Source organism: Alishewanella maricola (genome assembly GCF_016343785.1).
GTDB lineage: Bacteria > Pseudomonadota > Gammaproteobacteria > Enterobacterales > Alteromonadaceae > Alishewanella > Alishewanella maricola.
In genome coordinates this window covers 634,000-691,670 of sequence record NZ_JAEINI020000001.1, presented here as the reverse complement: position 1 = coordinate 691,670, position 57,671 = coordinate 634,000, and the positions used below count along the sequence as shown (strand labels likewise).

The window sequence follows — 57,671 nt, the reverse complement described above, 5'->3', positions numbered from 1 at the left end:
CAAAACGAGGCGCCCGAAAACCCTCTGCAGCATTGGCCTTGGTGCGCTCCAGTAATTGCATAATCGCTCGGCTGATGCCTTCGATACGCGACACATAGGCCTGCATATCTTCTTTGTTATCCACTTTGTGAAAATTAATCAGCATTTGTGGTAACAACGCATGCATACCTTGCATCTGGTTGAATACATAAGTGTTCTTGCGAAATTGCACGCCGTTTTTTGCTTGTTCGTACTGATAAACCCAGATGTCGTAAGAGGTTTGTGCTTCTAAATCAAGTTGGCTGTAATCAAAGCTGCTGGTCAGTTCTGCCACTGTAGCCGCTAACCAAGCCAATTGCGCCTCTTCTGCTGCGATTGAGACATCATCGACTTGGTTGTATAAGTCTTTGCGCCCCAACATGGTCAAACGTAATGGGCTTTGCTGTAACTGTTCTTCGTACTTTGTTTCAAACCACTGATTCAGTCGTGCAGTTTCAGAAATTTGTGGTTGTGCGGCAACGGTGTCCACAGTTTGACTCGTTTGTGTGGTTGGTGCTTCGCCACAACCGGCCAGAAAAGCGGCTAAACCTATAGCAATTAAAGACTTACGCATGGTTAAAATCCTTGTTGAGGAGCTGATGTCCTCTCAAGACTAACGCGTATAAGCCGGTTAGTCTAAAGAATTTGTGTTGCAGAGTGTTGCGAGAAAGGTGCTGAGCCTTGCTCTGGCGATAACAAAGGGCTGCGCCTGACGGCAAACAGCCTAAAGCCCCGTTTAATACTTGGCAATGTCGGGTAAGTCGCCACTGTTACCCAGCGCAGCCGCCATCAGCTTTTGTTTTAAACCCGGTAGTTTATCGGCCAACAACAAGCCTGCACCACGTAATAATTTCAGTGCCGGTTGCTTGTTACTAAAACCCCGTTTAAAGGCTTCCATCGTGCCGATCATGCTTTGCGCTTCGGCTTTACGCCAGCGCTGATAGGCCAGTAATGCACGAGGTTCTGCCAAGGCTTTACCGCTTTGCAGTTGCTTTTCAATAATCTGCGCTAACGCGGCCACATCCATTAAACCTAAATTCATACCTTGGCCCGCCAAAGGGTGAATACTGTGCGCAGCATCGGCCACTAACACAACCCGCCCCCGCACCCACTCACTGGCATAACGCATCGTCAGTGGAAAAGCATGCCGCTCGCTCGTCAGGGTTAAACAGCCCAAGGCGCTTTGACTTGCTGCCGATAATGCCTGATTAAAGGCATTATTGTCTAAGGCCAGTAACTGCTCTGCCCGTGCCGTGTCGGCACTCCAAACAATAGAGCATTGCTGTGCATCGGGTAAGGGTAATAATGCTAGCGGCCCGGTGGGTAAAAATACCTGTCGCGCCACGCCTTGATGCGGTTCTTGGCAATGAATACGCGCCACAATCGCCTGCTGCTGATAATCCCAATGCGTTAACGGTAGCTGTTGCTGCTGCCGTACAAAAGAATTGACCCCATCAGCGCCCACCAGTAACTGACTTAATAAAATGTCACCGCTGGCGAGCTGCACTAATACTTCGCGCTCGGTTTGCGCCAACTGGCTAATCTTTGCTTGAAAGAAACACTGCACATTATTGTGTGTTTGTAGCTGCTGATATAACTGCTGGCGGATCCCTTCGTTATCGCAGATCCAACCGAGTTGCGGTAACTGCGGTGGATCTGCACTAAATTCAATACGTCCAAAACTATCCGCTTCCCACACAGCCATCGACGAGTAAGCCGCGGCTTGCGCCATAGTAGGGTCTGCCACACCTAAGTGATTGAGTAAACGCATCGAAGCCGGATTTAACGCACTGACGCGCTGATAGTTTAACTCGGCCGATGTCGGCGCAGCGCCTTGCTCTACCACCGCAATCTGTAAACCTAAGGGCGCCAATAACAATGCCAAAGTAAGCCCCGCACTGCCGCCACCGACGATAGTAATATCAAGATTTTGCATAAGAGGTTCCATAGCCCATGGTTTGCCGTGCTAATGGCTGTTTTAACTGATCATTCAGTAATAATGCTAACAACCCCACATTGCGCGCCAAGGCAATTAAACGAGAGCGATTCGAAAAGCTGCGCACCAGCGCATCAGTCAGTTGGATCACTTGCGCCATATCGGCTTGTCGCGCCAGTTGATAACGGCGTAACTGCGGGTAAGTGCCCACTTCGTCTAAAGTGCCGCTGGCAAGCAGATCGCTTAAAGAGGCAATGTCGCGTAAGGCTAAGTTAAAGCCCTGTCCGGCAATCGGGTGCAAGCTGTGTAAGCTATTACCAAGTAACGCCAACCGATGCCCGACCACTTGCGGGCTTTGTCGTAGCACCAAGGGATAACATGCTCGCTGACCACAGCCAGTAAATTGCCCTGCACGATAGCCAAAGGCTTGTTGTAATTTTGCCAAAAAATCAGGCTCAGACAAAGCCATTAACTGCTCGGCTTGCTCGGGGCTAACGGTCCAAACGACTGAATAGCGATTATCCACTAACGGCAGCAAAGCTAAAGGTCCATGCTCGGTAAAACGTTCATAAGCTTTGTGCTGATGGCGCTGAGCAATAGCCACATTACAAATGATCGCGGTTTGCTGATAAGGCTGTTCACTTTGGGTAATACCGGCAAGTTGACGAGTAGCCGATTGGCCACCTTCGGCAATGACCAGTAAACGAGCAGCAATAGCGCTGCCATCTTGTAAAGTCAGTTGTTGCTGCGCTTGACGGCTTTGCAGTTGACTAATTTGATTGGGTTGATAACGCGTAATTTGCGGATAGCACGACAACTTCGCCGTTAATACCACGCCTAGGTGTTCCACTTCGACAACTTGGCCTAATGCCGGTAACCGATATTCTGCAGCTGATAACCACGTTTTACCAAAATGGCCGCGATCGGATACGGCGATCTGTAAAATAGGGCAGCTGTGGCGGGCTAAATCCGCCCAAATACCTAATTGTTGCAGCTGTTCAACACTGGCTGCAGCCAAAGCAATACTGCGACTGTCAAAACTGGCTTGCGGTGCACTGGCCACTTGCTGCTCCACTATTGCAATAGACAGTTCAGGGCAACGCTGAGCTATGCTTAACGCCAGCATAGAGCCCGCCATACCGCCACCAGCAATAACCAGATCAAAGTTTGCTGCGCCCTGCGGGCTGGATGCCTGCTCTGGCGCGGCTGAAGGCTCTATGGTTTTCATGCAAGCACTTTTCCTAGCAAATTAGCCGGTTTATCAGATGAAACAGGCTTCACTTCATTAACTGCTCTATCTCGGTAAGGCTTTTTACACAGCTAGCAGTAAGGTTCTCGTAGCCATCAGCCGTTACCAAAATATTGTCTTCAATTCGCACGGCCAGCCCCCACCATTTTGCGGCGGCGGCACATCCGGCAGGAAAATACAGACCTGGTTCAATGGTTAACACCATACCAGCGACAAAAGGCCGATCTTGCCCCGCGATTTTATAAGCCCCGACGTCATGTACATCTAAACCTAGCCAATGACCAATACCGTGCATGAAGTATTGTTTACAGGCTTTTTGCTGAATAAGTTCAGTCAACTCACCTTGTAATATACCCAGCGCAACTAAGCCCGTGGTTAAGATTTGTTCCGCTAACGAGTTTAAATCGGCAAAGGTACAACCGGGTTTCACGGCAGCAATACACGCAAGCTGTGCGTCTAACACCAATTGATAAATGACTGCTTGCTCAGGTGTAAAACGCCCATTAACCGGAAAGGTACGGCTAATGTCGGCAGCATAACCTTGCCACTCACAGCCGGCGTCAATCAATACTAAGCTGTTATCTGCCAACTGACTGGCATTATCAACATAGTGCAAAATACAGCCATTTTCGCCACTGCCAACGATGCTATTGTACGCGGGGAAACGTGCACCGTGCATGGCAAATTCATGCAAAATCTCCGCTTCCAACTGATATTCCCAAGCACCAACCTGACAAAACCGCATCGCACGCTGATGCGCTTGGCTGCTGATCTGTGCCGCTTGCCGCATAATGTGCAACTCTTCCGGTTGTTTAACCAAGCGTTGTTCACTAATGAGCGGTCGTAAATCGTGCCATGCCGTCGGAGCACTGTCGCCACGCTTTTCACGCTGACGCAACACCGCCATGATCTCACTAATTTGCTGCTCTAAGCCTGGGTGTTCACCTAAATTAAGATATACCGCCGTTTTACCATTTAACGCCTGAGTAAGCTGTGTTTGCTGCTCGGTTTGACTACAGGCCTGAAGCCCCAGTGTTTTAAGCGCCGCTGCGGGGCCTAAGCGTCGACCTTGCCACATTTCAGCGAAAGCATCTTTGTCGCGGCACAGCAGTAAACTGGTGGTGTCAGCATCGGTTGCTTTGCTTAAAATCAGTAAGGCATCCGGCTCGTTAAAGCCAGTGTAATACCAAAAATCGCTATGCTGGCGAAAGGGATACTCGGTGTCACGACTGCGCGTTTGCTCTGAAGCCGCGGCGATAATCGCCACACTGTGCTCGGGTAGTTGCGCAAGCAGTTGTTGACGACGTTGCTGAAAATATTCGGGTAACATAAAGCCTCGGTTTGGGTCATCTGCCAAGCTGTATTTGGCCTAAGCGCACCTTTCGCTTAGCCTAAAACGCCCATCAACAGATTAATGCAGGGTTTTACTTACGGGGCCTTTATCTTGAAACTTTTGCCCGACATCGTTAAAGCAACTGAACACCATTAACCGAATATGTTCGAGTACCATGTAATAAGCTTCTTCGTTTTCTTCAGCACTGCTATCAGAGCTGGTGGTAAGATCCACTTTGGTCACTTCGGTCAATTGTTCTACCGCTTCGCGCACATCTTCTGACACTAAAGACAGATCCGTTTGCTGCACCGCAAAACCAACTAAAAAGGCTTGTGTCCATTCCACCATGGCTTCTAACCGTTCAACCAGGGCATCATCTTCGTTGGGCAGCAATAGTGCAAAATCGTATTCACCGCTTTGTAAACTAATGGCAGTATTGCTAATTAACTGCTGGACGTCGGCTTTTAGCGCTGCGGGTAAAGCCTGACCATCATTTAAAAAATCGTATAACACGGCTATGAAGTCAGCCGATTTCGCAGATAAGCCACCGCTGAGTAAACCACTCATTAAACCATGCAGCTCGGCGGCCGATGCCATCACATGGGCTTGCTCAAGCGCCTTACTCCAACGATCATAGCTGTGAATCAAAGAACCGGGCATAACACCCCTCGCCTAAAAAAATCAAAGTTACTTATGCTAACACCCCCACTCGTTTTGGCCAATACTGCAAAGGCTTACAGCGTATAGCTGCCTAAACAACCAGCAAACAAACCGGCAATTTATCGAATAATTTAGACAGCGCCGTTACGGATGTTATACTTAAACCGTTCTCTGGGTTGTTTGTGTGCTTGTTGACGTCCCTGAGCCGATAATTGTTTTACCTAGGGATGCTTTTGCGTTGCTTTTGTGCAGGCCCGGCTTGTACTGGGAAGCCTACGGTGACCATTGGCCTTCCGCCTTGAACCTTGGGTTCAAGGGCTTAAATAAGTTACGGCAACTTGGAGAACACTTACAAACCGCCTCAGGCTCAGCGGTTTGTCTTTGCCATTCCGATTTTGCGAGGCTGCAGCAAGACATGTTAAGTCGTCAGCAATTGCGTACAGAAATGCGACAGCGTCGCCAAGCCCTTTCTGCCGCAACCCAACATAGCGCCGCCCTTGCGCTCTGCCAGCAAGTCCTTAGTCAACCTGACATCATGTGCCAACAACACTTTGCTTTATACCTAAGCAACGATGCCGAAATTAATACCAGCCCATTAATCAACGCCTTACTCAACGCTAATAAACAGCTGTATTTACCGGTACTGCATCCTTTTGTCAGTGGCTATTTGTTATTTCAGCATTACTTGCCTTCAATGCCGATGCGAACAAACAAATTCGGTATTGCCGAGCCCGCTTGGCATTGCCAACACATTAAACCGGTGGCCGAGCTCGATGTTATTTTTACGCCCTTAGTCGCTTTCGATGATCGTGGCCAACGCTTGGGTATGGGCGGTGGTTTTTACGATCGTACGCTTGCGCCGTTAAATCATCTCGCTGCGCCAGCGCGCACACCGCAATTAATTGGTTTAGCGCATAATTGCCAGCAATGGCCTGAATTACCCATAGCGCCCTGGGATCAGCCCATGGCGGCTATCGCGACACCTTCACATTTTTGGCGTTTTAACGCCGACTGAGCAGACAGAGCAAAAGCAACACTGTCTTTTTTTAACACAGCCGATATAATATCCATCTGTATGGCTAAACGTATAAAGTAGATAAGCAATGACTCAAGATGAAATGAAACGAAATGCTGCCCGCTCAGCACTGGCTTTTATCCCTGAGAACTCGATTGTCGGTGTCGGTACCGGCTCTACCGTGAATCATTTTATCGATGCCTTAGCCGAGATTAAGCATAAAATCACTGGCGCTGTGTCTAGCTCGGAGCAATCCACAGCACGATTAACCGCGCTGGGTATTCCGGTGTTCGACTTAAATGACGTGGCGAGCTTTAATGTGTATATCGATGGCGCTGACGAAATTAACCCGCAGCGCCATATGATTAAAGGTGGTGGTGCCGCACTAACTCGAGAAAAAATTGTTGCCGCCGTAGCCGATACCTTTATATGTATTGTTGATAGCAGCAAGCAAGTAGACGTAATGGGCCGTTTCCCGTTACCGGTTGAAGTGATCCCAATGGCCAGCGCCTATGTTAGCCGCGAATTAAGCAAATTGGGTGGCAAACCGGTTTTACGCCAAGGCGTAATTACAGATAACGGTAATCAGATCATTGATGTACACGGCTTAGCCATCACCGATCCGCTGCAACTGGAACAACAACTAAACAATATTGTCGGTGTAGTCACCAACGGTATTTTTGCTCAGCGTAATGCCGATATCGTGCTTGTTGGCACAGCTAACGGCACCCAAACCTTAAAATAATAAAATGCAGCACCGAAGCTGCAGCAATACGACGACAATCATAGGCAGCATTTTTTAATTTAATTAAGCACAAGAGACGTGACATGGAAAAATTTTCGCTAGCAAAAGACAAGATTAAAATCCTGCTGCTCGAGGGTTTGCACCACAGTGCCGTACAAACCTTTAAAGATAATGGTTATACCAATATCGAGTATCTGAAGACTTCGTTACCAGAAGATGAGCTGATTGAGCGAATCAAAGATGCACATGTGATCGGTATTCGCTCGCGCACTCAGCTGACCGAGCCGGTATTAGATGCCGCCAATAAACTGATGGCGATTGGTTGTTTTTGTATTGGTACTAACCAAGTGGATCTGCATGCCGCGTTAACTCGCGCTATTCCGGTGTTTAATGCGCCTTTCTCCAACACACGTTCGGTTGCCGAGTTAGTATTAGGCCAATTAATTATGCTGTTACGTGGTATTCCACAACGTAACGCCGCTGCGCATCGTGGCGAGTGGTTAAAAACGGCAGACCAATCGTTTGAAGCCCGCGGTAAAACTTTGGGTATTATTGGCTATGGCCATATCGGTACGCAGTTAGGCATCATGGCTGAAAATATCGGTATGCGCGTGCAATTTTATGATATCGAAAGCAAATTAGTGTTAGGTAACTCAACACAAGTTGATTTAGAAACCTTACTGAAAACCTCAGATGTGATCAGTTTGCATGTACCTGAAACCGTACAAACTCAAAACATGATTGGTGAAACAGAACTGGCGCTAATGAAACAAGGCGCGATCTTGATCAATGCTTCACGCGGCACGGTGGTCGATATTCTGGCACTCACCGCGGCTTTAGAAAGCCAAAGGTTGGCCGGCGCCGCCATTGACGTTTTCCCTATCGAACCCAAAGGCAACAGCGAAGAGTTTGTTTCACCCTTGCGTCAATTTGATAATGTAATTTTGACTCCGCACATCGGTGGTTCAACCCAAGAAGCACAAGAAAACATTGGCTTTGAAGTGGCGGGTAAGCTGGTTAAATACAGTGACAATGGTTCAACACTATCCGCTGTTAACTTCCCTGAAGTATCACTCCCCGAGCACAAAGGCCGCTCACGCTTGTTGCATATCCACAAAAACCAACCCGGTATGCTGACCAAGATCAACGAAGCTTTTGCAAGGCATAATATCAATATCTCTGGTCAGTACTTACAGACCGTACAAGAAATTGGTTATGTGGTAATTGATATTGATTCTGAAGATAGTGAACAGGCGTTAAATGAATTAAAAGCGATCCCAGGTACATTAAGAGCCCGTATCCTGCACTAATTGAACACCAACTAGTGAATGCGCTTAAAAAATGACCTTGAGTCTAATACACATCAGTTGAGCATGACCTGTTTGCTCTAAATCAACTGTTGAAGGCCATGGATGGCCGGACAAAACCGTTGGGAACGAATTTGAACAGCTTTGCTGGCCCGGAAGGGTGAACTTCAGGAATGAAATTCATCAATTAGCCTCAGGGATGATTGATGGCGTGTTGATATGAGCAAACCGCGTCATGCTAAACATTACACACATCGCTATTAACCCTAAGTCCCTTTTTGTTTCGTTCAATACCTTAAAGCTTAGCTATAACACGACTCATTTAAAAAGCATAAACCAGTGAAGCCGACGTTTCCGTATCTGTCGTTTCAGCATCGCCTTCAGGCTCAGAGTTATAATTCACACTAAAACTTAAACGCATGCCTAAACGACCATTAATTTGCGATGTTAACGACGTGCGACTGGTAAATATCGAGTTATTGCCATCCAGCGATACGTTTCCCTCAAAAGTCTGCCGAAAGCGACTGCCTTTATACAACTCTTGATCGAAGTTGGCCGCTAAAAACCAGATTAAACCACGGCTAGTGTTACCCGATGCTGCTTCGCGATAGGCAAAACCCGGGCCGGTTTCTAAGTCTAAATAGTTAGCTTGGTGCTCATAAATACGGTTAGCATAACCTGTTACCAACTGCCCTTGCTGTTTAAAAGCCCCGAGCATGTCATAGGCATAAGCTGCACGGCCAAAGAATGACTGTGTACCACTTAGGAATTTATAATTGCTTTGCCCCGTGAACGCGTAACGCTTTATGGTCGTTTGGCTGGTCACATCACCGGTGTCTGTATTGGTAAATTGATTTTTTTGTAACCGCCCCTGAAACTGATACTTATTCCGAAAATACTCAGTGTCATGCACCATTTCGGTGACCAGTCGCCAGCCTCGTGCTTCGGTATTTCCGTCGATAAACAAAAAGCCGAGTTCGATATCACCCGTAATGGTGCCCAAAATACCCAAATCGATAAATTCAGGCAACGTTCCCGCATCGTTCTCAGGTTCTTCGTTGGCGAGTACACTAAAGGACAGTAATCCGAGCAAAAGTATTAAAACAGGCATGTTAGGCGTAATTTCTTTATGGGGTTTCTAAGTAATGCTAGCGCCGAATCTTCAGACGCTAGCTCTGGCTAACCGCTTAGTTACTTTCAGCGCGTTGCTTTATATAGTCAAGTGCCAGTGTGATCCGCGCTAAAGCACGCTCTTTGCCGACTAAATACAACGTCTGATCCAAAGCAGGTGAGTTACCGCCACCGGTAACCGCCACACGCAATGGCATGCCGACTTTACCCATACCTAAACCCAATGCTTCTGCTGCTGCATTAATCGTTTGGTGGATATTGGCCGCATCCCATGTGCTAAGTTCAGCCAGTTTGGCCTGAACTAACGCTAAAGGTTCCGCTGCAACAACACGTAAATGCTTTTTCGCTGCATTTTCTTCAAACTCGCTGAAGTCTTCGTAAAAATAACGGCTGACTTCTACCAACTCTTTTAACGTTTTTACCCGCTCAGCTTGCACGCTAATCACGGCAGTAAGTGCCGGGCCGTTTTCAGTATTCAGCTTTTGCTCTGCTAGATGCCAAGCTAAGTGCTCAGCTACCTGCTCTGCCGGCAGCGTTTTCATATAATGCTGGTTAAGCCAAATCAGCTTGTCTGTATTAAAAGCAGAGGGTGCGCGGTTACAGGCCGACAAATCAAAGAGATCTTTTAATTCATCAATACTAAAAATTTCTTGATCACCATGAGACCAGCCCAAACGCACTAAATAGTTTAATAACGCCTGCGGTAAGAAACCATTATCGCGATACTGCATCACGCCAACAGCGCCGTGGCGCTTGGATAAGCGCTTGCCGTCATCGCCTAATATCATCGGTACGTGTGCGTATTTTGGAATATCTGCACCCAATGCCGCTAAAATGTTCATTTGCCGAGGCGTATTGTTAACATGGTCATCACCGCGGATCACATGAGTAATTCCCATTTTCCAGTCATCTACCACAACGGTTAGGTTGTAAGTTGGGGTACCGTCGCTACGGGCAATAATCAAATCATCCAGCTCGGCATTAGCAATTTCAATGCGGCCTTTGATCATATCGTCAATCACCACGACTCCATCTAGTGGGTTTTTAAAACGAATAACATAAGGCTTGTCGCTCGGGTGATCGGTTCTGTCACGCCACATACCGTTGTATTTGGGTTTTTCCCCAGCGGCCATTTGCGCTTCACGCATGGCGTCTACTTCTTCAACAGTACAAAAACACTTATAGGCTTTGCCTTCAGCTAATAATTGCGCAACCACCTCTTTATATAAATCAAACCGCTTAGTTTGATAATAAGGACCTTCATCGTGATCCAGCCCCAACCACTGCATGCCTTCTAAAATGGCATCAACCGAGGCCTGCGTTGAACGCTCTAAATCGGTATCTTCAATACGAAGGATAAATTTACCACCCTGCTTTTTAGCGTATAACCAGCTAAATAAGGCAGTACGAGCACCACCAACATGTAAATAACCGGTTGGGCTTGGGGCAAAACGAGTCACCAATGACATAATTTTTCCATATCTGACTGAACAAGCTATAAGCTGGCTATTGTAGCAATGCCAGCCGTAGGATGCACCAAAGCTGTCGTTGTTCATGCAGACTTTTTCGGCAATAGGCAAAATGCTGTTCACTTTTGCGGCAAGCGGTAGCATTTTCAGAAAATAAAGTTGACACTCTTTTCTTGCTGCCTATAATGAGCGCCATCACAGCGTGGATTGTTAGCTCAGCTGGGAGAGCACCGCCCTTACAAGGCGGGGGTCACTGGTTCGAACCCAGTACAATCCACCAATTCGATGTTACATATCCCATGGATTGTTAGCTCAGCTGGGAGAGCACCGCCCTTACAAGGCGGGGGTCACTGGTTCGAACCCAGTACAATCCACCAATTCGACGTTACATATCCCATGGATTGTTAGCTCAGCTGGGAGAGCACCGCCCTTACAAGGCGGGGGTCACTGGTTCGAACCCAGTACAATCCACCAATTCGATGTTACGTATCCCATGGATTGTTAGCTCAGCTGTAAGAGCACTGCCCGCTCTTTGCTAAGACAGGGTTGCCACTACTTCGAACCCAGTACAATCCACCAAAATATTATTTTGAAACCAATCTCTTGTTAGCTCAGCAGTAAGAGCACCGCCCCCTCTTATCCAAGACACGGTTGCCACTACTTGAACCCAGTACAATCCACCAATTTCTTTTTTAAAACCGAACTTATTTGTTGCTAGCTCAGCGGTAAGAGTACCGCCCGCTCTTATACAAGACACGGTTGCCACTACGTCGAACCCAGTACAATCCACCATTATCTTTTTTTGAAACCGTTCTTATTTGTTGCTAGCTCAGCCGTATTAGCACCGTCCGCTTTTTAACAAGACACGGTTAGCACTACCCCAAGCTGTGTAAGCACCTACTTTGCACCGTTGCCGATACATTGCTTTATCCGAACACCTTTACTCGTGACTTTTTTTCGACACGATCATGATTAACTAAGACTTTCCTATACTTCTACGTCTATCTCTAGTTCTAATTGAGAACTGCATTAATTCAGCTAATTCACTACAACTGCCTCAGTTTAGATGTCTCTAAAATATCGTGGTATCAACTATGCTCTTTTTCAATACCAATCATAGAGTTACCCATTATAGGTCATTATATAAATTACTGTACGGTTTATAGAATCAAAGCTATGCTATAGATTAATGGTATTAAAAGTTGTCGTTTTAAATTCTTAGGATTATTAATGGCTGTATTTTCCGCGAAAGAAAGTTTAAACCGAACAATACTTGATAACATCATGGATGCCGTTGTCAGCATTGATAAAAATGGCTTAATTACTTATTGCAACCAAACAGCTTTAACGTTGTTTGGCTATACGGAGGAAAACTTACTCGGCAAAAATATCAAATGTCTCATGGTCGACTATCATGCTGAGCATCATGATAACTATTTACGTGATTATCGAAGTAATCTTGTTAAACGCGTAATAGGTAATACACGTGTGCTGCAGGCCAAAAATATAAACGACGAACTCATACCCATAGAGTTAAGAGTATGTCAGCTAGAAATGGAAGATGGCACTGCTTATCTGGGAATGATTAGAGACCTTAGAGACAGTATTTCCAAACGTGAAAAAATTCACTTGCTAGAGAATACAGATTTACTGACCGGCTTACCCAACAGAAACGCCTTAGTGTTAGCATTAAATGACACCATCGATGGTCTGGTGTTAAATAAGCAGAACTTTTACTTACTGATGATCGACGCTGATGATTTCAGTAAAATTAATCAGGCTTTTGGTTATGAATATGGCGATGAAGTTCTTCGAAAAACAGCTGAGAAATTGTCTGAATATAAAGACTTTAGGTTAATTGCTCGCTCTAGCCAAGACGAATTCGGCGTGTTGTTTCAATCAGAGTTACCTCAACATGAAATTAAGCGATGGTTAACTGAGGTACTATGCCAACTTTCTAGCGTAGAGACCATTATCAACAGGCCAATAAGTTGTTCTTTTAGTGGTGGTATTTACAACTTTAATCAACCCAACGAAAACAGCCAAAATGCTATTGGCTACGCTGAGAATGCCCTTAAATTTGCGAAGCAACTACAGCGAGGCGGCCTCGTATTTCACTCTAATGAAATTGATCAAGAACAACGACATTCCGCAGTCTTAGACCAAGGATTAAAGTCTACACAACTCACAGAACAACTGTTTCTAGTTTATCAAGCTCAAGTCGATGAACATGGACAATTAATTGGCTTTGAAGCGTTAATGCGTTGGCAGTATCAAAACCAACTTGTTCGCCCTGATATATTTATAGCTCTGGCAGAACGTAATGGAGCCATTTACAAAATGGGAGGATGGTTACTGGAGCAAGCGTGTCAATTTTTAACATGGAGCAGCACTATACCTGAGTTTGCGTCTTGCCGCTTATCGGTTAATGTTAGCCCTAAACAATTTGCACACCCAAACTTTGTTCCGGATATTATTCAATCTTTGCTCAATCACAAAATTGATCCCCAACGACTGCACCTAGAGCTAACCGAAAGATTATTGCTAGAAAACCCAGCCATCATAGTGCAGAAAATGCAGGATTTGCGACGCTATGGTATCAGTTTTTCTTTGGATGATTTTGGTACAGGCTACTCTTCGCTAGCCTATATCAAAAATCTGCCGCTTAGTGAACTTAAAATTGATAGATCCTTTGTAAAAGAAATTACAAACAGTGCATCAGACCGAAAGATTGTTTCTACTATATTACTGTTAGCTCAGGGATTAGGACTTAATGTAGTGACAGAAGGTGTAGAAAATTTAGAACAATTAACCGAGCTTAAAAAGCTGGGTTGTAAACAATTCCAAGGTTTTTTCTTCGCTAAACCATTAAGAAAGGAACACCTTTTGACTAGCATTCCTCAGTTCAAAGCCGATGGTTCCTAAAACAGGTTCTGTTTTAGCCGACGCTCGCGGTTATTCTTTATCGCCAGTAAAGTGATCAGGACAAATATTTTTACTCGAACGCCATAACATGCTGATCATCGTTATGGCAACGTTCTCAGCCTAATACGAACCCGTTTGCCAATTTCCGATGCGGTTTATCCTTTAGGGAAACTCTTTGTTAGCTTTTTTGAACACTATGGTGTTCACCTCATTACCTTCATTTGGACTTAAGCTTCATTAAGTATGATTTGTATCAAGGCATCCTATCTTGACCCTATTACTATAAAGATGTGGTGCCAATGCAGACTGGACGACCAGGGAGAATCAGATGAAGGCTATTCGCGCCATTCTAAGTAAAAAGAGCCTTATGCTCTTGTTGAGTTTGGGTCTTAGTTTTTTATCACCACCGTGGCCGCAGATAATGACGATTGTCAAGATCCTGTTAGAGACTGGCTGCCACGACAATTGCTTAAGCAGCGTTTAGAGGAGCAAGGCTGGGTTGTTCAGCGCATTCGAATTGATGATGGTTGTTATGAAGTACGCGCTTTGGATGAACAAGGCCGTAAAGTGAAAGCCACTTTTTCGCCCTCGTCTCTCAGTCTACTGAAACTAGAATGGAAAAAAGACAAACACACACAAGATACCCCCCCAACCGCTAACCTGTTTCGCTAAAACAATCAAAACGGAGATCGCCAAATGCCTAAAATTATTCTAACCACAGGTTTACTACTGATATTCAGTTTAGCGAACACCGCCGCGGCAGCAGAAGTCACTGTTAACGCAACATTGAACAACTATCAAGGTAATGGAGCTTATCTTGCTATTTATTTAACTGATGCCAATGGCAAATTTAACCAGACATTGTGGATTGCTGGCGAGAAACAAAAATATTACAAACATTTGCGCGAGTGGGCCAAAGGTAGTGGTATGCAAGCGATGGAGTATGATGGTCTAACCGGAGCCAGTGTTAGCAGTGGTGACAGTATCACTTTCAAAACCAATATCGATGATGCGCTGATCGACGCCGGTTATCTGATCCGCATCGACAGCGCAGTTGAAGATCAACGAGATAATCGAATTGATGCTGAAGTCGCATTGACCCGCCAAGGGGCAAATATGCCGGTTAAAGGGCGTGGCTACATAAAAACACTTAGCTACTCTCTGTGATGCTGTCGATAAATAAGCTATTCACATGAAACGTCGCTTGCACTCGTTGTTAGGCCTTTTATTTGGCACTTTATTGTTGCTTATAGCCAGCAGCGGTGCCATTTTGTCTGTGCAACCCGCCATGGAGCGAAGCTTAGCAACCGTTCCCGCTAGAGGGGCAGTAAACGTGGCTGATCTGGCGGCAATTGCTGTGCAGCATTATCCTGGCACTGAACAAATTGAACGCCTTCCCTCAGACGCTATGTTGGTCTATTTTACTCATAATGGCAATCCGGGGGCGGTACTTATTGATCCCTTAACTGGTAAGTTTATTGCCGATTATCAGCCGTCCGCTTTTTTCAGTTGGATTAAAGATCTGCATCGCGCTTTTTTGTGGGATTCTCGTGGTCGGGCGATTGTGGGGGTTAGCGCGCTAGCGATGCTGATCCTCTGTTTTAGTGGCGTATTTTTGCTTGCTTCACGACTCGGTGGCTGGAAAAAAATGTTCACGCCGATAAAAAGCGCCGCCACCGACGCCATAGGGCCTCGCCTGCACGCTGAACTAGCTCGTGCTGCAGTGCTTGGGCTCGTGTTATCGGCATTTACCGGTGTTTGGCTCTCGGCCTTACGTTTTGACATTTTAACCGAAGCACCAGAGCAAGAAGCGACGTTTCCGACCACATTAGCAGGCTCAGCACCTGCGCCAATCGACACCCTCGTAGCACTAAAACAAGTTGATTTACGTGATCTGCACCAACTAATTTTTCCATTCCCTAATGATCCTCTCGATGTTTACGCTCTAAGAACCCATCAGGGATCGGGGTATATTGATCAAGCCAGCGGACAGTGGCTGGCCTATACCGATTACGGAAATGGCGCCATGCTGCAAACATTTATCATGGAGTTACACACAGGCGATGCCTATTGGTGGCTTGGGTTACTCTTTGGTATCGCCGCCCTAACCGTCCCAGTATTAGTCGTCACCGGCACCATGACTTGGTGGCAACGTCGCCAAAATTCTCCAAAATTAAAAGGAAACGCTGCCGCACATCTTGCAGATACCATTGTGTTGGTAGGCTCTGAAATGCAAAGTACATGGGGCTTTGCTCAGGCCTTGCATAAGGCTTTAACCACCCACGGCTGCTTGGTGCATATTGCGACAATGAATCAACTGGCTCCTCACTATATCAAAGCGCGTCGCTTGTTGATTTTAACTGCCACTTATGGTGATGGCGATGCGCCGGCTTCCGCGCAGCAATTTTTACAAAAACTCGAACAACTGCCGTTAACATTTAACTTACCTTGGGCAGTTCTGGGGTTTGGTGATCGGCAGTTTGAGCGTTTTTGTCATTTTGCCGATCAAGTCAGCCTTGCATTACAACTACAACAATGGCCACAGCTATTGGCAACGCATTATATCAACCGTCAATCAGGCCAAGCGTTTGAACAATGGGGTGCTGCCTTGGGCCAGGCAATCCAATTACCATTATCGCTGCATTACACTTCCATTCACCCAGCAACGATGCCGCTAACATTGTATGAACGCAGCGGTTATGGCGAAGCAGTCAATGCACCCACTTGCATCTTAGGTTTTACGCCAACGCATTCCGGTAAAGCTCTACCTCATTTTACCGCAGGCGATTTAGTGGGCATCATCGTTCCAGGTAGCGAAACGCCGCGCTTGTATTCATTGGCCTCGAGTAGCCAAGACGGCATCTTGGGAATTTGCGTAAGACGTCATAAAAATGGTCTCTGCTCAAACTTTTTGTGTCAATTAAAGCTGGGTGAAGTGGCGAATATATTCATTCAGAAAAACCCGCGCTTTAAACCTTGTAAGGGTAAAACACCGATCATTTTGATTGGCGCTGGCACCGGTATTGGCCCCTTGATTGGCTTTATTAGAGCCAACACAACACGCCGCCCAATGTTTTTATATTTGGGTGGACGTCGAGCGGATTCTGACTTTTTATATCAAGAAGAATTGCAATCTTATCTTGCTGACCAACGCTTATCGCAACTACATCTTGCCTTCTCACGCAGTCAGCAGCCGGCTTATGTTCAAGACGAACTGCAACTTGATACCAAACAGCTGCAAGAACTGATGGCAGCTAACGCCCAAATTCTAGTTTGTGGCGGAAGGCAAATGGCCACTGATGTTGCGTCCACTTTGGATAAGATATTTCTGCCACTGGCATTAAATATTAAGGCCCTAAAACAACAAGGCCGCTATGTTGAGGACTCTTACTAGATTAACGCTCTAGTGTTACTTAACATAACTTGCTCTCAATACCTCCCCGCTGTTCATGTGCTTGCCTTATGTTCATAATAAATCATGGTAAAAAAACCTTTGTTCTTCCTATATTTAAAAATAGATGATATTCATATCATGGTGGCAGTATTTTGCCCTCATTTCATCAAAATTACTCAGCCGTAGGATACCGCTCATGCCCCATTCACACCACCACGGCACAGAAAACCTTGGCGATGGCAAACTACTTGTTGCCGTGGTCATCAACGTTTTACTCACCGTAGCACAAATTATTGGCGGTATTATCTCGGGAAGTTTATCGCTGATTGCCGATGCCCTGCATAATTTAAGCGATGCCGCTTCGCTGGGGATCGCCATTTTTGCTCGCAAGATAAGCCGTAAACCCGCCGATGAATTGAAAACCTTTGGCTATAAACGGGCCGAAGTGATTGCAGCGCTAATTAACCTCATCACATTGATCATTATTGGTTTATATCTTATTTACGAAGCGTTATGGCGTTTAGCTGATCCACAAGAGATCGCTGGTTGGCTGGTGGTCATTGTGGCCAGTTTTGCGTTGCTTGTCGATGTGGTCACCGTGCTTCTGACCTATGCGCAATCAAAAAACAGCATGAACATCAAAGCCGCCTTTTTGCATAATGTCTCCGATGCTCTCGCCTCCGTTGCAGTGGTTATCGCCGGCACCTTAATTTTACTTTATCAATGGTACTGGGTGGATACCTTGTTGACACTGCTGATTGCTGGCTATGTGCTATGGCAAGGCTTTAGCATGCTGCCTAAAGCTATCCATTTATTGATGGATGGCACACCTGAGCATATAAACATCCCACAGGTTATTGCGGCCATGCAAGCGTTAGATGGCGTAACAAACGTGCACCATGTGCATATCTGGCAAGTCGATGAACAGCACAGTGCGCTTGAAGCGCATGTTGTGGTGGAAAACATTGATGTGGCAGAACTGGAGAAAATAAAAACCACCTTAAAAGCACTATTAGCCCGTGAGTTTCGTATAGGTCATACCACCTTAGAATTTGAGCATGCCACCCTGACTAACTGCAATAACGCGCAAGTTTGTCATTAATTTTGTTATGCTTGTAATGAGATTTTTAAAGCGGACTCGTCACTTCTTTGCCTTGTCCTGAGGAATACATGCATTTACCCACTGTTGTGATATTAGCTCTGGTAATAAACCTGATCGTGGGTTTTTATTTGTACTTACTTTATCGGCGCAAACCCAAAGATCGCTGCTTTCGACTTTGGTCATTCTCATCCATCAGTTTTGTGCTGGGTGGCACGCTCGTTGCCTTACGCCCTTATGATATTGCCGCGTTTTTCACCTTCTTTGTTGCTGATTGCTTGTTGTTATTGGCGCCAATATTGGTGCTGGCGGGGCTCATTCAATTTTCACGTTTTCGCTATACGCGGCGGCGGCGCCAACAAGCTTTTGCGCTATTAGCATTGACCGCAGTCGCTTTATTAAGCGTACATCAACACCCCGGTATCTTGAGTGTGCTAATCGCACTGGCTATTGGTATCACCTTTTGTTTATGTGCTATTTTGCTTCAAAAATCGGTAATTACCGAGCCCACCTTTACCCGCACCTTACAAGGTATTTTTCTACTGCATGCGCTAACCATGTTTACCCAAGTAATGTTGATCCTTTGGCAATGGCAATCATTAAACAGTAATGGCTTACCCGAAAGCTCTGTTTATACTCTGCTAAGTCATATTTTATTGACCACCTTTACCGCCCTATTGCTACCCTGGTTATGCTTTTTGAAACTAGAACGCAAGCTCACCTTAAAGTCGCAACGCGATGGCTTAACCAAATTGGCCAATCGTGAGCATTTTTTCAATCAGGTGGAACGTTATTGGCAACAACAGCGGCCTTTGCCTGCCGTATTAATGATGATCGATATCGATTTCTTTAAAAAAATTAACGATAAATTTGGCCATGCGGTAGGCGATAGCGCTATAAAAGCCGTGGCACAGTTGTTATCAAAACAATTACGTTGTAACGATATTATTGGCCGCATTGGTGGTGAAGAATATGCTGCACTACTTATCGATCTAGATGAGGCCACCGCACTCAAAATTAGCCAACGACTCTGTGAACAAGTTGAAAAACAACTGCAATTTGTGGCTGATGCCAAGGTCGAACTGACCATCAGTATCGGTTTAGTGTATGTAGATACCTCACAACACGACTACGTGAGTGCGCTAAAAGCCGCAGATGAAGCGCTTTACAGCAGCAAGCGTGCTGGCAGAAATACCGTAACCCTCGGCGCAGTTGGGCTTTGACATCAAGAATTTTAGAATGGATTAATGGCAAAACCTTGCTGTTGCAATAGCACCTGAGCAGTCATCGCAGAAAGCGCCATATTTACACCGGGTAGCAAGTCAGCATTACTGATGCCATTAGCAGCAGCACTTTGCCCACAAAGGTAAAATTTGACTCCCTTTTCCTGTAGTTGTGCGATAGCAGTGGCGCTGCTATTTTTTAGTCCATCTTTATTGGCGGCATAAAATTCTGGGTTCGTCATCTCTAAAGAGGCACTGCCATGCACTACCACGGCCAGCTGAATATTTTCTATAGGCACACCCGCTGCAACATGCATATTGATAAATCGAGCCGCACTTTCTATCGACCGATTTAGCTTGCCTGGTTCTGCCGCTTTAGCGACGTCGAAAGCCAGCTTAAATACCGTATTGGCGGGCACCGGTTCAGTTTGTTGCACAGGTGCTGTCGGCCCGAAATCGTTAAACACGGGGCCGGTTTTAAAATTGTCCAGCTGCGCAGCTAAGGCATTTTCAGTGCAAAGCAATAAGGGGATTAATAAAAGAAAACGGTGTATTTGCATGGGAGTGTCCAACGATTGTTTATAAAGACTATACCTAGCACCCGCGTAATCAACAAGCCTAAAGAACATCAGTTTAAGCCGGTGAGCGCGCAACATTGAGCAAGTAGTCAAACGAAAAAACCGCTTTCAATGCGTTATCCAATACTTGTCAGAACCGTCTGCATCCAAAGTTCTATTAGCCCGGCGGTTAACTATTGAACGGTTTTTTTAAAATCAACATTTAAAGCCTGCCCCTGTGGTTTCAAACAACGCTGTGACCGAGATCAATAAACCTTATTTAATTTACGCCTATACTTATCAGAGTAAGACAGTAATTAATCGCATAAGGAAATAATATGACGCTTGAAAAACATAGCTTTCTCAGTGAGTTTCCCGATCATCACCATACTATTCGCCATTTAAAGATGCATGATCGGCACTTTGCCAAGTTATTTGATGAATACAACGACTTAGATCACGAAGTATTTAGTATTGAATCTGCCGGTATCCCTACTACGGATGACAATTTAGAGCAGAAAAAAATGCGCCGTGTTCAGCTTAAAGACTCGCTGCTTGCCATGGTAAAAAAAGAAGAAGCCGCGCAATAACACCAAGCCAAATAATCTTATTAACCACAGCTACGCTTAACAAAAAAGCGTCACTGTGGTTTTGCAGTTTTCGGCATCGCTAGCCGTTTTCGCGGCGGCTAATTGGCTTTAGCGATATGGATAGGCGCTGCCCCAAAGGTTTGTTTAAACACCCGGCTAAAGTGGCTTGGGTTATTAAAGCCTAACTGATAACACACTTGGCTTATCCGCTCGCCAGTTTGCAGTAACCGATAAGCCTGTTGTAAGCGCAATTGCTGCTGCCACTGCGCTGGGGTTACCCCAAAAGCTAATTTAAACTGCTGATAAAATTTACTGCGGCTCATGCAGGCAATTTTGCATAACGTTTCAATTTGAATATCTTCGCTCAGGTGTTGCTCAATATAGTTCAGCACATTACCCAGCGGTGTTGTTTGGTTGTTTTGCTTACAACTGGCCAACAGTAATTCGCGGCTTTGCTGCTGCAATAAACGGGTAATCAATTCGTTTAACGACAATTCAATTAAATAGTCACGGTGCTGCTCGTTTTCACTGAACAGCGTGATCATTTTTTGCAGTAACTGCTGCGTTTGCGAATTATGCTGGCCGTGTACCAGTTTCGGCACATAATGAAAAAAATCGCTATGGCTAATTTCTTGTTTGAAATTCAACGCATCGGCCACCTTACGAATTTTATCGGTACTGATTTCAATGGCAAGGCAGGTAGTGGGTTGTTGCAGTGATGCCTCTGGAAAGTCGATAAGTACCTTTTGCCCAGGCGCCAGCACAAAAGATTGATGCGGTAAGAACGCGCTGTGGTATTGGCAATCGGCGACATGCATGACTTTTTTGCCCGTTAGCATACCGCAAAACAATAACTCGCTAGAGTGTAGCGCCACCTGCTGCGCATCTTGATAGGTGTCATAAATACTGAGTTCAGCATGCTCACCGGCAAAGCTCACTTTGTTTTCAACAAGCACATTAATGCGTTGGCGTTTTTGGGTGAGTACCGATGTTGTCATAGTCTCCCTCTGTTTGGACAAATAGACAAAAAATCTGGACTAGCAAGCAAGCGTGTTGAACACAGCTCCGCTAATGTGAACCTATGGCGGCTAAAAAACAATAACTTCCCGCCAGATTTAGGTAATGAATTACTAAACTATTTAGACAAAGGATAGACTATGATTTATGCAAATCCAGGTACAGCGGGTGCCTTAGTTAACTTTAAAGCGCAATATGGTAACTATATTGGTGGTGAATGGGTCGCCCCCATTAAAGGCCAGTATTTTGATAACAAAAGCCCGGTAAACGGCAAGGTGTTTTGCCAGATCCCTCGTTCGAGTAAAGAAGATATCGAATTAGCGCTCGACAAAGCGCATCTCGCTAAAGCCGCCTGGGGTAGTACCTCTGTAGCGGCACGCAGTAACATTTTACTGAAGATTGCTGATCGTATGGAGCAAAACCTAGAGATGTTAGCCGTCGCGGAATCTTGGGATAACGGCAAAGCCATTCGTGAAACCCTGGCCGCCGATATACCACTGGCAATTGATCACTTCCGTTATTTTGCTGGGTGTATACGCGCCCAAGAAGGCAGTATTGGCGAGATTGACGAAACCACTGTTGCCTACCATTTTCATGAACCACTGGGCGTGGTTGGCCAAATTATTCCGTGGAACTTCCCGATTTTAATGGCCGCATGGAAACTTGGGCCAGCACTGGCGGCCGGTAACTGTGTGGTATTAAAACCTGCCGAACAAACGCCCGCCTCTATTTTAGTGTTAATGGAATTAATCGGCGACTTACTGCCAGCCGGGGTGCTGAATGTGGTCAATGGCTTTGGCAAAGAAGCCGGAGAAGCCCTCGCAACCAGCAGCCGTATTGCCAAAATTGCGTTTACCGGCTCTACGCCTGTTGGCTCGCACATTTTAAAGTGTGCAGCAGAAAATATTATTCCGTCTACCGTTGAGCTTGGCGGTAAATCGCCAAATATCTTTTTTAACGATGTGATGGATAAAGACGATTCATTTCTTAGCAAAGCGATTGAAGGTGCGGTGTTGGCCTACTTTAACCAAGGTGAAGTTTGCACTTGCCCGTCACGGCTGTTTATTCAGGAAGACATTTACGAGCAATTTATTGCGCGCATTTTAGAGCGCACACTACAAATTAAGCGCGGCAACCCACTGGATAGCGAAACCATGGTCGGCGCTCAAGCCTCCCAAGCACAGTTTGATAAAATTTTAAGTTACATTGAAATCGGCAAACAAGAAGGCGCTCAGGTACTGACCGGCGGCCAGGTTGAACAGCTAAGTGACGACTTAAACGGCGGCTATTATATTCAGCCCACCATCTTGAAAGGCACTAACGATATGCGGGTATTCCAAGAAGAAATTTTTGGCCCAGTGATTTCGATGTCAACCTTTAAAGATGAAGCCGAAGCCCTGCAGCTGGCTAACAGTTCAGAATTTGGCTTAGGCGCTGGGGTTTGGACGCGCAATATGAATCGCGCCTATCACTTTGGTCGTAAAATTGAAGCCGGTCGGGTGTGGACGAACTGCTACCATATGTATCCGGCGCACGCGGCCTTTGGTGGCTATAAGAAATCCGGTATTGGCCGAGAAACCCACAAACTGGCACTGAATCATTATCAGCAAACCAAAAACTTATTGGTCAGCTACAGTGAAGATCCGTTAGGTTTCTTCTAGCCAAAGGTTTTGCTAACCCCATAAAAAAGAATTGATAAACCGCAGCCGGCACGCATTGTCATTAAAGCGTGCCGTTTTTTTACAACTTAAAGTTAAAAATATTTGACATGATGACAATTAAGGCAAACACTAAGTTGGATATAGCTACCATAAAACTGACTTACCCTAGGAGAGCCATATGCTATTACTTGAAACAATGCCGTATCGCGAGAAAGTGGCTTGGTTGTCGCTTTGCGCCATGTTGCTTACCTTTGGCCCCTATTTTAGCTTAGTCGCAACGGGCTATTTTCCTGCACAACCGTTGCCTGATCTTCGGCAGTTAATCGGCTATGCCATTACGGTAGCTATTCAGCTGACGTTATTGGGTATTGGCCATCTTTTATTACGGTTCTTTAACCCAGCGGAAGCTAAGCTGCAGCCAGATGAGCGTGATACTGCCATTAAACAGTACTCGGTTAGCATAGCGTATTATGTGCTGATTACCGGAATGATTTTAGTCGGCGTGGTGATGCCCTTTTCTAACAGCGGTTGGGATATTGTCAACGCAGCACTCTTTATGATTGTGTTAGCAGAAATGGTGCAATATGGCATGGTAGCGGTCAGCTATCGTAGGCAAGCGGCATGAACGGTAGCTTATCTAATAATATTCGCTTACAACGCTTCATGCATGGTGAAATGACGCAAGCAGAATTGGGACAACGGGTTGGCGTCACTCGCCAAACCATTGCCGCCATTGAAGCAGGTAAATATTCCCCTTCTCTCGAAGTCGCGTTTAAGATCGCCGCTGAATTTAAATTGCCTTTGGAGGAAGTGTTTCAGTGGCAAGGCTAAACGCTAAGCGCAAAGTAATGGACTAAAACCGGCATCAAATCGTACCGGTTTTATGCCATAGCGCTTATCGCAAAATCCTGATTAGCGCATCACTGCCGATTCGTCAGATACACCGGAATAATCGCCACCGACTCGGGGGCGGTTACCGCAAAACTGGCGTTGGCAGCAATATTACCACCGGCACTGTTCAAGATATTATCAAATCGTAACACGCGGTTATTCGACTTTTCGGCAACATACAAATGCGCACCGCTATACATAATATCGACCGGATTACCGAGCAAGGTATTCGCGCCACTGATATTAACGGCTATATTGGTTAAGCCATCAGCACTGCTGGCATTATTTAGAATATAAATTTTACCATCGGTAGCATCGGCCGCACTGCCCACATCAGAGACCATTAACGCATCACTGGCAAAATCATAATCAATACCATGTAAATTGGTTGGCGCTGGTACAGCAACACCGGAGACCGCGGGGGTGATCATACGATCTGCAGTGCTAATGACACTACTACCCGCTAGCCATTTCGCTCTAACTTGATTAAACACCGCAACACTGCCATTGGTTAATGCGACAAAAGCACGATCTGTAGTGGGATCATAATCAACATCCCACGGTTGGGCCGGAGCGGTGTTTAAGGCTAGTAGTGGTGCGGCATTACCGCTAGCACAGGCTGAATAAATGAATACGCCTGGTGTTGCCGCATTATTTTCAGCCACAAAAATCAAACCTGAGGCAGAATCAACATCTAAGCCTTTGGGTGAAATTAAGCCCGTGTTACTTCCGGTAATGATCCGATCTTGCGCCGCAGAATATTGCTCGCCTAGGCGCATAGTCGCGACACGGTTAGAAATCACAATGCCACCGCTAGTCGCCGTATCAAAAGTGGTGTAACTGTCACCTGCCAAATCAAAGGTAACGCTTTCAATATTTTGTAGCGCATTATATTGGCCTAAGTTACTAGTTAAAGGCGCATTTAATCGGCTTATTTGCCCTGTTGTCGGGCCTGTTGCCGCGGGATTACTGGATACCGCAACACCAAGTAACACAGCAGCACTGCTGATATCAGATATATCTGCGTCTTGGCGCGAAGCGGTCAGTTCAACTAGTGCTTCAGGTTTAATGGCGCTGGTTGTTAAATCAGGCGCAATATCACCGCTTGCACCTGCAAAAATATTGGCATACACCAAAATGGCATCATTGGCTTTTTCGGCAATGCGTAATTCGCTGCCCGATAAAATAATATCTACCGGATTACCCAGTTTAGTTGCGGGGCCTTTAATGACTCGGCTAGGCACAACATTGCCATCGACCAATGATATGTTATTAAGTACAAAAATGGCACCATCAGTGGCATCGGTAGCACTGCCAACATCCGAAAGAACCATTTTATCAGATAAACGATCGTAGGCAATCCCATGTAAATTAATCGATTGTTTAGCCCCATTGCTATCAACCGGGGTAATATTGCGTGTTGGCATCGCGGCATAGTTACTTGCAACATAATTATCGTAAACCGACAGTACGCCATTTGTTAGCGCCACATACAGCCTATCGTTATTGTCATCGTAAAACAGATCCCACGGCATCGCATCGGTGGTGGTGGTAGCTAACGGCGCGACATCCCCTGCCGCGGCGCCGCCATATACGGTGACTTGCATTGCAGTTTGATCGGCAATAAACACTAAACCACGCATCTGAGAATAGGCAATTCCTTTAGGATTAACTAAACCGGTTGTTGCACCGGTAATTTCCCGATCACTATTTAGGTTAAACGCAGCGCCATCAGCACGTTGAGCTATTTGACAAAAGGTTTTTAGACTACCGTTCATGCTGTCACCGGCTTGCACTAAATTGCCCAGCGGATCAAGCGCCACTCCTTCATTATTTAAGCCGGTTAAACGTTTCAGCATAGCGGCATTTTGGTTAACCACATCCACGGTATTGCGGTTATCCGTGCCATTGTTAGCGATAAGAAAATTAGCGGCGGCGAAACCGGGCTGGCCATTGTTTCCTACGGGACCAGGCTGGCCTGGTTGCCCTGTAGCGCCCATTTCACCGGGAGCACCATCATCACCATTACAACCCGATAAAGCCAATAACATGGCGAGAGCTAATGCGCTTAAAGCTAATGGCCCTGTCGGCCGAACTAATTTGGATGTTGTCATGACGTTGTCCTTAAGTTTATCAACTGAGTTTGATGAGTGACATAGCTATTGGCTTTGCTGATAAATGCTCATCTTCAATTGCAGTAACGACCCACTTGAATAATTAGATGCAACTATTTTGATATTTTTTTATAAATTAAATTGGTAATTTAAAACTTGTTTAATATCAGTATGTTTGTTGGCAATTCGCACCTGACCTTCATTCGCGATACTATAAGTGATTGATTTAAGAATATTGTACTTACACATTAAGGAGCCATTTTGAGCGAGCATAACACCACGCTTTGGCTGCCACCTCAGCAGCAAAATCATCAGAATGTCGAACGACAAGTCGGGGTTGAATTAGAATTTGCTGGCTGCCAGCCCGAGTCGATTGTCAATTGTATTACTGCAAGTTTCGGCGGTAAGGTAATTAAACACTCGATCTTCAACTACCAGATTAAAGACAGCCGTGTAGGCGATTTTCGGCTGGAACTCGATGCTGAACTCTTGCAAAAGATCGTTGCTACAGAAGAGAGTGCGCAGCAAAGCAGTGCTATTTATCAAGCGGCTGAACAATTATTGAAATCGGCAGCCGAGCAACTGGTGCCTTGGGAAGTGGTCGCGCCACCTATCAACATCAGTCAGTTGGCTGAATTGCATGCCCTCTTTCTTTGTTTACGCGAAAATGGCGCGGTAGGCACACGCAAAGCCGCACGTTATGCCTTCGGTTTACACTTAAACCCTGATCTGCCTGATCTTCAGGTGACAACCTTAGTCAGGTATCTGCAAGCCTATATGTGTTTGTATGATTATATTTATGCTGAAGAAAACATCGACCTCGTGCGCAAGCTTACGCCCTATATCGATAACTTTAACAAAGACTATATCCTTAAGGTGGTAGACCCACAGTATCAACCTGATTTAGATAACTTTATTCGCGACTATATGGCGTACAACCCTAGCCGCAATCGCAGTTTAGATTTACTACCATTAATTGCGCACATCGATGAAAAATGGGTAGACACGCATCCAGAGCGCGCTTTAATCAAGGCGCGGCCCACCTTGCATTACCGCTTACCCAACTGCGATATTGATAACCCGAATTGGGATCTATCAAAACCCTGGCAGCGCTGGCTTAAAGTTGAACAACTGGCGGATCAGCCCAAACGGCTAGCACAATTTATCGATGAGTTTCGTGCCGACTATCAACGCTTGACGCGCGATCTTGATAAAAAATGGCTAACGCGCAGTACAGAATTACTGCAAACGTTAGGCTAACGCAATGATGAAAAACGCAACCAAACCGCTCATCGCGGTAACTGGTCCACGTAAACGCTTACCCATTGGTTGGTGGGCTATCCGCTTTAATCTATGGCTAGTGGGCTTGCGCGGTATTTATCTTTACCCTGGTGGGCCAGAGCTGAACCAGCCGATCAGCGGGCTAGTCATTAGTGGTGGCGATGATATTCATCCTGAGCATTATGGTGAGGGTGCACGCGAAACCAGTCGTTATGACCCCGCTCGCGATAAACTGGAAATGACCCTGCTTGAACAATATCTCGATTCGGGGCTGCCCATTCTCGGCATCTGTCGCGGCGCACAGCTGCTTAATATTGTGGCGAACGGCTCGTTACATGCCGATATCCGCCCTGATCGCCAGAAAACCCCCAATGCCTATACCGCATTACCAGTTAAAGAAATCACGGTGGCACCGGAGAGCCAACTGAGCCATTGTGTCTCGCCCAGCCGCTTTAGTGTCAATAGCCTGCATAACCAAGCAGTTAAACGTTTAGGCGATAACCTGATTATTACCGCCAGAGATGCCGATGGTTTTGTGCAAGCGATTGAGCATAAGCATCGATTTGTGGTGGGCGTGCAATGGCATCCCGAGTATTTACCCTATCTGCCCGCACAACGTGAGCTGTTTCGCTGCTTTGCGCGGGCGGTAAAGCGCTTAAGCAAAGGCAACAAGGCAAATTAAACAAATAATAAAGGGGATGTCTGCCATCCCCTTTCGCCTTATTACACTTACGTTTTAAAGATTATAACGCGCTATTGATACTGCTAATCAAGCTGTTAATACGCTCAGCATTTTTACCAACATCACTTCTACCGACGCGTGATTTACTGCGAATATCCAACAAGCGCATCTCGCCGTTATCCACCACGCGAATAATCACATCATCTTTAAAGCCGAACCATGCCGTGGTGTGTGTCGCTTCGATAATACCGGCTGCGCGGTCAACATTGACGATTTCCATGCCGTAGCTTTTCACTGCAGCTTCGGCTGCAGCAAACACTTGCTCAAGGCTTTGGGAATATTGCTGGGTCGCCAGCTCAGGATAGGCAACACGTTGCTGCTCGGCCGTTTCTTCGCCAGCATACGCGACCGGGTTGGGGGCATCTGCCCGCAACGGGGCAATGGCAATAAACTCAGGTGGATTGACTAAGTCGGTCGAAATATCATGAATAGGCGGTACTGAACGCGCTTTATTTAATAAACTGACGGGCACTGCCACCGCAAATATAGCCAACAAAGCTGAGGCCGCGGCTAAACCCCAATTACTATTTTTACGTTTCAGCACTAAGTACACTAATAACAGTACTAAGGCTGCACCTCCCACATAAACGCCATAACGCAGGCCAGCAAAAGCCGTGCTCAGTGCAAAAAGGCCATATTTGTACAACAGGCCAGGCAACACTACCATTAAAAAGGCAACGAAACTGACCAAAATCACTAAAATGTTCATACGGTGTATCCTATTATTGTTTTAGCTGTCGATGAAATACCAGCAGTTAATACTAGCAGGGATCGCATCTGGACTTATGTTAATCTTATAAACTTAGGCTTTAATCGGTAAAAGACGTTTTTAGCCACTTTGCGCCAAGCGCGATGTGGCGAAGCCTAGGCTTGAGAAAGCGCAAGGCGGCTTAACTAAAAACCTCTTAAAATCAGCAAAATATGCGATGAATAATTGCGACTAAGCAGTTATTCTGTGCAAAAAAGTTGCTATAGTGTACTGGACTAACCTTTAGGATTATTGCCAACGATGGATAGCTCGCTAGAACGCGATGAACGAATTCTGATTATTGACGAACAAGCCTTGTCACAGAGCTATTTACGCTATGCCTTAGAAAAGTTGAGCTATCAAGATATTACGGTGGCCGATCGGCCGCAACTTGCCCTTACCCTGTGTCGAGAAAATCATTACGATCTGATTATTTGCTCTTACAACCAAGGTGAAGGCAAAGACGGTTACCAGCTTTACGAAGAACTCAAATTTAATGGCTTACAAAAATACACCACCGGTGTCATTTTTATCAGTGCTGAAACCGATCCTACCCTTGTGCACAGTGTTATTGAACTGCAACCCGACGAGTTTTTAGCAAAACCTTTTGCCATTAAAGACTTGCAGGTGCGTATCGAGCGGGTCTTAAAACGTAAAGAACAGCTTCGCCAACTCTATCAATTATTAGATGCGCAAAACCATGATGCCGCTTTAAGCTTTATTGATGAGCAACTTTCTGATGCCAATCAGCGCAAGTGGTTTCCGTTATTATTAAAGCTCAAGGGCGATATTTTATTAAACTTGGCGCGTTATAAAGAGGCTGAGCAGTACTTTCAAGCGATGCTGGCGATCCAACCCTTTAACTGGGCGCGCATGGGCTTGGTGCGCTGCTATTTAAAATTGGATAAAGAGTCGCAGGCTTTTAGTGAGTTAGAAGCGATGCTGATGCGTTCAGACAGCCGCTTATTTGCTTTAGATCAGCTTGCCGAATTAGAGTTTAAACAAAAACGTTATCAAGAAGCGCAACAGCATCTGATTGATGCCACCGATTTAGCACCACGCAATTTATTACGCCAACAACAGCTATTTCATATGTCGCGTTTAAATCATGATTATGAATCGCAATACCGTGCGGCGAAAGACATGGTTAAATTTGCACGGTTTTCAATTTTCGAACAGCCAGACTTATATCTTAATTTGGCCAGAGCCAGCATTGATTTCGCGCTGAGCAGCGAAGATGAAGAACAGAACGTGAGATTAAATCGCCAAGCTACCCAGAGCTTACTCAGTTTACAAAAACAGTTTAATAAGCATGAACTGTCTGAGCAGCAACATATCATCCAAGCGCGGTTGCATTATTTACAAGATAATAAAGAAAAGGCCAAAGCCTTACTGCGGGGTTTAAAAGTCGATACGCCCATTCAGTCATTAGAAGATGCGCTCGATAAAGCCAAAGCGATGCATGAAGTAGGCTTAACTGAAAATGCTGAACATTTATTTGAACAGATAAGTGATTATTGTCTGAAAAACCAAGCGGATCCGATGTTAAATGCTTATCTGCAACAAGAAAAAGCTGAACGCAAACAAATGCAACTGGGCCCACGCGAACTCAACAACAGTGCGGTGCAGTTATATCAACGTGGACATTGGGAGCAAGCATTTGCCGCGTTCTCATTAGCTCATCAAGTGATGCCTAAAAATGCGGGTATTGCGTTAAACTTGTGGCAAACCATTCTGACTTCACCGCGGCCGTTGTGCCCAATCAAAGAACAAAATAAGTTATTACGTCAGTGCCAGCGAATTATTGAGCAAGCGATGCTAAAACCCGATCAGCAACAACGCTATGATCAGCTTAAACATAAACTGAAACCAGCCGCTAATCTTTAGTTACCGGTAACGGCCACTCCCGAAACACCTCTGGTAAGGTACGCGAGCGACACAGCCAGCCAAAGCCTAGCCCAAGCCCTACTAAGGTAAACAAACGCCATGGGGCATCTAAAATGGCATCGTCTGGCAGATCATAAAGCGTATAGGCCAGATCAGCACAACAACAAAGCAGTAAAATGGGTAAACCATAACGCCAGACATGCCGCCAGCCGGCATGACGTTTATCATTGCGCTGCGACAAGGCGGCAACAATCAGTAAAACGGGTAACGCCAATAAGCAAGCGATCAGAAAATCTTGCTGCTGCGGATAAAAGAGTTTCAACATATCTTTTTGCTGCGCAGGTACGGTTAATACCAAGACCCAACTTAGATAGGGCCGCAGCAATAAAATCAGTAACCAATATAAACGCATTGGTACAGGGACTAAGCCGTATTTATCTAATAATGGCCACTCTTTCATCAGCATGCTCGCCAACACAACATCGCTATTACTGCCCACACTGCAAATAAAGATTACGCATCGACAAGCCCATGTTGCTGAAACAATTGCAGCATATCAGCTTCATCCCACACAGGCACATTGAGCTCATTCGCTTTAACCAGTTTCGAACCGGCATTGTCTCCCGCAACTACCACATGTGTTTTGGCAGAAACCGAGCCCGAGACCTTGGCACCTAAACGTTGCAATAACGCTTTTGCTTCATCGCGGCCCATGCTTTGTAAGGTTCCAGTCAGCACCACGGTTTGCCCCGCTAAGGGTTGCTCCGTTGCTGCAACTTTACTCATGGCAGGCCAGTGCACACCTTGGGCCAGCAAATCGGCGACTACGGCCTGATTATGTGGCTCAGCAAAGAAATGGCCCAGATGCTCTGCCACTACTGAACCGACATCACTGACCGCTAATAATTGCTCGTTGCTCGCTTGCGCTAAGGCATCTAAGGATGCAAAGTGCGTGGCTAAATTCAGCGCAGTCGCCTCACCGACTTCACGAATGCCTAAAGCATAAATAAAACGTGCTAGGGTTGTGGTTTTAGCCTGCTTAATCGCCTGCAACAGCTTTAATGCTGACTTTTCGGCCATCCGCTCTAACCCCAGCAAAGACGGCATATCTAAGGCAAAAATATCGGCCGGTGCTTTCACCAGTGCATGATCGACTAATTGTTCCACGAGCTTATCGCCAAGACCGTCAATATCCAGCGCTTTGCGCGACACAAAGTGCTTTAACGATTCTTTTAGCTGTGCCTGACAACTTAAACCGCCGCTACAACGTGCCACGGCTTCACCACTGACGCGTTCAATATGTGCCTGACAAACTGGACAACGACTAGGGAATTGCACCGGCACAGCATGCTCAGGCCGCTGCTCTAACACCACACCCACAATTTGTGGGATCACATCTCCCGCCCGGCGAATAATCACTTTGTCACCGATTTGCACACCAAGACGGTTAATCTCATCCTGATTATGCAAGGTCGCATTACTGACGGTAACACCACCCACCGACACAGGTTCAAGTCTGGCAACAGGCGTAATGGCACCAGTGCGGCCAACTTGAAAATCAACATCAAGTAAGGTTGTTAGCATTTCTTGGGCTGGAAATTTAAATGCAATGGCCCAGCGCGGTGCTCGCGCAACAAAACCCAGAGCCTGTTGCTGCGCTAAGTTACTGACTTTAATCACTACGCCATCAATTTCATAAGCCAACTCGGCACGTCGCGTTAAGATCTGCTGATAATAATCCAGCACCGCCGACTCTCCCGTCACTAACTGAATTTCCGGACAGACCGGTAAGCCCCACTGTTTTAATTGCTGCAAACGCTGATAGTGACAGGCACTATCTAACAGCTGAGTCGGATCTTCAACTTGGCCTACGGCATAGGCGTAAAACATCAGTGGTCGAGTGGCAGTGATGGCCGGATCTAACTGGCGTAGGCTGCCTGCAGCGGCATTACGTGGGTTGGCAAATAACTTATCACCGCGTTGCCGTGCCTGCTCATTTAAGCGGGCAAACCCCGCAAGCGGCATAAACACCTCACCCCGCACTTCAAGCACTGCTGGGATCGACTCGCCTTTTAGCTGTAATGGAATGGCTCTAATGGTTCTGATATTGCTAGTAATATCCTCGCCGGTGTAACCATCACCGCGTGTGGCTGCTTGAACTAACTGACCGTTTTCGTAGCGTATACTCACCGCTAAACCATCCAGTTTTGGCTCACAACAAAAGCTAAACTCACCGCTGAGATCTAGCCTGTCACGCATGCGCTTGCTAAAGGCGCTCAGATCTTCTGCGGCAAAGGCATTGTCTAAAGACAACATCGGTAAGCGATGCTGTACCTGCGCAAACTTCGCCAAGGGGGCACCGCCCACCCGCTGTGTCGGTGAGTCTTGGGTAATGAATTCAGGGAACTGTTGCTCTAGCTTTTGCAGCTCACGATACAGACGATCATATTCCGCATCAGGGACAGTCGGCGCATCCAGCACATAATATTGATAATTATAGTCTGCCAGTTGTTGGCGGATAGCAGCGCATTGCTGTTCAGCTGTTGGTTTCATAAGCGGGCCTAACTCTCGACGAAAAACGGCAGGTAATTACCTGCCGTTAGGATATTAGATATTAACTTAACGATGGATCAAACGCTGCCGTTGGAACTCACGGATCCGTTCAACATAATGTCGTACCGTTTGTACTGTTAATACACTACGTTGACCATCTAACACCTGACCACCAAATTCTTCTGCTAATTTTTTCGCAGCGTTATTCATTAAATTAAAGTTTTGCAATGGCTCACCTGGCCCTGGCAAGGTCATAAATAAACTTAGGCCACGGGTCGACAGTTGTTCCATTTTATCCAAGGCAAAGGTCCCAGGATTAAACATATTAGCTAGACTAAATAATACTTCGCCATTACCGGCACTGTCTTGATGACGATGGAATATATCCATATCACCGTATTTAAAACCTAAAGGCGTTAAGGCTGACAGCAATTCTTGGCCTTGGATCTCTTTATTTTCGGGTAACAGCACGTACAAAATCAACACTTCTGATGACGACGCTTCGGACTCGTTGGCACTGCTACTGCTGTGAGCGCTGTCTGTCGCAACCTCGTTCTCATAATCAAAGTCATCGACAGCGGATAAGCTCGGCTCTACTTGCTCTATGGCTGAAAAATTTAAACTCGGCTCTTTTGGCTCACTAAATAAATCGTTTTGCTCTGCTGGGCGCTGCACATCAATGGGCCGACTCTGCGGCTTGAGCTCTGGTCGAGGCGTATTAAAACGCTTTAACTCTACCGGCTTTTTAGCCGCTGCCGCCCCTTTAACCACCCGAACAGGGCCAACGCCTAATTCATCAAAACCTTCAGCCGTGTCATCCTTGGTATTTTCTTCTGGATGATAACGGTGTTGCGTTTTCGAGCTGTTTTTACGCACCGTCCATAAGCCATGTAAAAATAAGCCGCCCAATACTAAGGCACCTAAAATAATTAAAACCATACGCAAGTCGCTAGCCATTTCTTATACCTTTCACTGTTCTTAGGCTACTGCCAGCTTGACAGCATCGTCTACATCAACCGCCACCACTCGAGAGACGCCGGGTTCCTGCATAGTCACCCCCATTAATTGCGCGGCCATTTCCATCGCAATTTTATTGTGGCTGATGTAGATAAATTGTACCGTTTCAGACATCTCACGCACCAAATTACAAAATCGACCCACATTGGCATCGTCTAATGGTGCATCAACCTCATCCAGCATGCAAAATGGCGCAGGATTAAGCCTGAATATTGAAAATACTAATGATAAAGCGGTTAACGCTTTTTCACCACCGGATAATAAATGAATTGTACTGTTTTTTTTACCCGGCGGTCGCGCCATGATACTCACACCGGTTTCCAGTAAGTCTTCATCGGTTAAATCTAAGTAAGCGCTGCCGCCACCAAAGACTTTAGGAAATAATTGCTGCAACCCTTGGTTAACCTGCTCAAAGGTCTCTTTAAAGCGTTGCCGTGTTTCCCGATCAATTTTTCGCATCGCTGTTTCAAGCGTATCGAGTGCCGCAATTAAATCGGCATGTTGTTCATCTAAATACTGCTTGCGCTCAGCTTGTTGCTGATATTCCTCTATCGCGGCTAAATTAATTGCGCCAAGTCGGGATACCGCATCTACGGTTTTATCCAGTTGCTGCTGCCATACTGACTCTTGCGCGTCTGCCGGTAAATCCGCTAACACACTTTTTAAGATGACCTGCTGCTCTCGTAAGAGTTCCAACATATTGTTAGCACGAACTCGGTAACCCTCAGCATCTAAGCGCAACGACTCCAGTTTCTTTTGCTGTTGCGCAACTAAGTGCACTATACCTGATTGACCTTGCTCTAGGGCACGAATTTGTTGCTCAATCGTCGATAAATGCTCATTCGCCTGTTGCAAAGCCTGCTCAGCATCCACATGCAAGCCTAAATTTTCCTGCAACTGTGCTTGTAACAGTTCGCTTGGATCGGCTTGTTGCTGCAGTTGTGTGGTTAACTCATCAATTTGCGATTGTAATTGTTGCTGTTGCTCTTGGGCACGATTGAGGTTCTGGGCAAGGCTTTGCTGCTGACGCTGACAAAGCGTTTGTTGCATTTGTTGTTCTAGTAATTGTTGGCGTAACCGCTCACTTTGCCCACGTAAATGACTTTCTTGCTGCCGAGCCTGTTGCTCGGCCTGCTCAAACTCTATTTGCTCAGCTTGTTGCTCACTTAATTGCTCAGCAACCACCTCTTGTTGATCGCGCAAAGGCTCGCTGCTGGCTGCAAGTAGCACCAGCTCATCCTGAAGCGCGCCGATGGTTTCAACGAGTTGCTGCCGTTGTTGTTGTCGCTGTGCTAAAGCTTGTTGTTTTAACTGCACAGCGGTTTGCTGTTGCTGCCAAGCGGTTTTTTGCTGCTCTAATTGCTGCTGTATCGCTGTGAATTGGCTTTGCGTGTCTTGCCAGCGCTGTTTCGCGGCATGAGCCGTTGCCTCAGCCACGGATAGTGCAGCAGTTAATTTTTGCTGTTCAGCTATTAATTGTTGTAAACGCTCTTGGCGCAGTAAAGCACTGTCGGCTGCATTGGCGCTGGGTAATTGCCCCCAGTTTTGTCCCAGCCAGATCCCTTGCGGGCAAATCACAGATTGCCCTGCAGCTAATTGGGTTTGCATCACTTTGGCCTGCGCCAACGACTCTGCAACTAAAATATGTTGAAAGCTTTCAGGATAAGGGCCGCTAAGCACTTGGGCGGCTAACGTACCGGGCACTGCACTTTGCGCTGCAGCGTCTAAATAGGTTTGCACTTCACTCTGAGCAGCACAGCCAATTTGAGCATGTTGTAACTCGCCTAAGGCAAAGGCTACAGCGAGCGCCCAACCCTCGACTATTTCCAGCTGTTGTAAAACATGCTGTGCTGAGCTCGGTAAAGACTGCTGGATCGCCGTGAGTCGCTGAGCTTCATTATGCACCAGCTGCCATTGATTTTGCAGTTGCTGCAGCTGCTGCTGTGTTTGTTCACGTTGTTCGGCTGCAAGAGCTAAGGTATTTTGCAACGTTGCGAGTTGCACACTGCTTTGAGTAACGGCAGCAGCCATTAAGGTTTCTTGTTCGGTTAACTGGGCTAACTCCAAGCTTAATACTTGCTCGTCAATAGCCTCGAGCTGTGCTTGCTGCCGCTGCAATTGTGCTGAAACATGCTGTTGCTGCTGGGCGAGATGCTGTAATTGCATTGTTAATTGCTGCTGTTGCTGGCGTAAACTAAAACGCTGCTCTTGCCAATCTTCAAAGCGTCGTTGTTGCAGCTGTAACGCTTGAGAAGCCAACAATAACTGCTCATCAACTTCGGATAACTGATCCTCTAACAGCGCTATCTGTGGCTCAAATTGCGTCAGTTGCGCCGTGTAATCGGCTAATAGCTGCTGATCAGCCTGTTGATGTTGGCTAAATTGTTGCAAGCTGTCTTGTTTTTGTTGGAGTTGGCTTTGCAAAAACTGCTGTTGCTGTTGCTGATTAACAATTTGCTGCTCTAACTTACTAATACTGGCACCAAGCTGATAATATTGCTGCTGACAGCGCTCTTGCGAAGTGCGTGCCTCTACCGCCTGCTCTTTTAGTTGAACTAAGATGCGCTGATCGCCTTGCTGGCTGGTTTCAAACTTAAGCAGCTCGGTTTCTTCTGCCGCCAGTTGTTGCTCAAGGCCGGTTAATTGCTGATTAAATGCTAACCATTTAATGGTTGTCACCTCAGCTTTTAATTTGCGCTCTTGCGCTTTCAGTTCTTTGTAACGCTCAGCGGTAGTGGCTTGGCGTTTTAACTTATCGATATTTTTGGCTAATTCATCACGCACATCGGCTAAACGATCTAAATTGTCGCGCGTATGCCGGATCCGATTCTCCGTTTCGCGCCGCCGCTCTTTGTATTTTGAAATCCCCGCCGCTTCTTCAATAAACACCCGTAACTCTTGCGGCTTAGATTCGATCAACCGCGAGATCATACCTTGTTCAATAATGGCGTAACTACGAGGGCCTAGCCCTGTGCCTAAAAAGATATCGGTAATATCACGACGACGGCATTTACTGCCGTTTAAAAAGTAGCTGGATTGTGCATCGCGGGTGACCAAACGCTTTATGGCAATTTCGCTGCGATCGGCCATTTGACCGGCTAAGCGGCCTTGTGTGTTTTCAAAGACTAATTCTACCGATGCTTGAGCAACGGGTTTACGCTGGGCCGAACCGTTAAAAATAACGTCAGTCATGGCATCGCCACGCAGATTCTTGGCCGAGCTTTCGCCCAGCACCCAGCGTACTGCATCAATAACATTTGATTTGCCACAGCCGTTAGGCCCAACCACCGCTGTCATCGCTTCAGGAAACGGCACAGTGGTCGGATCGACAAAGGATTTAAAGCCGGCAAGTTTAATCTGTTTTAAGCGCATCCAGCCGTTGCGTTATTGTAATCATTGGATTTTTTCAATCTACCTAAATTCAACAGTACTGTCACTTGCTAATTCGGTTTACTGGGCGCGTTTGTAGGTTTTTCTGTCGCCAACGTTCGGCTTTTGCCATGACATCCACGGTACGCCGCTTTTTAGCCGGTGCAACGCTCACAATGACCACCGGTCGCGAGATAATCAGGTTATTTGGATAGATAATGCGCTCATTATCGTTGGTTTTCAGCACCGTATTGAATAAATGAATTTCTGCAATATCGCCCTCTAACGCATTATTACCATCAATAATGCGCACCTTACTGCCTTCAGCAAAGTCTTTTTGCCCCAGTAAGATAAAGAAAGCCGTTACGTTACTGATTAATGACCATGAAGCGAATAAGGCGACACCGGCTACCGCAATGATCGATGAAGCCAACACCAATAAGCCACGAATGTCGACGCCCCAAACGATGCTAAGCATCACCAACAACACTAACAACAATAAGATATGAAAAACCACCAATGCCCGTTTATTCATGTCCGGACGCATCCGCCGGCCTTTTAGTAAACCGTAAATAACGGGCACGAGGCGGCGACTGATCACAATATAAGCCAGCACAGTCAAAACCGATAACCCTAGCTGGATGACGGTTGGATTTAAATAGCCGCTTAATTGCTGCAGCAAGTCGCTTTCAGCAATAATGGATTGCTCTACACTCATGCTTAATCCAAGTCATTCAATGGCCAGCTAACAATATAATCTTCGAACTTGTCCATATCGACCTGATCTTCGGAGATGGTTTTGTTGCGTACCGACATTTGTTTTTTATGCATTAAGCTTTTTTTACCGCCGTTAAGTAGCGGATGCCAAGACGGTAAGCCTCTGCCTTCATGTAAACGGCGATAGGCACAACTGGTCGGCATAAAGAAAATATCTTTTAAATTATCTTTGGTGAGTTTGATACAGTCAGGCACTAGCACGGTGCGTTGCGTGTATTCAGTACATTCGCATTTATGACTGTTTAAATAGCGACAGGCAATATTACTAAAATGCACTTGTTCATCTTGATGCAACACTGCAGTGGGACCTTCGCTTTCGTCATCATCGATAAACTTATTCAAACAACATTTAGCACAGCCATCACACAAGGCTTCCCATTCTTCATTATTCATCTCAGCCAGCGGTTTGTGCTGCCAAAAATTCTCTGTTAAAGCCATTTATGCGGTTACCTGCGTTGTTATCGAGAAAAAATCAGCGAGCTCTAGCGTTAAAACATCACCTTCTTGCAATGGCCCGACTCCTGCAGGCGTACCTGTTAGAACAACATCGCCAGGTAGCAAGGTAAAATGCTGGGTCATTTCGCTGATTAACTGATTAATGCCACGGATCATATTGGCGCTATTGCCTTGTTGGCGCAGCTGCTGGTTTACCGATAAGCTAAAATCTAATTGTTGCGGATGCTGCACTTGGTTTTTAGGAACAAAGCCACTGAGCGGACAAGCACCATCAAAACCCTTGGCGATTTCCCAAGGACGACCCTGTTGCTTCAACTTGGCCTGAACTTGGCGCAGCGTCAAATCTAAAGCCAAACCGTAACCCCAGATCGCATCATTGACTGTGGCATAATCGGCTTTGCATAATCGGCTTTTAATCAACACTGCGATTTCCAGCTCGTTATGCACCTCGCCCTGCTGCTGCGGGATACTAAATTGCGGTGCTAATGGCACCAGCGCCGTAGCCGGTTTAATGAAAAACAAGGCTTCGGGAGCGGTGGTACTTTGCATTTCGGCGATATGGTCTTGATAATTTTGACCAATACACACCACCTTACCCACAGGTAAGGCGATATCGACGTTGGCCATTGTTAGATGTTGATACATGTTTAGCCCTGCTCTGCCACAATCAGATCGGCCAAATAGCCAACACTGGTTACGAAATAATAAGAACGATTCCAGTGCATTAAGCTTTTGTAATTACTGTATGCCAAAAAAGCACGGCCTTTTTCACCGTCAGGCATAATTAATGCCGCCGGCTGCTCACTTTTTGGTAAAGCGCTACCATTTAAACGGGTGACACCCAGTTTGTGCCATTGCATCACACTGCGCTCAGAAGCATCCCAACGTTTTAACCACTCGGCACGGGCTAAGCTGCCGCGTTGAATGGCATGGCTCGGATCAAAATTGGCTGGCAGTAACACTTCACGCCCCCAAGTTTTGTTGTTATCCCAACCCTGGTTTTTTAAATAATTGGCGATAGAAGCGAAAACATCCAGCTCGTTCGTCCAAATATCTTTTTTACCATCCCCATCCCCATCTTGGGCATAAGCCATAAAAGAACTTGGCATAAATTGGCTTTGCCCCATGGCGCCAGCCCAAGAGCCTTTCATGTTTTCAAGCGTGATATGGCCCTCTGCCAGAATATCTAGCGCATTATAAAACTCTTGGCGAAAAAAGGTTTCGCGACGCCCTTCATAGGCAAGGGTGGCTAAAGCCGAGGGAATGGAATAAGTGCCCATAAAACGGCCAAAGCTGCTTTCTAACCCCCAAAGCGCGATAATAAAGCGTGGCTGTACACCATAGCGTTGGCCTATTTGTTCTAGTTGCGGTAGGTATTGTTGATAACGCTCGCGCGCCATACGAATGCGGATTTCACTGACCCGCTTCGGTAAATAGGTGTTGAGCGTTTCAACCACTTCAGGTTGACTGCGATCGGCGCTTACCACCCGCTCATGAAATTCTAGGCTGGAGAATACGGCATCTAATAAAGCGGCATCATAACCTTTAGTTGCAGCTTCTGCTTTAAAGGCCGCGGTGTAGCTGGCAAAGTCGGGTTTAGCCACTTCGGCAGATTGAGCCACCTCAGTATTCGCCAATGCCACTGAACTGCAAAGCCACAAGCCCGCGGCGGTAGTCAAGCGACGCCATGTTAATCCTGTCATACTTCTCTCCTTTATTTTTGCAGCGAAGACGCGTTATACGCTTTGTGTGCTGCAAGCAAATTTTCTGGTGGGGGCGGTAATTGTAAATAGTAGCCTTGCTCGGTTAAAGCGGCTTTCACCTTTTCGATTTCAACTTGGGCTAAATGTTCCCGTTTAGCTAAATTGAGCAAGGTAACCAGTTGCGGCTTTCCGAAGCTTTGCAGTAATAAAGCGGGGACCTTTTCGAAGTCATCACGCTTTTCAATATACAGATAAGTGCCTTCTTTACGCAGGCTACGATAAATGGCGCATAACATAGAATAAAACTACTTCACTAACTTGCCTAACAGATAGCAAGACTATAACATGAAGCTCAGGTCTTGCGTAATGGCGCCGCTTGTCGGTAACGCAAATAATAACGCTGCAATGGCAGTAATAATAATAGCAAAAGCACTGAATTTTTATGTCTGAACACACCTTAGAGTTAAAGGGCAGTTTGTTCCCTTTGTCCGTGTTACATTGTACTGATCTAAGTATTCATACCCTTGAGCCCCTTCTCGCTGAAAAACTCGCCCAAGCACCGGGCTTCTTTTATCAGGCACCTATCGTGTTAAATCTACAAGACAATCGGGACGAGCCTGACTTTGTTGTTTTAAAACAGGTGTTTACCAAATTAAATTTAGTACTGGTTGGTGTAACCGGTGCCAATAATGAGCAAAAAACGGCAGCGCAACAAGCAGGCTTAGCGGTACTGCAAGCCGGTAAAGCGCCGGTCAAAGCGGCTGCGGCCGTCGTTGAAAAAGCCGTTCAAACGCAAGTAACACAGAGCACCATGGACAGCAAAGTGGTTGAACAAACAGTACGTTCAGGCCAACAAATTTATGCTAAAGGCGCAGATCTCATTATCAAAGGTGCCGTTGGCGCCGGCGCTGAAGTGATTGCCGATGGCAACATCCATATTTACGGCTCCCTTCGGGGTAAAGCTATTGCGGGAGCTAATGGTGATCATAGCAAACGCGTGTATTGTTTTAATATGCAGGCAGAATTAGTGTCGATAGCTGGAAACTACTGGCTTAGCGATAGTCTGCAAGGTGAATTTTGGGGCAAACCGGCCTGCATTAAATGGCAGGACGAGAGCTTAGTCATTTCAGAATTAGTGTAAGGATCGTCACTATGGCAAAGATTATTGTGGTTACATCGGGCAAAGGCGGTGTCGGTAAAACCACCTCCAGCGCAGCGATTGGTACCGGTTTAGCGTTGGCTGGCAAAAAGACCGTCATTGTTGATTTTGATATTGGTTTGCGTAACCTCGATTTAATTATGGGCTGCGAACGCCGGGTTGTTTATGATTTTGTTAACGTTATCAACGGTGAAGCGAATTTAAAACAAACACTGATTAAAGATAAACGCGTAGAAAATTTATTTATTTTACCAGCATCACAAACACGCGATAAAGACGCCCTAACCCGTGATGGTGTTGAGCGTGTACTGAAAGAATTATCTGAAGATTTTGATTTTATTATTTGTGACTCGCCAGCGGGTATCGAATCAGGGGCAATGATGGCGCTTTATTTCGCCGACGAAGCGGTCGTGGTGACCAACCCTGAAGTGTCGTCAGTTCGCGATTCTGATCGCATTATCGGTATGCTCTCCAGCAAATCACAACGCGCCGAGCATGGTAAAGAAGGCATTAAAGAACATCTGCTATTAACCCGCTACAACCCTGAACGCGTGTTAAAGGGCGAAATGCTGAGCGTTGAAGATGTTAAAGAAATTTTAGCCATCGAACTGATAGGCGTGATCCCTGAGTCTCAAGCGGTGCTCAATGCCTCTAACTCGGGCCAACCCGTTATTTTAGATAAAGATAGTGATGCTGGTCAGGCTTATTTAGATACCGTACAACGCCTGCTAGGCGAAACACGGCCATTCCGTTTTCTGACCGTTGAGAAAAAGGGCTTTATCAAAAGGATCTTTGGAGGATAACTAATGTCGCTACTGGATTATTTTCGTTCAACTAAAAAAAATACCGCCAGCACGGCCAAAGAGCGCCTGCAAATCATTGTGGCTCATGAACGCAAAAGACGCTCTGGCCCAGATTACTTGCCGCAAATGGAACGTGATATATTAGAAGTCATTCGTAAATATGTCGATATCCCTGCAGATCAAATTGCCGTGTCATTGGAACAACGCAGTGATGAACTTTCAGTACTCGAGCTAAACGTTACTTTCCCCGATGATAAGCGCTAAGCAGCGCTTTTTATCATAACTCTATGTCAAAGGAGCAGACAATGCGCAAGACCCTAATTGCCGCCGCTATCGTTGCCGCAGGCGTTGCTGGCTATTTAGCCCTCAATCAATCATCGACCAGCCCAAGCTCGTTTACCGAGCTAGACTACGTTCCTGCAGATACCGCGCTGTTTTCTGGCCAATTTACTGCTCTGGATATCGTGTCCTATTTAAAAAGTCTCGGTATGTCACCGGCACAATATAATTCTGACGAAATGCAGCAAGCGATGGCCGCATTATCTGAGAATGGCTCGCCAGCATTGAAATTTGCCATAGCCTTATTTCAAGACTACCTGACCGTATTAACATCACCAGAAACCTTTGTTGCCAATACTGGCATTATGGCCAAAACACGCTCGCTCAGTTATTTAGTTGGCGCGGCACCGGTGGTGCGTTTTGAAGTGTCTGACGCTTTAGCCTTTCAGGCTTTCTTTGAGCGCGCAGCGACCCAAAGCGGCGTCGTCTCTGAACAACGTCAGTTGGGCGAGCATAGCTATCAGGCTTATCCCTTAGGTGATGCCATGCCTGGTTTAGAGCTGTTGGTCAGTATTGATCGCGGCTGGGGTACGGTGGTTTTACACAACACGCAATTATCGGCTGAGCACCGCGCGCAAAGTTTAGCGCAAAGTAAGCCTGCACAAAATTTAGGTAACAGCCAAAAGCTCACCGAAATGAGCAAGAAATATCAGCTGCATCAAGATGGCATTGGTTTTTTAAGTACCGAACAGCTGGCTTTAGCTTTAACCACTACTGATGGCAATCAATTAGCTAAAGATTTGCAGTTAACTTTTACAGATGGCCTACCTGCTGCGCTTGAAGTGTGGCACAGCGATGCCTGTCGTACTGATGCCGCCATGCTCGCGAAAACTTGGCCAGGTTTAGTAATGGATGCCAAAATTGCCCAGCAAGATAACAGCGGTTTACATATGAGCGGCACGATGCTTTGGCCTACAGAAAGCAAAATTGCTTTAGAAGGCATGCAGAGTATGCAAGGCTTTATCCCGTCTAGCTTAACGGGTGGGATCCATCCGTCCATGTTCTACCTAGCCATGGGAACTGAGATCAGCCAACTGACCCCAGCTATTAGTAAAATGTGGGCTGGCATGACAGATCTGACGCTTAGCTGTGAGCCACTTGTGGCGATACAAGAGCAGATGAAAGCGCAAAACCCTATGATGATGTTAGCCATGGCCGGCATGGCTGCCAATGGCTTGCAAGGTGCTTCAGTAACTATTAATGGCTTTAGCATCGACATGAACACAGGGCAGCCAAAAGCGGCTGATGCCTTAGTGACCTTGTCGGCTGATAATCCACAAACCTTATTAGCAAATGCCAAAGCGATGTTACCGCCTTTGGCGAATATTACGCTGCCAGCTGATGACGAAGACATTGCCGTAGCGGATATTTTTCCACCCGTCGCCATGCTTAATTTAGATGTACGGCTAAAGCTAAGCGGTAATCACCTCTTGTTGTATGTGGGTGATAAAGCCACCGCTCAAGCACAAGTGATCGCTAAAGAAGCCTTAAAGAAAAACGGCATGATTGCTTTTGGTATGGATTATCAACAGTTCTTTGCCGCTCTGGGTGAAATGTTTGCCATGTCAGGACAACCTATGCCTGCCGAGCTTGAATCGATGCTGCAATCAGATATGAAAATTGGCATGTCTGTTGGTGTCAACGAGCATGGTGTCGTGATCAGCACAGAAATGAAACTGGCAGACTAAACTCCGTTTAGCGGTTGTAACCGCCTGAAAGATACCTTAAGCCAGAGCCATGCTCTGGCTTTTTTATTGCTTGTTTTAGCCGGCTTTTCGCGATTGGCGCGAGTTACGCCAAGCATCATAGCTGTAACAAATTAGCCCCGCCCAAATAAAACTAAAGGTAAATAAGCGCTCGGCCACAAACGGCTCTTGATAAAGCCAAACACCAAAGATAAACATAAAAGTTGGACCGATATATTGAAAGAACCCCATTGTCGACAAGCGTAAACGACGCGCACCGGCAATAAAGCACAGCAAAGGGATCGTGGTCACAAAGGCCGCAGCCATAAGATAAGCGTTTAACGCCAAGGTGTTGTCTAACAAATTAACGGCTGAACTCTCTGCAAAGGTGTTCCAATACCACAGCGCCAGGGGCATTAACAATAAAGACTCAAAAAACAAACCAGTAATGGCATCGACCGCCAATTTTTTGCGTAACAAGCCATAGATCGCAAAAGAACACGCCAAAGTTAAAGCGACCCAAGGCAAAGCACCAAAACTGATGATTTGCCACAACACACCTGCTGCTGCCAGCGATACCGCCAGCCACTGTAATTTACGCAAGCGCTCGCCCAAAAACACCATACCTAGTAGCACATTCAGCAACGGATTTATGTAATAGCCTAAGCTGGCATCGAGCATGTGTTTATTATTCACCGCCCAAATAAACAACCACCAGTTGCCACCTAGCAATACCGCAGTCAGCAATAAGCTAGCCAACATTTTCGGCTGACGAAACACCCTAAAGGTGCTGTGTACTTGGCGCAGTGCAACAATCACCAAAGTTAATAAGAGAAATGACCAAACAATACGGTGAATTAAAATCTCCGCAGCCGGGATATAATCAATCTGTTTGAAGTATAACGGGGCAATGCCCCATAAGGTATAAGCACTGGCAGCAAATACACCACCGAGTTTTTGTTCACGCGTTAACGACATAACCACCCCGTAAATTAGCGGCCGATTATACGCACAACGGTGGGATGCGTCTGCCTCTATCTGTGCTAAGCCACACCGGCCTGTTAGCTGCTGCAAAAACAAAGCGGTCAAATATAGGACGTTACATCAATATAAACAATAGCTTAAATAATGCAGGCCTCAGGCAAAAAAAAGCGACTAGCCAAGGCTAGTCGCTCAAGATACAGGAAAAAGTATTTCAGTAACGACTTAGTTAAAATCGTCTAATAAAATCAAACCCACGTTACCGGTTAAACCTACACCATCACGAGCAACCGCGGTGTAGATTTTGTTAGCCTCTAAGTCTAACGATAATGGCCCGATAGCAGCCGTTTTGCTACCCGCGGGTGTTACCGTAACAAAGTAAGTACCTTCGGCTAGCGATACATAACCGGTGTCGGCTTTAAATGGCACAGCTGCAAACGCAGGGGTGGCAGCGCTGATATCATTAGTAGCAGTAACATAGATATCAACAGGACCGGCTAAGGTAGACCCATGCACAATACGCACTTGTGCTTCAGTGGCAACACGACGTGGCATATCCGCTAACACTAACGGCTCAATGGTATCATTTTGCAAAGAACCCACGGCTAACACACTGTAAAACGCGCCAGCATCTAAGGTCAGGTCTGCATCAATGACCACTACACTATTATCTGCAGCCGCAGCGACTTTAACATTGTAGGTATCTGGAGCAACACCCACATAATCAGTGAAGTCAGGGAAAGATAACGCCGAAACCAGTTCAATACTGTCATTAACGATAACATCAACAGCAGGTGCATCTGAGACGTTATGTACGACGCGCACTGAAGAAGTGGTATTGGCATCAGCCACATCAAAGAAGCTACCATCTGGAGCAACCGCTAACAATGAGACAGGTGAAGCACCTGATAAACGGTTGTTGATTGCCGCTACCACTAAATCCGTGCCTGCGGCTAACTCTAAAGTACCCGAGTCAAATACAACGGTAGATTGGCCAGGAAGTGTAATACGGACACGATAGTTACCTGCTGGCACATCTACGGGCGCAGTAAAGTCTTTATAATCAAGAGTTGCTAAGGGAGCGGTTAAGGCATCCGTTGGCGCAGTAACATGCACATCCACAGTGGGTGCTGCTGAAGCCGCATGTACAACTTGCACACGGATGTTACCCGCAGCCAGTGGCGCAACATCAGAGGTAACCACTAGCGGTTCTAAGGTTTCATTTGCAACAGAGCCAACAGCAAATACGGTGTAGTTGGTCGCTTCGGCTAACGTCACACCCAATGGGCCAATCACTGTGGCAGTGCTATTACCTGGTAAAATGGCATCAACAGCAACTTGGTATGTGTCCGGAGTCACGTTGAAATTTGCAGAACTCTGAGCATAAGCCAAACCCGATACCGCGTTCGCGCCAAAACGAATATTGACATCAGGTGCATCTGACGAGGCATGTACAAACTTCAAGGTGGCATCCGCAACGGCTGCAGGCTGACCTGGTGGTGTGATGGTTTCATCATCGTTACTGCTGTTACAAGCACTTAAGGAAAGCATTGCCACAGAAGCTAAGGAAAGTGTTAATATTTTCTTCATCATTAATACCCTTTTAATTGATAAGCGGGAAAATTTACGCTGTCTCAAAATTAAGGGATCAATCGAAAAAGTTGACAAATATCGAAAGAAAACACCTATTTTTTACATAAATCCATTTAACGTTAACTAACGTTGTTGTTCAGTTAATTTAAAAGTCGATATGTGCTGGTTTGGGTAAAAACGGTTTTAGTAGCTCTGCACGCCAGCCTCGTAAATATTCAGGGACCGGTAATTGTGAACGTTGCTCATCGGACACCCGCCAACACCAATTAAAAAACTCATGCAATTGCCGACGGGTTGACAAAAATGGGGCGGGCAAACCACTACTGGCAGCGGCTTCTTTCACCGCCTGCCCCAGTTCAGCTAACACCACCTTTTCTCCGGCAAAACGGTCAAGATGATAAAAACGTTGTGGACACTGCTCTGGCGCTAACGCTTTCGCCTGCTGAATTAACTCCACTAATAGTTTGGCATGTCGACGCATATCACGAGTCGCCATGCCGGGTATATTCAATAAACTTTCTGGGGTGGCCGGGCGGCGTTTCGCTAATTCCAGCAACTGAGCATCTTTAGCCACTAAACCCAATGCCAGATCTTTGCTACTGGCATACTGAAAACGCCAACTTACGATGTCACGTAATACCGCTAATTTACGACTATTTAATTGGGTACTGTTTTTAATCTCTAAAAACTTAAATTGATCAGGCAATTGATGCTGGCGACATTGCAGTAATTGTTGCCCTTCCGCGAATAAAACCTCGAGTTGCTGCGGGGTTTTAAATTCACTAAGCAAACGTTGATATACATCGAGCAAATATTTTACATCATTCGCAGCATACGCTAACTGTGCGGGCGCTAATGGCCTTGCCAACCAATCAGTACGCGCTTCACTCTTATCGATCACCGCGCCGGTAATTTGCTCGACCAACCGAGCATAGCCAATACTCCCACCCCAACCGATCACTTCTGCTGCAAGTTGCGTGTCAAACAAGGGAGTGAGCTGCGTAATATTAATGGTTGCAAAAGCTTCTAAATCTTCGGTGCAAGAATGCAGAATTTTACAAATATGCGGCGCTGCAAACAACGTTTGTAATGGCGTCCAATCATCAATCGCCAGCGGATCTACCAGCGCAAAATGCTGGCCATCAAATAATTGAATTAACCCTAACTTCGGTGACAGGGTACTTTGCCGGATAAACTCAGTATCAACCGCTAAGCTAGGCTGCTCTGCTGCCTGCAAACAAAAACGGGCTAAACTTTGATTATCACTAAGCAACGACATGGTGTTCTCTCTTCAAAAAATAAAGCCGGCAATCGCCGGCTCTAAGAACTAACCGCGTAATTCGCGGCGTAGTATCTTGCCTACATTCGTTTTGGGTAATTCCTTGCGGAATTCTACCAGTTTAGGCACTTTGTAGCCCGTTAAATGTTGCTTACAGTGCGCAATCACTTCTTGCTCGGTTAAAGAAGGATCTTTTTTCACGATAAACACTTTAACCACTTCACCCGCTACGTCGTTTGGAACACCCACTGCGGCCACTTCAAGTACTTTATCGTTCATGGCGACAACTTCTTCAATTTCATTAGGGAAGACGTTAAAGCCCGACACTAAAATCATGTCTTTTTTACGATCGACAATATAAAAGAAACCTTGCTCATCCATCCGGGCAATGTCACCAGTGTAAAGCCATTCCTCTTTGATGGTTTTAGCGGTTTCCTCTGGGCGGTTTAAATATCCCAGCATCACTTGTGGGCCACGCACTAACATTTCACCTGACTCACCTAGGGCAACATCGTTACCGTTATCATCAATTAAACGGATGTCTGTTGACGGTGCCGGTAAGCCAATGCTGCCGTTAAAGTCTTCTAAGTTCACCGGGCTTAAAGTAACCAGTGGGCAGCACTCCGTTAAACCGTAACCTTCCAATAAGCGACTCTTGGTGACTTTTTTCCAACGTTCAGCGACTGGCCGTTGCACCGCCATACCGCCACCCAGAGAGAGTTTTAGCGTACTAAAATCCAGTTTGTCAAAACCTGGCGTATTTAACAAACCATTAAACAAGGTGTTGACGCCCGTGATCGAGGTAAACGGAAATTTAGCGAGTTCTTTAACAAAGTTGGGCATATCACGTGGATTGGTGATCAGTAAATTGGTACCACCTAGCTTAAAGAACACAAAGAAATTCGCCGTTAACGCGAAGATGTGGTAAAGCGGTAACGCCGTGACAACATACTCTTTTCCTGCCACTAAAAAGTGATCTAAAAAGGCGCTGGCTTGCTCTAAATTTGCCACCATATTGCGATGGGTTAACATGGCGCCTTTTGATACGCCGGTAGTCCCGCCAGTATACTGCAAAAAGGCAATATCTTCACCGCTGATGTTCGGTTTTTGCCATTGCAGCCTAGCACCTTCTTTCAGCACTTGTTTAAAGGGAATGGCTTTACGCAGTTGATAGGCGGGCACCAACTTTTTCACGTGTTTCACAACAAAGTTAACGACCGAACCTTTGACACTACCTAACATATCACCCATCTTGGTTAAGATGACATGTTCAACTTGTAATTGTTTTTCTACCGCCATCAGCGTGTGCGCAAAGTTATCGACGATAACAATGGCTTTGGCTTTAGAGTCTGACAGCTGATGTTGTAATTCCCGAGGCGTATAAAGGGGGTTTACGTTGACTACGGTACAACCGGCACGCAAGATTCCCATTAACGCCACTGGGTATTGTAAAAGGTTAGGCATCATAATCGCGACAGCGTCGCCTTTAACCAAACCCAAGGTATTTTGCAAGTACGCGGCAAAGGCTTGGCTTTGCTGATCTAACTCACGATAAGTAAGACTCTTACCCATATTGATAAAAGCGTCTTTATCGGCGTAAGTTTCAATACTACGGCTAAAAATGTCGTTTAATGACGAATAATGATCGGGATCAATTGTTGCCGGCACACCTTCAGGATAACTCTCTAACCAGACTCTATCCACCGTCTACTCCTTTTTTGAAGTTTTTCTATCTGGTCGCTGTCAGGCGTCTATGCTGTATTCTGACAAAACCATTTATCGTTATAGTTGTGTTGATGTTTATACAGTAATTACTGCTGCCATCTAAATGCTGAGTTTTTACTCTAGGTTAATCATCCCATAAATGTTTGCAGCAGACAATCAATCTACGCTGTCGACGTCTTGTGGTTTAATAAATTTCAGCGTCATCCGATCACTTTCGCCAATATTTTGGTAAAAATCGCGATCCTCTTGCCCTAGCGCCAATGTTGGCGGCAAGGTATAGACACCTTTCACATAATCTTTGGTATCTCTTGGGTTGGCATTAACTTCACTACGGTCAATTAAGTGAAAGCCAATGGCCTCGGCAACCGCAATTAAATAGGCTTCATCAGTGTAACCTTCTACAGCATAACTGGTCAGCTCGGTGACTTTGGCAGCGCGGTGTTCCACCATACCTAAGATACCGCCGGGTTTGAGTACCCGAAACATATTTTCTAACGTTGCTCGCAAATGTCCTGCCTGATCCCAAATATGTACATTGCGAAAGCTCAATACCATATCAAATTGGTCAGCGGCTAGTTGCGGAATAAAGTTGGGGGGATCTAACGCGACGCGAGATACTTGGCCAAAAGTGGCCTCTTGCTGCAATATGCGCTGCTCTAATCGGTTGGTCAGTCGAGACCAGAACACACTTTTTTCACCCGCATTATTACTACCATCTAAACGAAAATGCGCAATCGTCAGTTGCCCTTCATCTTTTAAAAACGGCGCCAAAATTTCGGTATACCAGCCTCGTACTGGCCAAATTTCCAAAACGGACATTTGCGGCTCAATACCAAAAAACATTAAGGTCTCAACTGGATTGCGGTATTGGTTGCGCTGCAAGTGAGCCTTTCCACGCGAACGACTCTCAGACAATTCGGTCAAACGCTGCTGCCACTCGGTGGCATTATTAGCAATGCTCGGCGTAGGCATTAACGCCAGTAATAAACCTAAAGACACTATGCTTGTTGTTATTTTTTTCATAGTAAAACCTTGTTACATAACATTATTAAGATGCGAACTCTGCATAAGCCACTGCGATCAAACAATTCGCTTTAAGATAACGCCCTATTTGCCCAAAAGTCCAGCAAAAGCACCCTGTATACCGGTATCATTTTTTGGCAACTCTACCGCAAGCGTCTTGGCGTTGTCATATTCATACTTTAAACTGCCAGTCACTCTAGATTGTCTGAACACTCAAGGTCTCTGATGCGCGCATTATTATTGTTACCCGTAATCGCTTTTGCCTCCACAGCTGCTAGCGCAGCGCCAAAAAATATCATTTACATGATAGGTGATGGTATGGGCCCCGCTTACTTAACGGCCTATCGTTATTATCAACACGAGGGGGAACATCCTGTCGCTAACACTATATTTGATGATTTACTTAAGGGTACCGCTAGCACCTCCCCTGACGACGACACCCTGGTTACTGACTCTGCCGCAGCTGCTACGGCTCTGGCCACTGGCGTAAAAAGCTATAACGGCGCTATATCAGTCAATCGCCAACACATACCCATTGGCACTATGATGCAACTGGCAAAACATCAAGGTAAAGCGAATGGTGTGGTCGCAAGTTCTCAGGTTAACCATGCCACTCCCGCGTCCTTTTTAGCCCACAATATCAGTCGGCAAAATTACAATCAGATTGCAGATATGTACTTTGACTACCGGATCAACGGCAAGCCGGTCGCTGATGTAATCTTAGGCGGTGGCACTCAGTTTTTTATCCGTGAAGATCGGCATCTGGTTAATGAATTTAAAAACGAAGGTTATCAGTACATCGATAATTGGCAGCAACTTGATTCGCTGACTCGCGCACCGGCACTGGCACTGATGGCTGACGTTGCGTTACCTGCTGCACTTAATGCGACTGAACCGAGACAACTAGAGACACTGACCAGCAAAGCTCTACAATTGTTGAGCCCTGCTGAAAAAGGTTTTATGTTGATGGTAGAAGGCAGTCAGATTGACTGGTGTGGCCACGATAACGACATCGCGTGTGCCATGGCTGAAATGGATGATTTTGCCAACGCTATCGCGGTTGCTAAAGCCTATGTCGATGCCAATCCTGATACCTTATTAATTATTACTGCTGATCACGAAACCGGTGGCATGTCTTTAGGGGCGGCAGGCAAGTATTTATGGTTACCAGAGGTCATTAAAGGGGTATCAGCTACGGGGCGTAAAATAGCAGATGAGCTTAACGCTGCCCCAGATGACAACACCGCGCTAGCACGCTGGCTAGCTCTTACCAAGATCCAACTAACCAAAGAAGAACAGCAACAATTGTTAGCTGCTCGGGGCAAAGAGCAAAAAGCCTTACGCGAAGTGGCGGTTAAACTTGTGGCTCAATATTCTTACACCGGTTGGACAACAGGCGCCCATACCGCGGTGGATGTCCCCGTCATGGCTTATGGTAAAAACAGTGAAGATTTCCACGGCTTTATGGACAATACCGATATTGCTAAGCAATTAATCAAGTATATCAGTAGCCATTAAGCCTTTGCGGGCTTAAAAACGCCTAGTGTTTATTTTTGCCGGATAGTTAAGTGATTCTGAGACAACACTTAACTATCTAGTATTAACTTGCGCTTTGTTGTTTATTCACTACCTAGACCGGTTAATTGCTCGCGTAACTTTGGGGCGCTGGTATCGTTGTGTAGCCATATATTAAAAAACGCGGGACCAAAAATGTTATCTTCAACCACCCCAGTTTTAGTGCCATTAAAATAAAATTCGACACTCGAATCCGCTAACAGCACTGCCGCTAAACGATCACCCTCTTTTACATCACGCCACAAAGTCTTTAATTGTTCAGCCCAGTCAGCTTGTTGCTCAGGTGTGCTTTGTTTCAGCTTTTTCCACTCATCAACTGTTGCCTCGATGAACTGATCACGGCTAATCTTGCGTTTATAAGTTAACTCTAACAATAACGGCGAGCTTTGCTGGTAATCGACATAACGGCCATCGCGGGTCGCTAAACGTGCATCGTATAACTGCCAAAATAAATAACGGTAACTTCCTTGGCCAACGGTCTCAAGTTGCGGAACCGCGAACAACGGGAATGACACACCCAGTGCTAAAACAATACCCAATAACTTACGCATAGCCCCTCCAAATAACTTGCCAAAAGCAGCATTGTGATGCCGCCGACGATAATGTTTAGACTATTTCTGAGCGGAACCGTTCAACTCTTGCGCTGTGCTGGTCTCTAACAAGCTTGGGATCTTACCGAAAATCACACCTAATAAGCCCCAGACTAAACATAAAACGATGTAAGAAGTCACGCCTGATGGGAAGCTCATGACACCGTCACTTAATGCCGCACCGCCAATATAAGACAGCGGCCCACCGGTTGCGCCCAAGGAAAAGCCCAGCCAAGGTTTTGTTAAGAAACGACTCATCACTTCAACCAGTGCTAACGCAAATATGGCCCACAACAAAATAAACCACAGCGGTAACCAAGCCAATTGCGCAAAGCTTAAGATCCCGGTTGCGACTAATAACGAGTCAACACTGATACCTAAAATGGCAGCCGCCAATACCAAATAACGCGCCTTCATTGACGGCAGTTGCCAAAGACCATAAAGCAAATAAGCTAAAACCGGCCAAAAAGCCAATTGCTGAAAATAGACCAGTAAAAACCAACTTAACTCAAAGCCAATTAAGACTCGCCAATTTAATTTAACCTTAACGCTGCTCATGATTGCTTCATCTTGGCTGCCAACTTACAGCGTAAACCGTAAGGCAACACACTCAGCGTTTTTAATAAATAGGCTAAGCGTCTTGGAAAACGCAGCCGTAACTTTCCCGCTTCGATGCCATCAAAAATACGTTTAGCTGCGGCGGCCACAGGCATTAAGAAAGGCATCTGAAAATCATTTTTTTGCGTTAATGGCGTATCAATAAAGCCGGGTTCAATCAAACAAATATGGATGCCGCTATCAGATAAATCGACGCGTAAACTATCAACAAAATAGCTGACCGCAGCTTTACTGGCACCGTAGGCTTCTGAACGAGTAAAAGGAAAAAAATGTGCCATTGAACTAACAATCGCTAAAGTATTGCCGGCTTTTAAGCGTGGTAATAACAGCTTAGTACTGCTAACAACAGCCTGAAAATTAATGGCAAAAGTTCGTGCAAACGCATCTAAATCGAGATCATTAGCCTCGACATATTCGCAATTCCCGGCATTTAACAGCACCACATCAAAATGAAGTGCTGCCGGTAAACTGGCTTGCCATTCTTGCATTGCTGCATAATCTGTTAAATCTAAGCTGACAGGGATAATTTTTTCAGGATGTTCAGCAGCCAGTGCCGCTAACTTATCTTCTGAGCGAGCCACCGCGTAAACCGTCCAGCCCTGCTGTGCATAATAGCTTGCGGTTTCGCGCCCGATACCTGAGCTAGCACCGGTAATAAGAATTGTTGCAGACATATTCACTCCTGTTATGTCGCTGGACTCACTTACACGGAAGCCTCTATAAGCAAGGCGTAATAAATAGCCAGTGAGCAAGAAAGATATAGTTTATACGTAAAGGAATTAGAACAGTTCAGTGTGGCAATAGAAGGGATAAGCGAAGCGAAAAAATTAAAGCAAACAATTAACAGCCATTAAGCGTATAAATCAACACCTAGCATGGCTTGAACTTCGCTGCGGCGTTGTTCGTTTTGCAAACTTTGATACGCAGCAACCGCGCGTTCGTTGCGTTGTTCCGTGTTATCGCGAAAAGATTGGCGGTTAGTTTGCGCTTCCCGCTCGCTATCTAATCGCTCCACCGCATCACGCTCAAAACGAATACCCGCCGTTTCTTTAACCACACTCTCCCGCTCTGGCTGCACCGTACGACTCGGCTGTGGCCGATTCGTTGCCGGATTTAGCAAGCTACTAGGATTAATGTTGTTACTGGCGTTGATGCTCATGCAAGATCTTAGCTATTGGACAGTGCTCTAATTATAGACAAGTAATCAACCAACAAGCCAGTAACTTTTGCAAACAGTGATATTAATATGCATTTGCAAGCTAGCGTCTTCAAGCTAACGTCTCTGAGTATGGTCAGACCTGTACCGGAGTACGGTCTGACCAGTCTCAGAGTGTGGTCGAACCTGTCTCAGAGTGCGGTCTGACCAGTCTCTGGTAATGTGAGTGTGGTTAGGGGTTAACGGCCGGGCAGTTTTTGCCAAGTGACTTCGTCTCGCACATAAACCGGTTCGGCCTGCTCTGCTGCAACAAAGTGGCCCTGTTGCCATGCCTGAGCAGCAAAAGGCAGCATGTATTGTGCTGAGGGATATAAAATATCTTTGGCCACGCTGGCTGAAAGTATGCCTTGCAGCTGGCTCTGATAGGTTTGCCAGCCGGTGCCGACGGCCATTACTTCAGTGTCAAAATTTAAAGCGGTTATCGCTGCGGGTAAGGCGCTAGGCTTTGCCGCCACTTCAGCGCTAATCGCCTGCATCAAACCCTGCTCATCACGAGCATAGACAGCCAAATAGACCTCGGCCATCCGCGCATCAATTGCAGCAATAACGTGTTGAGCATTTTTTAACTGCGCAGCAGCTTGTGCCATCGCCGCCAAAGTCGAAACGCCATATACCGGTACATCGACGCCAAAGGCTAAACCTTGTGCGACCGACACGCCAATCCTTACGCCAGTAAAACTCCCAGGGCCACGACCAAATACGATACCATTTAGCTGATTCAGGTTAACACCGGCCTCAGCCAATAATTGCTGCACCATAGGTAGAATACGTTTGCTGTGTTGTTGCGGGCATACTTCGTCTAGGGTCAGTATTTTGCCATTGTGACTTAACGCGACGGAACACGCTTCGGTAGAAGTATCTAACGCTAAAAAATTCATGAGTTTCCTTGTTGCTGCTCTTTTAAACCTTGCATCTCTTTTAAAAACTGACTGGCCGCGCCGAGATCACGCGTTCGCCGCATCGGTGGCAAGCTTTTTAAAAAGGTCGCCCCATAGGGTTTAGTCACCAACCGATTATCGCAAATCACCAGCACACCGCGATCGGTTACATCACGGATCAGTCGGCCGACCCCTTGTTTTAAGGTAATCACCGCTTGCGGTAATTGTACCTCAGCAAAAGGATCTTTACCGCGCATCGCACAATCTTCCACCCTCGCTTGTAACAACGGATCATCTGGCGAGGCAAAGGGTAGCTTGTCGATAATGACACAACTTAAGGTATCACCACGTACATCAACGCCTTCCCAAAAACTGCCGGTACCCAGCAGCACCGCATTTTCTAATTTAACAAATTGTTCTAACAATAAACGTTTACCGGTAGAGCCTTGAATAAGCACCGGCTGGCGAATTTGTTCAGGTAAGGCTTTCGCCATCATCTGTAACATACGATGGCTGGTAAATAAGAAAAAACAACGCCCGTTATTAGCGGTAATTAGCTCAATTGCCATAGTTAATAAAGCATGCATCATTGCAGGCTCGTGCGGCTCTGGCATAAATCGCGGCACACAGAGCAGCGCTTGTTGCGCATAATCAAACGGGCTTTCGAGTAACAGGGTATCTGCCCCCGTCAAGCCCATTTGTTGTTGATAATGGGCAAAGCCTTCATCTACCGATAGCGTGGCTGACGTAAAAATCCAGCTGCGCTGCTCAGCAAACACTAGCTTGTTAAATTTATCGGCAATACTCAGTGGCGTTAAATGCAAACCAACATGCAATTTGCTGGTTTCGAACCAAAGACTCACCCCCGTTTGTTCAACCTGCAGCAATTTTTGCAGTTGGCTTTTAAGCTGTGCTAAACGCTCGTAGCAATTATCCAAGGTTTGGCTGCGGCCTAAGCTACTTTTAACAATCTGGTACAACATATCTAGCGCATCGTTTATGCGGGTGATCGCCGTTTGCATAGCAGGGTTTTGATAAGCTTGCCGCCAATTGCCACGCGCGGGATCTGTGGCAAATTGCAGCCGCCAATCGCGAGTCAGGCTGGCCACTTTATCTGCAGCCTTGCTTAGCTGAATGACATCTTTTAGCTCTGCCTTACCGACTAACTCAATGTCTTTACACAGATCTTGTAAAATACGGCTAGAGAAATGTTCGCCAAAATACTCACTGGCGATATCAGGGATCTGATGCGCTTCATCAAAGATCACCACTTCCATTTCTGGCAACAACTCACCAAAGCCAGTATCTTTTAAGGCTAAGTCAGCAAAAAATAAGTGATG

Annotated in this window: 52 protein-coding genes, 4 tRNA genes and 1 other RNA gene (2 of these 57 only partly in view); 26 read left to right on the top strand and 31 right to left on the bottom strand. The window is 46.1% G+C overall.

Going from position 1 to position 57,671, the window contains the following annotated elements:
- The 5 genes from JAO78_RS03385 to JAO78_RS03365 all read right to left on the bottom strand — a co-directional run.
- Nucleotides 1–592, bottom strand: the 5' portion of a protein-coding gene (locus JAO78_RS03385) for a DUF885 domain-containing protein (protein WP_226749929.1). It extends 1,265 nt beyond the left edge of the window; 592 of the gene's 1,857 nt are visible here — the first part of the coding sequence; it begins with the start codon at nucleotides 590–592; the stop codon falls past the left edge of the window.
- A gap of 162 nt (nucleotides 593–754) precedes the next feature.
- On the bottom strand, nucleotides 755–1,954 hold the full coding sequence (locus tag JAO78_RS03380) for an FAD-dependent monooxygenase (RefSeq protein WP_226749928.1): 1,200 nt from the start codon (nucleotides 1,952–1,954) through the stop codon (nucleotides 755–757).
- Entirely contained in the window at nucleotides 1,941–3,182 is a 1,242-nt protein-coding gene (ubiH, locus tag JAO78_RS03375) for a 2-octaprenyl-6-methoxyphenyl hydroxylase (protein WP_226749927.1), read from the bottom strand. Before ubiH ends, JAO78_RS03380 begins: the two co-directional genes overlap by 14 nt.
- 49 nt (nucleotides 3,183–3,231) lie before the next feature.
- On the bottom strand, nucleotides 3,232–4,533 hold the full coding sequence (gene pepP, locus JAO78_RS03370) for a Xaa-Pro aminopeptidase (RefSeq protein WP_226749926.1): 1,302 nt from the start codon (nucleotides 4,531–4,533) through the stop codon (nucleotides 3,232–3,234).
- Between the two features lie 81 nt (nucleotides 4,534–4,614).
- Nucleotides 4,615–5,196 (bottom strand): UPF0149 family protein, encoded by a 582-nt coding sequence (locus tag JAO78_RS03365; RefSeq protein ID WP_226749925.1) that lies wholly within the window; start codon nucleotides 5,194–5,196, stop codon nucleotides 4,615–4,617.
- A 165-nt stretch (nucleotides 5,197–5,361) separates the two neighbouring features.
- Here JAO78_RS03365 and ssrS point away from each other — a divergent pair.
- The 4 genes from ssrS (at nucleotide 5,362) to serA (ending at nucleotide 8,266) form a co-directional block, all read left to right on the top strand.
- A non-coding RNA gene (gene ssrS / locus JAO78_RS03360) (6S RNA) lies at nucleotides 5,362–5,545 on the top strand.
- Nucleotides 5,546–5,611: 66 nt separating this feature from the next.
- Nucleotides 5,612–6,211, top strand: a complete 600-nt coding sequence (locus tag JAO78_RS03355) for a 5-formyltetrahydrofolate cyclo-ligase (protein ID WP_226749924.1) — start codon at nucleotides 5,612–5,614, stop codon at nucleotides 6,209–6,211.
- Nucleotides 6,212–6,299: 88 nt separating this feature from the next.
- The gene (gene rpiA, locus JAO78_RS03350; protein WP_226749923.1) at nucleotides 6,300–6,956 is read left to right on the top strand and encodes a ribose-5-phosphate isomerase RpiA; all 657 of its coding nucleotides are present in this window, start codon (nucleotides 6,300–6,302) and stop codon (nucleotides 6,954–6,956) included.
- 83 nt (nucleotides 6,957–7,039) lie between these two features.
- Nucleotides 7,040–8,266, top strand: a complete 1,227-nt coding sequence (gene serA / locus JAO78_RS03345) for a phosphoglycerate dehydrogenase (protein WP_226749922.1) — start codon at nucleotides 7,040–7,042, stop codon at nucleotides 8,264–8,266.
- Nucleotides 8,267–8,585: 319 nt separating this feature from the next.
- On the opposite strand, the gene JAO78_RS03340 is transcribed toward serA, so the two are convergent.
- Together JAO78_RS03340 and gltX are read right to left on the bottom strand one after the other, a co-directional pair.
- Complete coding sequence (locus JAO78_RS03340) at nucleotides 8,586–9,374, bottom strand: DUF481 domain-containing protein (RefSeq protein WP_226749921.1); 789 nt, start codon at nucleotides 9,372–9,374, stop codon at nucleotides 8,586–8,588.
- Nucleotides 9,375–9,450: 76 nt separating this feature from the next.
- Nucleotides 9,451–10,863 carry a glutamate--tRNA ligase gene (gltX, locus tag JAO78_RS03335; RefSeq protein ID WP_226749920.1) on the bottom strand — a complete coding sequence of 471 codons (1,413 nt, stop codon included), beginning with the start codon at nucleotides 10,861–10,863 and terminating at the stop codon, nucleotides 9,451–9,453.
- Between the two features lie 204 nt (nucleotides 10,864–11,067).
- Between gltX and JAO78_RS03330 the strand changes: the two genes are divergently transcribed.
- The 10 genes from JAO78_RS03330 to JAO78_RS03285 all read left to right on the top strand — a co-directional run bounded on the left by JAO78_RS03330 (nucleotide 11,068) and on the right by JAO78_RS03285 (nucleotide 19,504).
- Nucleotides 11,068–11,143: transfer RNA gene (locus tag JAO78_RS03330), tRNA-Val, on the top strand.
- 21 nt (nucleotides 11,144–11,164) lie between these two features.
- Nucleotides 11,165–11,240 (top strand) — tRNA-Val (locus JAO78_RS03325).
- Nucleotides 11,241–11,261: 21 nt separating this feature from the next.
- Nucleotides 11,262–11,337 (top strand) — tRNA-Val (locus JAO78_RS03320).
- Nucleotides 11,338–11,358: 21 nt separating this feature from the next.
- A tRNA-OTHER gene (locus tag JAO78_RS03315) sits at nucleotides 11,359–11,442 on the top strand.
- Between the two features lie 651 nt (nucleotides 11,443–12,093).
- Nucleotides 12,094–13,788: a putative bifunctional diguanylate cyclase/phosphodiesterase gene (locus JAO78_RS03310; protein WP_226749919.1), complete on the top strand. Its 1,695-nt coding sequence runs from the start codon at nucleotides 12,094–12,096 to the stop codon at nucleotides 13,786–13,788.
- A 408-nt stretch (nucleotides 13,789–14,196) separates the two neighbouring features.
- A complete protein-coding gene (locus JAO78_RS03305; RefSeq protein ID WP_226749918.1) occupies nucleotides 14,197–14,460 on the top strand; it encodes a PepSY domain-containing protein in 264 nt (87 codons plus the stop codon).
- A gap of 24 nt (nucleotides 14,461–14,484) precedes the next feature.
- Nucleotides 14,485–14,955, top strand: coding sequence for a DUF2271 domain-containing protein (locus JAO78_RS03300; RefSeq protein ID WP_226749917.1), 471 nt, complete (start codon nucleotides 14,485–14,487; stop codon nucleotides 14,953–14,955).
- Nucleotides 14,956–14,980: 25 nt separating this feature from the next.
- On the top strand, nucleotides 14,981–17,182 hold the full coding sequence (locus JAO78_RS03295) for a PepSY domain-containing protein (RefSeq protein WP_226749916.1): 2,202 nt from the start codon (nucleotides 14,981–14,983) through the stop codon (nucleotides 17,180–17,182).
- Nucleotides 17,183–17,378: 196 nt separating this feature from the next.
- A complete protein-coding gene (locus JAO78_RS03290) occupies nucleotides 17,379–18,284 on the top strand; it encodes a cation diffusion facilitator family transporter (RefSeq protein ID WP_226749915.1) in 906 nt (301 codons plus the stop codon).
- 68 nt (nucleotides 18,285–18,352) lie between these two features.
- Entirely contained in the window at nucleotides 18,353–19,504 is a 1,152-nt protein-coding gene (locus JAO78_RS03285; protein ID WP_226749914.1) for a GGDEF domain-containing protein, read from the top strand.
- 11 nt (nucleotides 19,505–19,515) lie between these two features.
- Here the strand turns inward: JAO78_RS03285 and JAO78_RS03280 are convergent, their stop codons facing one another.
- The gene (locus tag JAO78_RS03280; protein WP_226749913.1) at nucleotides 19,516–20,064 is read right to left on the bottom strand and encodes a DsrE family protein; all 549 of its coding nucleotides are present in this window, start codon (nucleotides 20,062–20,064) and stop codon (nucleotides 19,516–19,518) included.
- A 335-nt stretch (nucleotides 20,065–20,399) separates the two neighbouring features.
- Here JAO78_RS03280 and JAO78_RS03275 point away from each other — a divergent pair, with 335 nt between their 5' ends.
- A complete protein-coding gene (locus tag JAO78_RS03275; protein ID WP_226749912.1) occupies nucleotides 20,400–20,651 on the top strand; it encodes an HP1242/YdcH family protein in 252 nt (83 codons plus the stop codon).
- A 98-nt stretch (nucleotides 20,652–20,749) separates the two neighbouring features.
- Here JAO78_RS03275 and JAO78_RS03270 read toward each other — a convergent pair whose 3' ends face one another.
- Nucleotides 20,750–21,649 (bottom strand): AraC family transcriptional regulator, encoded by a 900-nt coding sequence (locus JAO78_RS03270; RefSeq protein ID WP_226749911.1) that lies wholly within the window; start codon nucleotides 21,647–21,649, stop codon nucleotides 20,750–20,752.
- Between the two features lie 159 nt (nucleotides 21,650–21,808).
- Here JAO78_RS03270 and exaC point away from each other — a divergent pair, with 159 nt between their 5' ends.
- The 3 genes from exaC to JAO78_RS03255 all read left to right on the top strand — a co-directional run bounded on the left by exaC (nucleotide 21,809) and on the right by JAO78_RS03255 (nucleotide 24,160).
- Nucleotides 21,809–23,329, top strand: a complete 1,521-nt coding sequence (gene exaC, locus JAO78_RS03265) for an acetaldehyde dehydrogenase ExaC (protein WP_226749910.1) — start codon at nucleotides 21,809–21,811, stop codon at nucleotides 23,327–23,329.
- Between the two features lie 178 nt (nucleotides 23,330–23,507).
- The gene (locus JAO78_RS03260) at nucleotides 23,508–23,954 is read left to right on the top strand and encodes a hypothetical protein (protein WP_226749909.1); all 447 of its coding nucleotides are present in this window, start codon (nucleotides 23,508–23,510) and stop codon (nucleotides 23,952–23,954) included.
- Complete coding sequence (locus tag JAO78_RS03255; protein ID WP_226749908.1) at nucleotides 23,951–24,160, top strand: helix-turn-helix transcriptional regulator; 210 nt, start codon at nucleotides 23,951–23,953, stop codon at nucleotides 24,158–24,160. Before JAO78_RS03260 ends, JAO78_RS03255 begins: the two co-directional genes overlap by 4 nt.
- An 89-nt stretch (nucleotides 24,161–24,249) precedes the next feature.
- Here the strand turns inward: JAO78_RS03255 and JAO78_RS03250 are convergent, their stop codons facing one another.
- A complete protein-coding gene (locus JAO78_RS03250) occupies nucleotides 24,250–26,334 on the bottom strand; it encodes a collagen-like triple helix repeat-containing protein (RefSeq protein WP_226749907.1) in 2,085 nt (694 codons plus the stop codon).
- Between the two features lie 261 nt (nucleotides 26,335–26,595).
- Here JAO78_RS03250 and JAO78_RS03245 point away from each other — a divergent pair, with 261 nt between their 5' ends.
- Nucleotides 26,596–27,594 (top strand): amidoligase family protein, encoded by a 999-nt coding sequence (locus JAO78_RS03245; RefSeq protein WP_226749906.1) that lies wholly within the window; start codon nucleotides 26,596–26,598, stop codon nucleotides 27,592–27,594.
- Nucleotides 27,595–27,598: 4 nt separating this feature from the next.
- Nucleotides 27,599–28,297 (top strand): gamma-glutamyl-gamma-aminobutyrate hydrolase family protein, encoded by a 699-nt coding sequence (locus JAO78_RS03240; protein ID WP_226749905.1) that lies wholly within the window; start codon nucleotides 27,599–27,601, stop codon nucleotides 28,295–28,297.
- A gap of 61 nt (nucleotides 28,298–28,358) precedes the next feature.
- On the opposite strand, the gene JAO78_RS03235 is transcribed toward JAO78_RS03240, so the two are convergent.
- Nucleotides 28,359–29,066: a DUF1499 domain-containing protein gene (locus JAO78_RS03235; RefSeq protein WP_226749904.1), complete on the bottom strand. Its 708-nt coding sequence runs from the start codon at nucleotides 29,064–29,066 to the stop codon at nucleotides 28,359–28,361.
- Between the two features lie 300 nt (nucleotides 29,067–29,366).
- On the opposite strand from JAO78_RS03235, the gene JAO78_RS03230 reads away from it, so the two are divergent.
- On the top strand, nucleotides 29,367–30,992 hold the full coding sequence (locus JAO78_RS03230; RefSeq protein ID WP_226749903.1) for a response regulator: 1,626 nt from the start codon (nucleotides 29,367–29,369) through the stop codon (nucleotides 30,990–30,992).
- Here JAO78_RS03230 and JAO78_RS03225 read toward each other — a convergent pair.
- The 9 genes from JAO78_RS03225 to JAO78_RS03185 form a co-directional block, all read right to left on the bottom strand.
- Nucleotides 30,982–31,452: a DUF2919 family protein gene (locus JAO78_RS03225; protein ID WP_226749902.1), complete on the bottom strand. Its 471-nt coding sequence runs from the start codon at nucleotides 31,450–31,452 to the stop codon at nucleotides 30,982–30,984. The genes JAO78_RS03230 and JAO78_RS03225 overlap by 11 nt on opposite strands.
- Nucleotides 31,453–31,505: 53 nt before the next feature.
- Complete coding sequence (gene ligA / locus JAO78_RS03220; protein WP_226749901.1) at nucleotides 31,506–33,545, bottom strand: NAD-dependent DNA ligase LigA; 2,040 nt, start codon at nucleotides 33,543–33,545, stop codon at nucleotides 31,506–31,508.
- 66 nt (nucleotides 33,546–33,611) lie between these two features.
- Nucleotides 33,612–34,502 carry a cell division protein ZipA gene (zipA, locus tag JAO78_RS03215; RefSeq protein ID WP_226749900.1) on the bottom strand — a complete coding sequence of 297 codons (891 nt, stop codon included), beginning with the start codon at nucleotides 34,500–34,502 and terminating at the stop codon, nucleotides 33,612–33,614.
- 21 nt (nucleotides 34,503–34,523) lie between these two features.
- Entirely contained in the window at nucleotides 34,524–37,934 is a 3,411-nt protein-coding gene (locus JAO78_RS03210) for an AAA family ATPase (RefSeq protein ID WP_226749899.1), read from the bottom strand.
- Nucleotides 37,935–37,995: 61 nt separating this feature from the next.
- Nucleotides 37,996–38,649 carry a mechanosensitive ion channel domain-containing protein gene (locus JAO78_RS03205; protein ID WP_226749898.1) on the bottom strand — a complete coding sequence of 218 codons (654 nt, stop codon included), beginning with the start codon at nucleotides 38,647–38,649 and terminating at the stop codon, nucleotides 37,996–37,998.
- A 2-nt stretch (nucleotides 38,650–38,651) separates the two neighbouring features.
- Complete coding sequence (locus JAO78_RS03200) at nucleotides 38,652–39,146, bottom strand: YcgN family cysteine cluster protein (RefSeq protein WP_226749897.1); 495 nt, start codon at nucleotides 39,144–39,146, stop codon at nucleotides 38,652–38,654.
- On the bottom strand, nucleotides 39,147–39,809 hold the full coding sequence (locus JAO78_RS03195; protein WP_226749896.1) for a fumarylacetoacetate hydrolase family protein: 663 nt from the start codon (nucleotides 39,807–39,809) through the stop codon (nucleotides 39,147–39,149).
- 2 nt (nucleotides 39,810–39,811) lie between these two features.
- Nucleotides 39,812–40,867, bottom strand: a complete 1,056-nt coding sequence (locus JAO78_RS03190; RefSeq protein WP_226749895.1) for a lytic murein transglycosylase — start codon at nucleotides 40,865–40,867, stop codon at nucleotides 39,812–39,814.
- A gap of 11 nt (nucleotides 40,868–40,878) precedes the next feature.
- Nucleotides 40,879–41,163 carry a YcgL domain-containing protein gene (locus tag JAO78_RS03185; protein ID WP_226749894.1) on the bottom strand — a complete coding sequence of 95 codons (285 nt, stop codon included), beginning with the start codon at nucleotides 41,161–41,163 and terminating at the stop codon, nucleotides 40,879–40,881.
- A gap of 146 nt (nucleotides 41,164–41,309) precedes the next feature.
- On the opposite strand from JAO78_RS03185, the gene minC reads away from it, so the two are divergent.
- The 4 genes from minC to JAO78_RS03165 are packed head-to-tail and all read left to right on the top strand — an operon-like array spanning nucleotide 41,310 to nucleotide 44,856.
- The gene (gene minC / locus JAO78_RS03180) at nucleotides 41,310–42,008 is read left to right on the top strand and encodes a septum site-determining protein MinC (protein ID WP_226749893.1); all 699 of its coding nucleotides are present in this window, start codon (nucleotides 41,310–41,312) and stop codon (nucleotides 42,006–42,008) included.
- Between the two features lie 11 nt (nucleotides 42,009–42,019).
- A complete protein-coding gene (minD, locus tag JAO78_RS03175) occupies nucleotides 42,020–42,829 on the top strand; it encodes a septum site-determining protein MinD (RefSeq protein ID WP_226749892.1) in 810 nt (269 codons plus the stop codon).
- A 3-nt stretch (nucleotides 42,830–42,832) separates the two neighbouring features.
- On the top strand, nucleotides 42,833–43,093 hold the full coding sequence (minE, locus tag JAO78_RS03170; protein ID WP_226749891.1) for a cell division topological specificity factor MinE: 261 nt from the start codon (nucleotides 42,833–42,835) through the stop codon (nucleotides 43,091–43,093).
- Nucleotides 43,094–43,134: 41 nt separating this feature from the next.
- Nucleotides 43,135–44,856: a hypothetical protein gene (locus tag JAO78_RS03165; RefSeq protein WP_226749890.1), complete on the top strand. Its 1,722-nt coding sequence runs from the start codon at nucleotides 43,135–43,137 to the stop codon at nucleotides 44,854–44,856.
- Between the two features lie 75 nt (nucleotides 44,857–44,931).
- Here JAO78_RS03165 and rarD read toward each other — a convergent pair whose 3' ends face one another.
- The 5 genes from rarD to JAO78_RS03140 all read right to left on the bottom strand — a co-directional run bounded on the left by rarD (nucleotide 44,932) and on the right by JAO78_RS03140 (nucleotide 51,454).
- The gene (gene rarD / locus JAO78_RS03160) at nucleotides 44,932–45,831 is read right to left on the bottom strand and encodes an EamA family transporter RarD (protein ID WP_226749889.1); all 900 of its coding nucleotides are present in this window, start codon (nucleotides 45,829–45,831) and stop codon (nucleotides 44,932–44,934) included.
- 228 nt (nucleotides 45,832–46,059) lie between these two features.
- Nucleotides 46,060–47,427, bottom strand: a complete 1,368-nt coding sequence (locus JAO78_RS03155; protein WP_226749888.1) for a DUF4397 domain-containing protein — start codon at nucleotides 47,425–47,427, stop codon at nucleotides 46,060–46,062.
- A 145-nt stretch (nucleotides 47,428–47,572) separates the two neighbouring features.
- On the bottom strand, nucleotides 47,573–48,706 hold the full coding sequence (gene rnd, locus JAO78_RS03150) for a ribonuclease D (RefSeq protein WP_226749887.1): 1,134 nt from the start codon (nucleotides 48,704–48,706) through the stop codon (nucleotides 47,573–47,575).
- Between the two features lie 48 nt (nucleotides 48,707–48,754).
- Nucleotides 48,755–50,410: a long-chain-fatty-acid--CoA ligase FadD gene (gene fadD, locus JAO78_RS03145; protein WP_226749886.1), complete on the bottom strand. Its 1,656-nt coding sequence runs from the start codon at nucleotides 50,408–50,410 to the stop codon at nucleotides 48,755–48,757.
- A gap of 177 nt (nucleotides 50,411–50,587) precedes the next feature.
- The gene (locus JAO78_RS03140; protein ID WP_226749885.1) at nucleotides 50,588–51,454 is read right to left on the bottom strand and encodes a class I SAM-dependent methyltransferase; all 867 of its coding nucleotides are present in this window, start codon (nucleotides 51,452–51,454) and stop codon (nucleotides 50,588–50,590) included.
- Between the two features lie 225 nt (nucleotides 51,455–51,679).
- Here JAO78_RS03140 and JAO78_RS03135 point away from each other — a divergent pair, with 225 nt between their 5' ends.
- Nucleotides 51,680–52,972, top strand: coding sequence for an alkaline phosphatase (locus tag JAO78_RS03135; RefSeq protein ID WP_226749884.1), 1,293 nt, complete (start codon nucleotides 51,680–51,682; stop codon nucleotides 52,970–52,972).
- Between the two features lie 101 nt (nucleotides 52,973–53,073).
- On the opposite strand, the gene JAO78_RS03130 is transcribed toward JAO78_RS03135, so the two are convergent.
- The 6 genes from JAO78_RS03130 to yoaA form a co-directional block, all read right to left on the bottom strand.
- A complete protein-coding gene (locus tag JAO78_RS03130) occupies nucleotides 53,074–53,580 on the bottom strand; it encodes a chalcone isomerase family protein (RefSeq protein ID WP_226749883.1) in 507 nt (168 codons plus the stop codon).
- 60 nt (nucleotides 53,581–53,640) lie between these two features.
- The gene (locus tag JAO78_RS03125; RefSeq protein WP_226749882.1) at nucleotides 53,641–54,177 is read right to left on the bottom strand and encodes a DUF2878 domain-containing protein; all 537 of its coding nucleotides are present in this window, start codon (nucleotides 54,175–54,177) and stop codon (nucleotides 53,641–53,643) included.
- Nucleotides 54,174–54,911: an SDR family NAD(P)-dependent oxidoreductase gene (locus tag JAO78_RS03120; protein ID WP_226749881.1), complete on the bottom strand. Its 738-nt coding sequence runs from the start codon at nucleotides 54,909–54,911 to the stop codon at nucleotides 54,174–54,176. Before JAO78_RS03120 ends, JAO78_RS03125 begins: the two co-directional genes overlap by 4 nt.
- 176 nt (nucleotides 54,912–55,087) lie before the next feature.
- Nucleotides 55,088–55,396, bottom strand: coding sequence for a hypothetical protein (locus JAO78_RS03115; RefSeq protein WP_226749880.1), 309 nt, complete (start codon nucleotides 55,394–55,396; stop codon nucleotides 55,088–55,090).
- A 236-nt stretch (nucleotides 55,397–55,632) separates the two neighbouring features.
- The gene (tsaB, locus tag JAO78_RS03110) at nucleotides 55,633–56,331 is read right to left on the bottom strand and encodes a tRNA (adenosine(37)-N6)-threonylcarbamoyltransferase complex dimerization subunit type 1 TsaB (protein WP_226749879.1); all 699 of its coding nucleotides are present in this window, start codon (nucleotides 56,329–56,331) and stop codon (nucleotides 55,633–55,635) included.
- Nucleotides 56,328–57,671 carry the 3' portion of a DNA repair helicase YoaA gene (gene yoaA / locus JAO78_RS03105; RefSeq protein ID WP_226749878.1) on the bottom strand. 603 nt of this gene lie beyond the right edge of the window, so only the last 1,344 of its 1,947 coding nucleotides appear in the window; its start codon lies off the right edge, out of view — the gene reads right to left on this strand; its stop codon occupies nucleotides 56,328–56,330. Before yoaA ends, tsaB begins: the two co-directional genes overlap by 4 nt.

Bases quoted from the DNA above. Each gene is read 5' to 3' on its own strand.
- JAO78_RS03275 (WP_226749912.1), top strand. From the start codon at position 20,400: ATGACGCTTGAAAAACATAGCTTTCTCAGTGAGTTTCCCGATCATCAC.
- JAO78_RS03230 (WP_226749903.1), top strand. From the start codon at position 29,367: ATGGATAGCTCGCTAGAACGCGATGAACGAATTCTGATTATTGACGAA.
- minE (WP_226749891.1), top strand. From the start codon at position 42,833: ATGTCGCTACTGGATTATTTTCGTTCAACTAAAAAAAATACCGCCAGC.
- zipA (WP_226749900.1), bottom strand. From the start codon at position 34,502: ATGGCTAGCGACTTGCGTATGGTTTTAATTATTTTAGGTGCCTTAGTA.
- JAO78_RS03270 (WP_226749911.1), bottom strand. From the start codon at position 21,649: ATGACAACATCGGTACTCACCCAAAAACGCCAACGCATTAATGTGCTT.
- JAO78_RS03120 (WP_226749881.1), bottom strand. From the start codon at position 54,911: ATGTCTGCAACAATTCTTATTACCGGTGCTAGCTCAGGTATCGGGCGC.
- JAO78_RS03310 (WP_226749919.1), top strand. From the start codon at position 12,094: ATGGCTGTATTTTCCGCGAAAGAAAGTTTAAACCGAACAATACTTGAT.
- JAO78_RS03380 (WP_226749928.1), bottom strand. From the start codon at position 1,954: ATGCAAAATCTTGATATTACTATCGTCGGTGGCGGCAGTGCGGGGCTT.
- JAO78_RS03130 (WP_226749883.1), bottom strand. From the start codon at position 53,580: ATGCGTAAGTTATTGGGTATTGTTTTAGCACTGGGTGTGTCATTCCCG.
- JAO78_RS03210 (WP_226749899.1), bottom strand. From the start codon at position 37,934: ATGCGCTTAAAACAGATTAAACTTGCCGGCTTTAAATCCTTTGTCGAT.
- ubiH (WP_226749927.1), bottom strand. From the start codon at position 3,182: ATGAAAACCATAGAGCCTTCAGCCGCGCCAGAGCAGGCATCCAGCCCG.
- JAO78_RS03140 (WP_226749885.1), bottom strand. From the start codon at position 51,454: ATGAAAAAAATAACAACAAGCATAGTGTCTTTAGGTTTATTACTGGCG.
- JAO78_RS03240 (WP_226749905.1), top strand. From the start codon at position 27,599: ATGATGAAAAACGCAACCAAACCGCTCATCGCGGTAACTGGTCCACGT.
- JAO78_RS03155 (WP_226749888.1), bottom strand. From the start codon at position 47,427: ATGATGAAGAAAATATTAACACTTTCCTTAGCTTCTGTGGCAATGCTT.
- JAO78_RS03190 (WP_226749895.1), bottom strand. From the start codon at position 40,867: ATGACAGGATTAACATGGCGTCGCTTGACTACCGCCGCGGGCTTGTGG.
- JAO78_RS03115 (WP_226749880.1), bottom strand. From the start codon at position 55,396: ATGAGCATCAACGCCAGTAACAACATTAATCCTAGTAGCTTGCTAAAT.
- JAO78_RS03225 (WP_226749902.1), bottom strand. From the start codon at position 31,452: ATGAAAGAGTGGCCATTATTAGATAAATACGGCTTAGTCCCTGTACCA.
- minD (WP_226749892.1), top strand. From the start codon at position 42,020: ATGGCAAAGATTATTGTGGTTACATCGGGCAAAGGCGGTGTCGGTAAA.
- rpiA (WP_226749923.1), top strand. From the start codon at position 6,300: ATGACTCAAGATGAAATGAAACGAAATGCTGCCCGCTCAGCACTGGCT.
- JAO78_RS03300 (WP_226749917.1), top strand. From the start codon at position 14,485: ATGCCTAAAATTATTCTAACCACAGGTTTACTACTGATATTCAGTTTA.
- JAO78_RS03340 (WP_226749921.1), bottom strand. From the start codon at position 9,374: ATGCCTGTTTTAATACTTTTGCTCGGATTACTGTCCTTTAGTGTACTC.
- JAO78_RS03235 (WP_226749904.1), bottom strand. From the start codon at position 29,066: ATGAACATTTTAGTGATTTTGGTCAGTTTCGTTGCCTTTTTAATGGTA.
- rnd (WP_226749887.1), bottom strand. From the start codon at position 48,706: ATGTCGTTGCTTAGTGATAATCAAAGTTTAGCCCGTTTTTGTTTGCAG.
- JAO78_RS03365 (WP_226749925.1), bottom strand. From the start codon at position 5,196: ATGCCCGGTTCTTTGATTCACAGCTATGATCGTTGGAGTAAGGCGCTT.
- minC (WP_226749893.1), top strand. From the start codon at position 41,310: ATGTCTGAACACACCTTAGAGTTAAAGGGCAGTTTGTTCCCTTTGTCC.
- JAO78_RS03255 (WP_226749908.1), top strand. From the start codon at position 23,951: ATGAACGGTAGCTTATCTAATAATATTCGCTTACAACGCTTCATGCAT.
- JAO78_RS03165 (WP_226749890.1), top strand. From the start codon at position 43,135: ATGCGCAAGACCCTAATTGCCGCCGCTATCGTTGCCGCAGGCGTTGCT.
- JAO78_RS03135 (WP_226749884.1), top strand. From the start codon at position 51,680: ATGCGCGCATTATTATTGTTACCCGTAATCGCTTTTGCCTCCACAGCT.
- pepP (WP_226749926.1), bottom strand. From the start codon at position 4,533: ATGTTACCCGAATATTTTCAGCAACGTCGTCAACAACTGCTTGCGCAA.
- gltX (WP_226749920.1), bottom strand. From the start codon at position 10,863: ATGTCATTGGTGACTCGTTTTGCCCCAAGCCCAACCGGTTATTTACAT.
- serA (WP_226749922.1), top strand. From the start codon at position 7,040: ATGGAAAAATTTTCGCTAGCAAAAGACAAGATTAAAATCCTGCTGCTC.
- JAO78_RS03260 (WP_226749909.1), top strand. From the start codon at position 23,508: ATGCTATTACTTGAAACAATGCCGTATCGCGAGAAAGTGGCTTGGTTG.
- JAO78_RS03195 (WP_226749896.1), bottom strand. From the start codon at position 39,809: ATGTATCAACATCTAACAATGGCCAACGTCGATATCGCCTTACCTGTG.
- exaC (WP_226749910.1), top strand. From the start codon at position 21,809: ATGATTTATGCAAATCCAGGTACAGCGGGTGCCTTAGTTAACTTTAAA.
- tsaB (WP_226749879.1), bottom strand. From the start codon at position 56,331: ATGAATTTTTTAGCGTTAGATACTTCTACCGAAGCGTGTTCCGTCGCG.
- JAO78_RS03200 (WP_226749897.1), bottom strand. From the start codon at position 39,146: ATGGCTTTAACAGAGAATTTTTGGCAGCACAAACCGCTGGCTGAGATG.
- JAO78_RS03355 (WP_226749924.1), top strand. From the start codon at position 5,612: ATGTTAAGTCGTCAGCAATTGCGTACAGAAATGCGACAGCGTCGCCAA.
- ligA (WP_226749901.1), bottom strand. From the start codon at position 33,545: ATGAAACCAACAGCTGAACAGCAATGCGCTGCTATCCGCCAACAACTG.
- JAO78_RS03205 (WP_226749898.1), bottom strand. From the start codon at position 38,649: ATGAGTGTAGAGCAATCCATTATTGCTGAAAGCGACTTGCTGCAGCAA.
- rarD (WP_226749889.1), bottom strand. From the start codon at position 45,831: ATGTCGTTAACGCGTGAACAAAAACTCGGTGGTGTATTTGCTGCCAGT.
- JAO78_RS03250 (WP_226749907.1), bottom strand. From the start codon at position 26,334: ATGACAACATCCAAATTAGTTCGGCCGACAGGGCCATTAGCTTTAAGC.
- JAO78_RS03125 (WP_226749882.1), bottom strand. From the start codon at position 54,177: ATGAGCAGCGTTAAGGTTAAATTAAATTGGCGAGTCTTAATTGGCTTT.
- JAO78_RS03185 (WP_226749894.1), bottom strand. From the start codon at position 41,163: ATGTTATGCGCCATTTATCGTAGCCTGCGTAAAGAAGGCACTTATCTG.
- JAO78_RS03285 (WP_226749914.1), top strand. From the start codon at position 18,353: ATGCATTTACCCACTGTTGTGATATTAGCTCTGGTAATAAACCTGATC.
- JAO78_RS03290 (WP_226749915.1), top strand. From the start codon at position 17,379: ATGCCCCATTCACACCACCACGGCACAGAAAACCTTGGCGATGGCAAA.
- JAO78_RS03295 (WP_226749916.1), top strand. From the start codon at position 14,981: ATGAAACGTCGCTTGCACTCGTTGTTAGGCCTTTTATTTGGCACTTTA.
- JAO78_RS03280 (WP_226749913.1), bottom strand. From the start codon at position 20,064: ATGCAAATACACCGTTTTCTTTTATTAATCCCCTTATTGCTTTGCACT.